Here is a 56426-nt window from a genome sequence, read left to right on the forward strand (position 1 = left end):
TTCGTCGGCAGTTTTTCCGGCAACAAGGAGGCCGTCGATTGGGCGGTACTCTGGCTGCCCGAGGGCGGGGAGAGTCTCGGCGAGTCCTACGTCAACCTGATCCCCACGGCCCAGGGTGGCACCCACGTTAACGGCTTCCGCCAGGGGCTGCTTGAGGCGATGCGGGAGTTTTGTGAGTTCCGCAACCTGATGCCCCGGGGGGTGAAGCTCAGTCCGGAGGATATCTGGGACAAGGCGGCCTACGTGCTCTCCACCAAGATGCAGGATCCGCAGTTTGCCGGACAGACCAAGGAGCGCCTCTCCTCCCGTCAGGCGTCCGCGTTTGTCAGCGGTGTGGTGCGGGATGCCTTCAGCCTCTGGCTCAATGAGCATACGGATCTGGCGGAGCTGCTGGCGGAGCTTTGCATCAACAACGCCCAGAGCCGCCTGCGTAAGGCCAAGAAGGTGGCGCGCAAGAAGGTGACTTCCGGTCCGGCCCTGCCGGGTAAGTTGACCGACTGTGCCGGGTCCGAGGCGGGTAAGGGGGAGCTCTTCCTGGTGGAGGGGGACTCCGCCGGCGGCAGTGCCAAGCAGGCCCGGGACAAGGAGTTCCAGGCGATCATGCCGCTGCGGGGTAAGATCCTCAACACCTGGGAGGTGGACGCTTCCCAGGTGCTGGCTTCCCAGGAGGTGCACGACATCTCGGTGGCCATCGGCTGCGATCCGGACTCGGAGGATCTCTCCGGCCTGCGTTACGGCAAGATCTGCATTCTGGCGGATGCGGACTCCGACGGTCTGCACATCGCCACTTTGCTGTGCGCCCTCTTCATGCAGCACTTCAAGACCCTGGTAGAGCGGGGGCACGTCTACGTGGCAATGCCCCCCCTGTTCCGTATCGACGTGGGCAAGGAGGTATTCTACGCCCTGGATGAATCGGAGAAGGAGGGGATTCTGGATCGCATCGCTGCCGAGAAGAAACGGGGCAAGGTCCAGGTCACCCGATTCAAGGGGCTGGGTGAGATGAACCCGGCCCAGTTGCGGGAGACCACCATGGATCCCAATACTCGCCGCCTGGTGCAACTGACGGTGGACGACGCCGAGGCCACCATGGCGCTGATGGACATGTTGCTGGCGAAGAAGCGGGCGTCGGATCGCAAAGCCTGGCTGGAACGCAACGGCGACATGGCCGACCTGGACTGATCCCTGCCCGGTCCCCTAACACCATGAGCCCAGGAGATAAGGCCATGTACATGAAGATGCTAAGGAATAGTCAGAACCCCAGAAAGGGCGTTGTGGGCCAGAGGCTGAGTTCCCGCCTGGCGGGCCTCGCCCTGTGTGCGGCTCTGATGCCATTCGCAACCGCGCAGGCGGATGAGCTGGCGGCGGTGCGTTCGGCCAAGGTGCCGGAGGGTTTTTCCCTGTCGCTCTATGTCGATGGGGTGGATAACGCCCGCCAGATGGCCTGGGGCGATCTTGGGACCCTCTTTGTCGGCTCCCGCCGGGCGGGTAACGTCTACGCGATCCGCCATGATGGGGGGCAGCCCGGCGAGGTGCAGGTGCTGGCTAAGCAGTTGATACAGCCCTCCGGGTTGGCGTTTAGAGATGGCACCCTCTATGTCGCCGCGGTGAGCCGGATCCTGGCGTTTGACAATGTCGAAGCCGCCCTGGCGGATGGCCGCACGGTAACGCCTCGGGTAGTGACCGAGGACCTGCCGGAGGATCTTCACCACGGGTGGAAATACCTGGCTTTCGCGCCTGATGGCCGTCTGGTGGTCCCCGTGGGGGCCCCCTGTAATATCTGTGATCCCGAGGCGCCCTACGCCAGCATCCTGGCGCTGGATCTCGATGCCGAACCGGTGCGTCGGGAGGTGCTGGCCCGCGGCGTTCGTAACTCCGTTGGCTTTGATTTCGATCCCATGACCGGCGAGCTGGTGTTTTCAGACAACGGCCGTGACCACATGGGGGACGATCTCCCGCCGGATGAGATCAACCGCCTGGCACAGCCCGGCAGCCACTTTGGCTACCCCTACTGGCACGGTGGCGTGGTGGCGGATCCTGAATACCCACTGCCCAAGTCACTGGAGGGCAAGCTGGTGGATCCCATTGCCCGCCTGCCGGCACATGTGGCGCCACTGGGCGTGCATTTTTACCGCGGCAGCCAGTTCCCCTCCCCCTGGCGGGGTGCGTTGCTGATTGCCGAGCATGGCAGCTGGAACCGCTCCAGCAAGGTGGGCTACCGCATCACCGCCCTCACTGATCCCCGGGGAGAGCGGGGGGAGGAGAATGGGGGCTACCGGGTGCTGGTCGATGGCTGGCTGGATGGGGAGACGCCCCTGGCCCGGCCGGTGGCCCTGCTGCCGCACCCCGATGGCAGTGTTTTGATTTCCGATGATTACCACGGCCGGATCTTCCGGTTGAGCTACGACCGAAGTTTTGTGTCGATCCCAACTCCGGCGCTGCCGGCAAGTGAGAACCATGACTGATCTGAGCGAAATGAGCTTGGAGGGCATCGAACAGATGCCCCTGCGCCAGTTCACCGAACAGGCCTACCTGAACTACTCCATGTACGTGATCATGGATCGGGCGCTGCCCTTTATCGGCGACGGGCTGAAGCCGGTGCAGCGTCGCATCATCTACGCCATGAGCGAGCTGGGCCTGTCGGCGACCGCTAAGTACAAGAAGTCCGCCCGTACCGTGGGTGATGTGCTGGGTAAATACCACCCCCACGGCGACAGCGCCTGCTACGAGGCGATGGTGCTGATGGCGCAGCCCTTTACCTATCGTTATCCCCTGGTGGATGGCCAGGGTAACTGGGGGGCACCGGACGATCCCAAGAGCTTCGCGGCAATGCGATATACCGAATCCCGCCTGGCCCGCTTCTCCGAGGTGCTGCTGTCTGAGCTGGGACAGGGCACCGTGGAGTGGGGGGTCAACTTCGATGGCACCCTAAAGGAGCCCAAGACCCTGCCGGCGCGGCTGCCCCATATTTTGCTCAATGGCATCACCGGCATCGCCGTGGGGATGGCCACCGATATCCCGCCCCACAATGCCCGGGAGGTGGCCAACGCCTGTGCCCACCTGCTGGAGAACCCCAAGGCGGAACTGGCAGACCTGATGCAGTTTGTGCAGGGGCCGGATTACCCGACGGCGGCGGAGATCATCACCCCCCGCAGTGATATCGAGAAGCTCTACCTCACCGGCAAGGGCTCCATCAAGATGCGCGCGGTGTACGAGAAGCAGGATGGCGAGATCGTCATCACCGCGCTGCCGCACCAGGTGTCAGGGGCCAAGCTGATCGAGCAGATCGCCGGCCAGATGCAGGCCAAGAAGCTGCCGATGGTGGCGGATCTTCGGGACGAGTCTGATCATGAAAACCCGGTACGACTGGTGATCGTGCCACGCTCCAACCGTATCGACCTGGACCAGGTGATGGCCCACCTCTTCGCCACCACGGACCTGGAGAAGAACTACCGGGTGAACCTCAACATGCTGGGGTTGGATGGCCGCCCGGCCGTGAAGGGGCTCACTACCCTGCTGGGCGAGTGGCTGCAGTTCAGGACAGAGACGGTACGGCGCCGATTGCAGCACCGCCTCGATAAAGTCCTGGCTCGACTGCACATCCTCGAGGGGCTGCTGATTGCCTTCCTCAATATCGACGAGGTGATCGAGATCATCCGCAGCGAGGATGAGCCCAAGGGCGCGCTGATGAGCCGGTTCGGCTTGTCGGAGAAGCAGGCGGAAGCGATCCTCGAGATCAAGCTGCGTCAGCTGGCCAAGCTGGAGGAGATGAAGATCCGCGCCGAGCAGGATGAGCTGGCCAAGGAGCGGGACAAGTTACAGCTGATCCTGGGGTCCGAGCGTCGCCTGAAAACCCTGATCCGCAAGGAGCTGCTGGCGGATGCCGAACAGTACGGTGATGATCGCCGTAGCCCGCTGGTGGAGCGCGAGGAGGCCCGTGCCCTGTCGGAGCAGGACCTCACGCCGGCGGAGGCGGTGACCGTAGTGATCTCCGACAAGGGTTGGGGGCGCTGCGCCAAGGGCCACGAGGTGGATCCCACCGGCCTCTCCTACCGCGCCGGCGACACCTACCTGGATCATGCCAAAGGGAAGAGTAACCAGCCGGTGGTGTTCCTGGAGAGCTCCGGCCGGGCTTATACCACGGAGCCTCACACCCTGCCGTCGGCCCGCAGCCAGGGCGAGCCGCTCTCGGGGCGTTTCAGCCTGGTAGCCGGTGCGCGACTGGAGCACGCGGTGATGGGGGCCAGCGAGGATCTCTACCTGATGGCCACCGACGCCGGTTATGGGTTTATCTGCAAGTTTGAGGATATGGTCAGCCGTAACAAGAGCGGTAAGGCGCTGTTGACCGTGCCTACTGGGGCAGAGATCCTGCCGCCGAGGCGCATTAAGGATCAGGGCAGTGAGCGGCTGCTGGCGATCACCACCGAGGGGCGGATGTTGCTGTTCCCGCTGGCCCAGTTGCCGATACTGGCCAAGGGTAAGGGGAACAAGATCATCGGGATACCCGGTGAAAGGGCCAAGTCCCGGGAGGAGTACCTCAAGCATCTTCAGGTGCTGGAAGCGGGGCGGGCGGTGACCCTTTGGGCGGGCAAGCGAAAGCTCACCCTCAAAGCGTCGGATCTGGATCACTATCTCGGTGAGCGGGGCCGTCGCGGCAACAAGCTGCCACGGGGGTTGCAGCGGGTGGACCGCATCGAGCTCGAGCCACTGGAATCGCAGCCGCAGTAAGTCCGGCGTCCCGTATTTGAGATCGGACTTTCTCGGCGCACAGTCGTTAACCAAAACCGTTGCGGGCGGCAGACAGCAGGGTATACTGGCCGCCCGCTTGAATTCGTAGAGTCGCTGTTGTGCTGAAGTGTTTCCGTGCCCTGATCCTGGGATTGCTGTTGGTGTGCGCCTTTGTTTTGGCCCTGCTGATGTGCCTGCTGCGTCCCTTCCATCGCAATAATGTCCACCACGTGGCCAGCTGGTTTGGCAAAGTCAGCCCGCTGCTCGGGTTGACCGTGGTCTCTCGGGGACAGGAAAATCTGCTGGCGGACCAGCCAGTGGTGTACGTGGGTAACCATCAGAACAGCTTCGACCTCTTTACCCAGAGCACCCTGGTGCCACCGGGCACCGTGAGCCTGGGCAAGAAGGATCTGGTCTGGATCCCGCTGTTCGGCCAGATCTACTGGCTGACCGGCAATATCCTGATCGATCGTAACAACCGCTCCCGGGCGATCTCGACCATTCAGGCCGCGGCCCAGAAGATCCGCGACAAAGCGCTGTCGGTATGGATCTTCCCTGAGGGCACCCGCTCGCGCGGACGGGGTTTATTGCCCTTCAAGACCGGCGCATTTCACACCGCCATCTCCGCCGGGGTGCCCATAGTGCCTGTCCTGGCCTCCTGCCAGGGGGATATCAGCCTGGGTCGCCGTGACAACGGCGTGGTGATCGTCGAGGCGATGCCCCCGATCCCCACCGAGGGACTGGCGCGTGACGATGTGCGAGAGCTGGCCCAACGGGTCTACGATAAGATGAATACCCGCCTGGCCGAGCTCAATGCCGAAGCGCAACAGCTGGCCCAGGCCAAATAAGGAGCCGAACCGGCCATGAACAAAGAACAACTGATTGCCGAGCAGCAGATGGAAACCCGGGAGATCGTGCAGGCCCTGCTGGACGATGGGTCCGATCCTCAGGCGACCTACAACATCGAACACCACTTCGCTTGCGCGGACTTCGATGCCCTGGAGAAGGTCGCGGTGGATGCCTTCAAGGCCGGTTTCGCGGTGGATGACGCCGAGGAGCTGGAGCTGGACGATGGCAGCACCGCCTACTGCTTCTCCGCCATGGCGGAGCACGGGCTGGAGATTGAACGCCTGGACAAGGATTGCGCCACTCTGATTGAACTGGCTAGCAAGCACCACGTGCTGTACGACGGTTGGGGCACTCACTTCGTCGAGCCCACCAAGCAGTAACGTCTCGTTTGAAAAAAGAAAAAGCCAGCGCAATGCGCTGGCTTTTTTTGTTTTGGATCCGACTTATGCCGCCGGATAGCGTCCGCCGAGGATCGCTTCCCGGGAAGCGCCGGTCACTGCAGGCAGGTTGCCGGGCAGCCCCTGAAGGTGGCGCCAGGCCAGCCAGGCAAAGGCGACCGACTCCACTAACTGAGGATCCAGGCCCAGGGTGGCGGTGGTGTCGATCCGGTAGCTGGGCAGCCGTTGCGCCAGTTGGCGTGCCAGCTCCCCGTTGAAGGCCCCGCCGCCGCACAGGTACAGCTCGCCACTGGGCGCGAGGCTCTGGGCACAGTCGGCGATGCTGAGCACCGTGGTGGCCAACAGGGTGGCCATTACGTCCTCATGGGGCAGGGGATCCAGGCTGTTGAGGTGGCTGTAGAGCCAGTTGAGATTGAACAGCTCCCGACCGGTGCTTTTGGGGGCTGGCTGGGCAAAGTAGGCGTGGCCCAGCAGCCGTGTCAGCAGTGCATCATCGACACTGCCCGAGGCGGCAATGGCGCCGTCTCTGTCATAGGGTTGGCCAAAGTGTTCCCGAGCCCAGGCGTCCATCAGGGTATTCCCCGGGCCGGTGTCGTAGCCCAGGATAGGCCCGTTGGGATCCAGGAATGTCAGGTTGGCGATGCCACCGACGTTGACGATAAGCCGTGGCGTCTCGGAGGCAAAGAGGTGGTGGTGAAACGCCGGCACCAATGGAGCGCCCTGGCCGCCCAGGGCGATATCCTTACGGCGAAAATCGGCGATCACGTCGATCCCGGTTTCGATCGCCAGGGTGTTGGGGCAGCCCAGCTGCAGGGTAAAGGCGTGGCGTCCGTCGGGGTGGTGGCGCACTGTCTGGCCGTGGCTGCCGATGGCGGCGATGGCCTCGGCCTCAAGACCGCTGGTCTTCAGGAGTGCCTTAACCGCCTCGGCAAAGCGGTATCCGAGCGCACGGTCGGCCCGCCCCATGAGGTCAATTTCGTCCGAACCGGGGCTGCAAAGGGTGTGCAGTTGACTCAGGAGCGGTTCCGGCAGCTCGATGCTGTGGTGGTTGATGACCGTCGGCCGTCCCTGCGCATCAAATCGGGCCAGTACCGCGTCGATGCCATCCATCGAGGTTCCCGACATCAGGCCGATACAGTAGGTCATGGGGCACTCCAATGCGTGTCCGGTGGAAGATGCCGATAGCATGGCAGTGGCAGCGGGGGAAGTCTATGCCCCCGCCCCTTACTGCATCGCCAGCTGGATGGCCTGTCGGTGGGCCAACTGCTTGAGCAGTGTGTCACTGAGTTGGGTAAAGGCCGGGCGCTCAGCGGCTGCCAGGGGCTTGGATTCCGGCAGCTTGACGGTACGGGGGTTACGGTGGACGCCGTTGACCAGGAATTCGTAGTGCAGGTGCGCCCCGGTGACCCGCCCGGTGGCTCCGAGGCGGCCGATGGTCTGGCCCTGCTTCACACGCTGTCCCTTTTTTACCAGGCGCTTGGAGAGGTGCAGGTACTTGGTGACATAGGTACTGGAGTGCTGGATCACCACGTAGTGGCCGTTGAGATTGGTGTAGCCTGACTGCAGGACCACGCCATCACCGGCCGCCATGATCGGGGTACCTACGGGGGCGACGTAGTCGGTGCCGTTATGGGCCCGGACCCGCCCTGTCACCGGATGGAGTCGGCGCGGATTGAAGTTGGAACTGACGTAGTTGAACTGAACCGGTGCACGCAAGAAAGCCTTCTTCATCGGCTGGCCATCGGGGGCGTAGTAGTGGCCATCGTCGTGGCGTATGGCCCGAAACACGGTGCCCTGGTTCACGAACTCCGCCACCAGGATGTCGCCATCGCCGGCAAAGTGGCCATTGACGTAGTCATCCTCCCAGAGTACGGCGAAGCGATCACCGGCGCGGATATCCAGGGCGAAATCCACGTCCCAGCCAAACAGGCCCGCTAGGCGCATGATCTGATTGGGGGTCATCCCCGCCGCGGTCGCGGCGTTCCAGAAGTTGCTGGTGATCTCGGCACTGGCAAAATGTTGGCGCTTCTCCACCGCCACCTGCTCGAGGCGCTCCGTCAGCCCTCCCTCTTGCTCCTGGACCCAGAGGGTCTCCGTGGCGTCCACCTGGTAACGCAGCGCCGCCCACTGGCCATCCCGGTAACCCAGCTCGATCACCTGCCCCGGTAGGATCTTCACCAGCCGCTGGCCCGCCTGCTCCAGCTGGGTGATGCGATGCAGCAGCGCCGGTGACAGCTCGGCACGGTCAAAGAGCCGGGCGAGGCTGTCGCCGGAGGCCACTTCGAACGCGCGCCATTCGAGAGCCTTGGCATCCTCTGTCGGCGTTGCAGGCGGCAGCTTCAGCGGCAGTGGCAGGCGGGTGGCAAGGGGCAGGGGGGTACTGTGCTGAGCCGCCAATTGGGTGCTGGAGGGCAGCAGCAGAAGCAGGCACACCAGGGCCCCGAGGGCGGCGATACCGGCTCGATGAGGTCGCGGCAACCGCGCCAGAAGCGCGCGGACGCGTCGGGAAACCGGGGTGTTGCCGTTGGAGGAGGGGATGATGGGCCCGTTCACGTACCTATACCTTTATTCTGTGCCGCCGGATCCCGCGCCCCGCGCGGTGTCGACACGCTTTCCTTTGTTGGGGCTAACCATTAACATTATCGCTTTTGCGGAAAGATTCAAACCGTGCGGAGATCCTTGCATGACTGATTTGGAAAAGGCGCTGGCGGAGATCCGCCGTGGCACTGATGAGATCCTGGTTGAGGAGGAGCTGATTGCCAAGCTTAAGCTGGGCCGCCCTCTGCGGGTGAAGTTGGGCGCCGATCCGACCGCGCCGGACATCCACCTGGGCCACACCGTGATCCTCAACAAGCTGCGCCAGTTCCAGGAGCTGGGCCATGAGGTGATCTTCCTGATTGGTGACTTTACCGGCATGGTGGGGGACCCCTCAGGTAAAAACAGCACCCGCCCACCGCTGACCAAAGAGCAGGTGTTGGCCAACGCTGAGACCTATAAAGAGCAGGTGTTCAAGATCCTGGACCCGGCCCGTACCCGCATCGAGTTTAACTCCTCCTGGCTGGGGGAGATGGGGGCCGAGGGGATGTTGCGATTGGCCTCCCAGCAGACCGTGGCCCGGATGCTGGAGCGTGATGATTTCAAAAAGCGCTATGCCAGCGGTCAGTCCATCGCCATCCACGAGTTCATGTACCCGCTGCTGCAGGGACATGATTCCGTGGCCCTGGAGGCGGACGTGGAGCTGGGTGGGACCGACCAGAAGTTCAACCTGCTGATGGGGCGCGAGCTGCAGAAGGCCGCGGGTCAGGAGCGTCAGGTGGTCATCACCATGCCGTTGCTGGTGGGGCTGGATGGGGTCAAGAAGATGTCCAAGTCCGCCAACAACTACATTGGTGTCAGCGACGCGCCGTCCGAGATGTTCGGTAAGATCATGTCGGTGTCCGATGACCTGATGTGGGACTACTACGAACTGCTCTCCTTCCGCCCGCTGGAGGAGATCGAGGGGCTCAAGGCGCAGCTCGCTGCCGGTGGTAACCCACGGGATGTGAAGATCGCCCTGGCCAAGGAGATCATCGCCCGCTTCCACGACGAGGCCGCTGCCGAAGCTGCCCATCAGGATTTCATCAACCGCTTCTCCAAGAACGCCATCCCGGACGAGATGCCGGAGTTCGAGTTCGAGGCGGGCGTGGCGATCGCCAACCTGCTCAAGGATGCGGGCCTGGTTAACACCACCTCCGACGCGATGCGGATGATCAAGCAGGGTGGGGCCAAGATCGACGGCGATAAGATCGACGACACCAAGCTGGTTCCCGCTGCCGGTACCGCGGTCTATCAGGTTGGTAAGCGCAAGTTCGCCCGCATCACCCTGAAGTAAGCGTTCCGATCGCAGGAAAAAGGCCACCCTGATGGGTGGCCTTTTTTGTTGCGCTGCTCGCCAGCCTCAGTGGTACTGGAGCTTGAGCTGATCTTTCATGGCACCGTAATCGAACATGTCGATATGTTCCGAGATCCGCTGGTTTTCCATATCCACCTTCAGGGTGGTGACCCCCGGCAGGACAAAGGTGATCGTTTCCCCCGGGTAACCGAAGAGGTCGCCCCGGGCCTGGTAGTAGTAGCTGCCAATCATCACCACCAGGCTGCCGTTGGCAAAGGTGTGGCTTGGGACAAACTCGTATTCCCGGGTATAGGAGTGAACCCGGCGCAGGAAGGTGAGGATATCCCGCCGACCGACCAGGCTTTTACCGGCGGTCTTATCCTCGAACAGGGTTTCGCGGTCGTAGAAGCGGGACAGCTGGTTGAAATTCAGGCTGGTCAAGGCTTCGATGTAGCGCTCAGCCAGTGCCATCTCCGGGATCTGTGCCGGGCCGTAGTCCGCCGGGTCATCCGCACCGTTGGCCCGGACGGGGCCGCTCAGAACCAGTAATCCAAACAGCAGTAGGGTGATGGTCCTCATCGCTCCTCCTTGACAGCGTTTAAGGCTTGGGGTGATCCAGCGCGAAAGCGGGCAGGGATAGGCCGGTGAATATCCCGATCAGGCGCAGCAGCAGGGTGCCGCTCATCGCCAGCAGCGCTGCGGGTACCAGGGCCAGCTCCAGTGCCAGGGCGCAGGTGTAGATGGCACCACCGACGATGCAGGCGGTGGCGTAGATCTCGGTCCGCAGCACCAGGGGCACCTCCCGGCAGAGGAGATCACGGATCATGCCGCCCATCACGCCGGTCATGGTGCCCATCATCACCGCGATCACCGGGTCGACACCGAAACGCAGCGCCTTCTGCACCCCGATCACGGTAAAGACCGCCAGCCCGAAGGCGTCCGCTACCTGAAACCACTTGCCGGAGAGGCGTCGGGGGCAGCGAACCAGCAGCATCACCAGTGCCGCGGTGATGGCGATCAACCAGATGTAGGTGGGGTCGGTGATCCAGAACACCGGCGTGGCACCGAGGATGGCGTCACGCACGGTACCGCCGCCGACGGCGGTGACGCCGGCCAGCACCAGCACCCCGAAGGGATCCATGCGTAACCGGCCTGCAGCCAGGGCGCCTGAGATGGCGAAAACGACGGTTCCGAACAGGTCGGCGGCGTAGATAAAGTGGTTCATTTTTCAAGATTGTCGAGAAAGATGTCCAAGGCACGCTGAGAGATCCGGATCTCCAGCACCGACAAAAGCAGTGAGTAGATAAGCAGACCGAGGCTGATGCCGAAGGTCCAGAACGCCGCATCCGGCAGTTCCAGGTAGATCAGCAGCATGCTCAGAACGCAAAAGATGAAGCTGAGCACCCCCACCTCCTGCATGCGGCGGATGATGCCGATGCGTAGGCGCAGGTTCTTCAGCTGCAGGAGGGCTTGGTCCTGCTGCTCCTGGGAGTCGGACTCACTGCGCTGGATCTGGGGAGCCAGTGAGCGCACCAGGGAGGCCAACGACAGGAAGCGGTTGGTGTAGGCCAACAGCAGCAGGGAGATGGCCGGAAACAGCAGCGCCGGGGTGGTCAGTTCCATCGCAATACTCATCACTCGTTCGGTGAGCCGATTGCCGGCTCACTCAGGATTAGGCCGACAGGGTTTCCAGCATCGCCAGTACCACCTTGGCGGAGTGCTCACCGGCTTTGACGATAAAGCTGTCAAAGTCCACGGCGCTATCGTCGTTGGCATTATCGGAGATGGCCCGGATCACCACGAAGGGCGTACCAAACTGGTGGCAGACCTGGGCGATGGCGGCGGCCTCCATCTCACAGGCGGCCATGGTGGGGAAGTGCGCCAGCATTACCGCAGTGCGCTTGGGATCGGCGATGAAGCTGTCGCCGGTGCAGATCAGCCCCTCGATCGCCTTGACCTCGCCCACCCGGTCCACACTGGTTTTGGCCGCGGCCACCAGCTTCGGGTCCGGTTGGAAGGCGGCAGGCTGGCCCGGCAGTTGCCCCATCTCGTAGCCGAAAGCAGTGACGTCGGCATCGTGGTGACGCACCTCGGAGGAGATCACGACATCCCCGATGGCGAGGCTCTTGGCGAAACCGCCGGCGGAGCCGGTGTTGATGACCGCCTCTGGCCCGAAACGCTCCATCAGGATGGCGGTGGCGGTTGCTGCCGCCACCTTACCGATACCGGAGCGGGTCAGGATCACCTCGGTCGAACCTATGGTGCCCTGGTAAAACTCGATTCCGGCGATGGTATCGATAGACAGGTTATTGATCTGGTTGCGCAGCAGGGAGACTTCCTGCTCCATGGCGCCAATAATGCCGATTTTCATTAGGGGTTCCGGTGTCGTTTTCTTGCCCAAACAGTGGCGGCTAGGATACCAGTTTTTGCATTTCTGCGCCGCTATGGGTGTACCCCGGTTCCCTCGCTGTAGACGCAGGAGCAGACCGCCTGGCTGGGCGCAAACTGGACCACCAGCGCATGTTGCTCAGGGTGGTGGGCCAGGAACCGCAGTCGGATGGGGTGGCTGCCGCGGCTTTCCAGGTTTTGTTCGATCTCCTGCGCCAGCTGGATGCACTGGAGCGGCATCATTGTTGATATTTAGGTCACACTGGCAGGCAACAACATCAGTGTGTTGGTTCCGGGGGAGTGAACAGCCTGGTTCATCGTTCATGGGTAACCGGAGAGGGTAGGGCTTTTTTACGGTGGACGTTGATCGGTATCCAGGCTCTGTCGATGCCCGAGATGCCCGATATAGACAGGGAGTGGTCAAACTGGACTAAGCTGCCTAAGGGTCGATGAGGGCCCCGAATCAACCAAGGAGACAGATTATGACAATCGTGCGCAGACGATGGCTGATGCCCATGATGGCGGTGTTGCTCTCGGTGCTCACCGCTCCGGTGGCTCTGGCCCACTGCCAGGTGCCCTGCGGGATCTTCGACGATGGGGCCCGGGTAAAGGCGCTGATGGAGGATGCGACCACCATTGAGAAGGCGATCACCGAGATGAATGCGCTGGCCAGTAAGCGGGACGTTCAGTCTCAGAACCAGTTCAATCGTTGGGTGATGAACAAAGAATCCCACGCCAGCCATATCATCACCGTGATGGCAGAATATTTCCTGGCCCAGCGGGTGAAACCCGGTGAGGACTATGACAAGAAGCTGCGGGAGCATCACGCGGTGATCCTGGCGGCGATGAAAGCCAAGCAAAGTTCGGACATGGCGGCGGTGAAAGCGCTCAACGACGCCATCGGCAAACTGACCGCCTATTACCATATGCACGAGTGAATCCCCGGTCTTTTTCGGCGTCGGAACGGTCATCGGATCCGTCATTAACAAACAAACGCCCCGCAGTGCGGGGCGTTTTTTCGATCGCGGTAAAGCTTGTGGGTTAACTTCAGTTCAGCGGACAGCCCATCTCGTTTTGATAGGCGAAGCCGTTTTTCAGGGACTCGACGTTGCCATTGACGCCCTGAACGGCACTGATCACCTCGTGGGCGCTGTACTTGTAGCTGACGTCACCGCTGGACGCGTTGAGCAGTGCGGCCACGGCGTGACGGCCCAGCGCTTTATACTGGCCGCCTCCTTGCTGCAGTACCTCCAGCAGGGTCATGTCGCCAAAGAGATCCGAACCGAAGGCTGTAGAAAATAAATCATCGGGTCCATACATAACCCAGCTGTCGAAGTGGTGGGGTTGCTTCCAGTAACCTGGGGTGCAGCCCTGCCCTCCCCGCTCAATGGTGGCGGCCTTGACCAGGTAGTCGTTATTGTCCTCCTCCGCGTTACTCGCATTGAAGGGGCGCAGCACCAGGTAGGGGGCGTCGGCCCCCCCGAGCGCGGCCACATCCAGGGTGACTTCAACGCTGCCGCCTTCGTACTGGAAGTCGAGGAGCAGGGTCAGACCGCCGTCATTGGGATTGTCATTGGTGTCCCACCAGAGCTGGCCCGCTTCGGGCACGCTACTGCCATCGTTGTCATCCAGGGAGGAGAGTTCGACCGATACCCAGCGGGTGTCAGCGGGGCGCCCAAGATAGATGAACTCTTCTGTGGCCTGGTTGGACAGCTCGTTTATATCGCCGCCGCCATCGGGGCCGGGGCAGTCGCCGCCGTTATCGGCCACTTCGACCGGGCTGCACACCCCGAAGCCACGATCCCCCTCCTGGTTGCGCCGGTAGAGGTTGGCGGGCTCGAAGTTGCCGGAAACAGGGTCTTGGTACATGCCGATGGCGGTGATGCCGCTGTTGGCATCGGTGAAGGTGGTGGAGCCGAGGTTGCCCGGAGTGCCCTCATTGAAGTTGGCGGTGGCGGCGAGGGTCAGTGGGGTGACTAGGGCGGCGGTGATCGCTAAGGCGGTCGGTAGAGGCTTGCATGAGTACTTCATAACTTCACTCTCTTTTGGGCTTTCTACGTGACGAGGATCGTCAACAACAGATCGAGAAAAACACGAAAAAAGTGTAGTTAAGCCGTTAGGAAGACGTTGAGTTTTCCCTCCCCGTTTCACTCCTTGCCCCCATGGTTTCGGGCTTGACAGAATCGGAGCCGTCACCGAGGTTTGAGCTATCCCACGGAGCAGGAGGAGCGGTCAATGAGAGCGAAGAGTCAGGCAATGATGGCAATGGATCCTGAGACAGAACAGAAAGAGGCGGCACAAGGGCTCCAGCCGGGTCGAGCCGTTCGTGAAAGCAGGCCACGTGGATCGTCCTCGGGCCGGGTTTGGCGGCTGGGTTTGATTGCGACGCTGTTTTTCGGCCTGACCGCGGTGCCGGCCCAGGCGAACAAGCCGGAGTGGGCAGGGAAGGGCAAACCACCCACCCAGGAGCAGAAGGAGGCCCATAAGGAAGCGATGCGAAGCAAGCGGGGCAATGAGGTGGAAAAGCTTGAACCTGAGCCACGACCAACGCTGCGAGAGCGGCTGGATGAGCGCACTAAAGAGGCGGAGCGGGAAGCGGACAGGCGAGCCCGTGACACCCATGATAGTCGGGAGATGACGGGCAGGGAAACCCGCAGCCGGGAGCGGCTGGAGCAGCGCACAGAAGAGACGGAGCGGGAAGCGGATAGGCGGGCCCGTGACACCCATGATAGCCGTGAGATGATGGGCCGGGAGACCCACAGCCGGGAAGTTCGAGGGGCGGAAGTGGGCAAGGGGACCCGTTAGGACTGTTTAGAACCAAGCACGGAACCGGTCCCAATCGGCCCCCATTCGGGGGCCGAACTCATCTCCGGTGAGCACCTAAATGGCTGTTCCTCAATACGCTCCACTTTCGTGAATGCTCAGGCTCCGTGAGTTTTACTCCGGCTCTTAGGAACTAGGGCCCAGAACCGAGTTCCCAAGAGCTTGGTGCTCCACTGCATCAGGTTACCTTCGCGAACGGCAGGGTGTAGCACAATTCGGAACAGGTATTTAGGGTGCCTGGTTGTCGAGCATATCCAGGATCCCGGCGGCGGCCCGTCGGCCCTCGTCGATGGCGGTGACCACCAGATCGGAGCCGCGCACCATATCTCCGCCGGCAAACACCTTGGGGTGGCTGGTTTGAAAGGCGAAGCGGCCGTGCTGGGGCGCGCGGATCAAGCCCCACTCGTCGGTCAGGATCCCAAATTCACCGAGCCAGGCCGGAGGGCTGGGCTGGAAGCCGAAGGCGATCAGCACCGCGTCCGCGGCCAGCACGTGCTCGGAACCTTCGATAGGCTGGGGCCGGCGGCGGCCGTTCTCATCCGGTTCGCCGAGTGCGGTTTCCACGCACTTGAGTCCCACCACCTGCCCCTCAGGGCCGGTCTCGATCGCCAGGGGCATGCGGTTGAATAGGAACTCCACCCCCTCCTCCCGGGCGTTTTGCACCTCGCGGCGCGAACCGGGCATGTTGGCCTCGTCCCGGCGGTAGGCACACTGTACGGACGCCGCGCCCTGGCGCACCGAGGTGCGGACACAGTCCATGGCGGTATCCCCGCCCCCCAGAACCACGACCCGCTTACCCTTGAGATCGATGTAGGGGGTGTCACAGTCGTACCCTTCGAGCTTGGCGGTGTTGGCGATCAGGAAGGGCAGGGCCTGGTGCACGCCCTGGGCGGACTCGCCGGGCAGGTTGCCCTGCATCGACTTGTAGGTCCCCATGCCGAGGAAGACGGCATCGTGTTCCGCCAGTAGTTGGTCGAAGGGCAGATCTTTGCCGATCTCCACCCCCAGTTTGAAGGTGATCCCCATCTTCTCAAACAGGACTCGACGCTTGCGCACCACGGATTTTTCCAACTTGAAGGCGGGGATCCCGAAGGTGAGCAGGCCACCGATCTCCGGATGGCGATCATACACCGTCACCCTGGCACCGTTGCGGCGCAGGATGTCTGCACAGCCCAGTCCCGCCGGGCCGGCACCCACGATGGCCACGTGCTCAGGACGCTCGGTGACCTGGGAAAGATCCGGGCTCCAGCCCATCTCAATGGCGGCATCGGTGATGTATTTCTCCACTGAGCCGATGGTTACGGCGCCGAAGTCGTCGTTGAGCGTACAGGCACCTTCGCAGAGGCGATCCTGAGGGCAGACCCGGCCACACATCTCCGGCAGGGTGTTGGTCTGGTGGGCCAACTCCGCCGCTTCGATGATGCGCCCCTGTTTGGCCAGCCGCAGCCAGTCGGGAATGTAGTTGTGCAGCGGGCACTTCCACTCGCAGTAGGGGTTGCCGCAGTCGATACAGCGATCGGACTGGGCCGCGGCCTCCTCCTGGGCGTAGGGCTGGTAGATCTCCACGAAGGCGTCCTTGCGCCGGGGCAGGGCCTCCTTGTTGGGATCCTGGCGTGCTACGTCGAGAAATTGAAAGTCGTTATTCATGATGTTGTCCTTACCCCGCCTGCACTTTCAGTTCATTGCTCTGCTGGATGGAGAGCAGCTCGCCCAACTGGGTGGACTTGGGTTTGACCAGCTTGAAGCGCGGCAGCCAGTGAGTCAGATCCTCAAGGATGTCGGCGGCCCGCTCGGACCCGGTGGCGTCGTAGTGGGCCTGCAGCAGCTGCTTGAGGTGATGCTGGATCATCGGCTCCGAGACCGGCAGGGTCTCCACCAGCTCGCCGTTGATGCGCCGCTCGAAGTCGTTGTGCTGATCGAATACGTAGGCGAAGCCGCCGGTCATACCGGCGCCGAAGTTGACCCCGGTCTCCCCGAGGATCACCACCACGCCCCCGGTCATGTATTCACAGCCGTTGTCGCCACAGCCCTCGATAACCGCCACCGCACCGGAGTTGCGCACGGCGAAGCGTTCACCGGCCTGGCCTGAGGCATAGAGCTTGCCGCCAGTGGCGCCGTAGAGGCAGGTGTTACCGATGATCACCGACTCATGACTGTCGTAGGCCACGCCCGAAGGGGTCTTAATCACCAGCTCACCGCCGGTCATCCCCTTGCCAACGTAATCGTTGGCGTCCCCGGAGAGCACCAGCTTGACGCCGCCGACATTGAAGACGCCGAAGCTTTGTCCGGCGGTGCCGCTGAACTGAAACTCCAGGGTCTGTTCCGCCATCCCCTGGTTGCCCCAGCGTTGGGCTATCTCGCCGCACAGGGTGGCACCGACGGAGCGGTCGGTGTTGAAGATGGGCAACTGCCAGCAACCGTTGCTGCGGCTATCCACGCACTCCTTGGCCAGTGCCAGCATCTCCTGGTTCAGCGCCCCCTTGTCCAGGGGGCGGTTGAGCTCGGTGTTGTAGCGCTCGGTATGCTCCGAGGGCACCGCCTCCGCCAACACCGGAGAGAGGTCCAGCTTGCCCTGTCGGGCGGTCTGCCCCGGCAGCTGTGCCAGCCACTGGCTGCGGCCGATAAGATCGTCGAACTGGCTGACCCCCAGCCGGGCCATCAGTTCGCGCACATCCTCGGCGATGAAGCGGAAGAAGGCCATCACCTTCTCCGGTGTGCCGTGGTAGTGCTGCTCCCGCAGTCGCTTGTCCTGGGTGGCGACCCCGGTGGCACAGTTGTTGAGGTGGCAGATCCTCAGGTATTTGCAGCCCAGGGCGATCATCGGCGCGGTGCCGAAGCCGAAGCTCTCCGCCCCCAGCAGGGCGGCTTTGACCACGTCCAGGCCGGTCTTGAGGCCGCCGTCCACCTGCAGTCGCACCTTGTGGCGCAGGTTGTTGGCCACTAGTGCCTGCTGCACCTCCGCCAGGCCCAACTCCCAGGGGGAGCCGGCGTAGTGGATGGAGGTGAGTGGCGAGGCGCCGGTACCGCCGTCGTAACCGGAGACGGTGATCATGTCCGCGTTGGCCTTGGCTACGCCACAGGCGATGGTGCCGATCCCCGGCTCCGAGACCAGCTTGACGCTGATCCTGGCCTTGGGGTTGACCTGCTTGAGATCGAAGATCAGCTGGGCCAGATCCTCGATGGAGTAGATGTCGTGGTGCGGGGGCGGGGAGATCAGCGTGATACCCGGGCGGCTGAAGCGCAGGGTGGCAATTTCCGCAGAGACCTTGTGGCCGGGGAGCTGGCCCCCCTCGCCGGGCTTGGCCCCCTGGGCCACCTTGATCTGGATGACGTCGGCACTCATCAGGTAGGCCGCGGTGACGCCGAAGCGGCCGGAGGCCACCTGCTTGATGCGGGAGTTGCCAAGGGTGGTGAAGCGGCGCGGATCCTCGCCCCCTTCGCCGGAGTTGGAGTGGCCCCCCAGTTGGTTCATCGCCACCGCCAGCGCCTCGTGGGCTTCCGGCCCCAGGGCACCGATGGACATGGCGGCGGTGTCGAAGCGCCAGAACAGCTTATCGCTCCCCTCGGTGTCGGCTACCTCGATGGCCTCCTGCCCCGGGGTCAGGCCGATCAGGTCCCGCAGGGTGGCGGTGGGGCGCTGATCCACCAGGATGCGGTAGCGCTGGTAGGCCTCGGCGTCGTTGTGATTGACCGCCTGCTGCAGCGCCTGAACCACATCCGGGTTGAAGCAGTGGTACTCGCCGTCATGGACAAACTTGAGCAGGCCGCCGTGGGCCAGGGGCTGATGGCGGCGGAAGGCAGCCTGGTGCAGCCGGGCCTGGTCCGCCTCGATGTCGGTAAAGTCCGCGCCCTGGATGCGGGAGGCGACGCCGTTAAAGCACAGCGCCACCACCTCGTCCGCCAGGCCCACCGCCTCGAACAGTCGGGCACAGCGGTAGCTGGCGATGGTGGCGATCCCCATCTTGGAGAGGATCTTCATCAGTCCTTTGTCGATGCCGTCGCGGTACTTGAGGGTCAGCTCCTTGATTCGGTGAGCTTCGCCGCGCTTGGGCGCCAGGGTATGGATGCACTCGTAGGCCAGGTAGGGGTAGATGGCGGTGGCACCGAAGCCGAGCAAAACGGCAAAGTGGTGGGGGTCCCGGGCAGTGCCGGTTTCCACCACGATGTTGGTGTCACAGCGCAGTTGGTGTTTCACCAGGGTGTGCTGCACCGCACCGACTGCCATGGCGGCGGGGATCAGCAGCTTCTCCTGGCTCAGGGGCCGGTCGGACAGCACCACCATGGTAGCGCCGTTCTGGGCTTCCACCCGGGCCTGGCGGCAGATCCGCTCGATGGCGGCCTGCAGCCCCTCGCTGGGCTCGTAGCTGAGATCGATCCGGGCCCAGCTGTAGTGTTCATCGTCCAGCGCCAGCAACTGGTGGAAATCGGAGTAGAGCAGCACCGGGGAGTCGAACATCACCCGGTGGGCCAGTCCGGTGGTCTCGTTGAAGGGGTTCTTCTCCTTCCCGATGCAGGTGGCCAGGCTCATCACATGTTTTTCCCGCAGCGGATCGATGGGCGGGTTGGTGACCTGGGCAAACTGCTGGCGGAAGAAGTCGTAGAGGCTGCGCACCTTGGTGGAGAGCACCGCCATCGGCGTGTCGTCGCCCATGGAGCCCACCGCTTCAGCCCCGCCGTTGGCCAGGGGCCAGATGATCTCACGCAACTCCTCGCGGGAGATGTTGAACATCTTCTGGTAACGCAGCAGCTCATCGGCGTCCATCTCCGCCTGGCCGGCGGCCTCCAGCGGCAGTTCGGCGCCGGGCTTGAGCCGGGTAGTGCTGACCTTCATCCATTCGCCGTAGGGATGACGGTTTTTCAGGTCTTCATCGATCTCGAAGGAGGTGAGCAGCTTGCCGGTGTAGGTGTCCAGCACCAGCAGTTCACCGGGGCCCACCCGGCCCTTCTCCACCACTTCGTCCGGCTGGTAATCCCAGATCCCCACTTCCGAGGCCAGGGTCAGGATGCGGTCCTTGGTGATGACGTAGCGGGAGGGGCGCAGGCCGTTGCGATCCACGGCACAGGCGGCATGGCGACCATTGGTCAGCACCACCCCGGCGGGGCCATCCCAGGGCTCCATGTGCATGGAGTTGAAGTCGTAGAACGCCTTGAGGTCATTATCCATGTCCGGGTTGGATTGCCAGGCCGGCGGGATCAGCAGGCGCATCGCCCGTTTGATGTCCATGCCGCCGGCGAGCAGCAGCTCCAGCATATTGTCCAGGCTGGAGGAGTCGGAACCGGACTGGTTAACGAAGGGCGCCGCTTCCTGTAGATCCGGAATGAGCGGGGTGCGGAACTTGTACTGGCGCGCCTCGGCCCATTGGCGGTTGCCGGCGATGGTGTTGATCTCGCCATTGTGGGCTAGGTAGCGAAACGGCTGGGCCAGCTGCCACCGTGGCTGGGTATTGGTAGAAAAACGCTGATGAAACAGGCAGATGGAGCTTTCCATCCGCAGATCGGCGAGGTCGGGATAGAAGGCGGGAAGGTCCCGCGGCAGCATCAGGCCCTTGTAGACGATGATTCGACCGGAGAGGGAGGAGATGTAGAAGTCGGGATCGTCCGCCAGTCGCTTCTCCGTGCGCCGGCGTGCCATGTAGAGGCGGCGCTCCAGATCCTTGCTGCGCCAGCCCACCGGGGCGTTCACGAACACCTGCCAGAAGGTGGGGGCATCGGCGGCGGCGATGGGGCCGAGGATCCCCATGTTGACCGGCACTTCGCGCCAGCCCAGCACCGTGAGGGTCTCCTCGTTGAGCTGCTTCTGCATCTCCGCCTTGACCGCCGCCTGGCGGACAGGATCGTGCCCCATCATTACCATGCCGACAGCGTACTTGTTGGCCAGGCGCCAGCCGTTCTCCTCGGCGATGTGCTGGAAGAAGCCGTCCGGTTTGGTCATCAGCAGGCCACAACCGTCGCCGGTTTTGCCGTCTGCGCCGATGGCGCCCCGGTGTTGAAGGCGATCCAGGGCGCTGATCGCAGTGCGAACCACCCGGTGACTGCTCTCGCCTTCCATGTGGGCGATCAGTCCAAACCCGCAGTTTTCCTTTTCAAAACCCGGTTGATACAGGCTCATAGTCATCCTCCAGCCGCTGCACCGGCCTTAACTTCACGGTGCAGATACATAATTATGCAGCAGAACATTGTAAATTAATGGTCCGGCGAAATCCGGTCAACGGCGTACTTCCGGGCTGAATGGGCATGAATTCATACGATTAGAAGATGTAAGACGAAGTGTGCATTTCATCTTGATTCGGAGATGGGAAAGAAAAACTGCTAAATTACGGCCCCTTGCCGCATAAATAGCAGGTCTCTTCATGCTGGTTCAGAGCAAATCGCCACCCCCGTCGCGTTACCGGGTCAAACCTGGCCTTCCTGTTCATGGTTCCAAAAGGCCATTTTTATTGGCTGATAAGGCCGGCTTATCGGCCGACGTGATCCGGATCGGCGCAGGGCCCGGCCTGGATCTGGTAAAGTTGCGCGTTTTTTCATCACCGGGTCAGGCCCGGGCAACCGGGAGTCATGCCATGGGGCTGAATCAGCACGTCCATACCCTGGGCGAATATATGAAGGCGCGGTACGGCGAGAAGATCCATAAGCTGACCATCGATGCCGCCTTCACCTGTCCCAACCGGGATGGCAGCCTGGGAAGGGGCGGTTGCACCTTCTGCAATGTGACCTCCTTCAGTGCCGAGCACGGCACCGATGCCAGCGTGGCGCAGCAGTTGGCCGAAGGGAAGCTGCGTCGCGATAAAGGCCGGAGCAAGCCGGGTAAGCCCAAGCGCTACATGGCCTATTTCCAGGCCTACACCTCTACCTACGACGAGTACGCGGTGCTCAAGCGCAAGTACGAGGAGGCGCTGCAGGTATCGGACATCGTCGGGATCTGCGTGGGCACCCGCCCGGACTGTGTTCCGGACGAGGTGCTGGCGCTGCTGGCCGGGTATCAGCGCCAGGGGATGGAGGTGTGGCTGGAGCTGGGGCTGCAGAGCGCCCGCAGTGACACCCTGAAAAAGATTAACCGGGGCCATGAGTTCGAGGCCTACGCGGATACCGTTCGCCGTGCCCGCCTCTACGGCATCAAGATCTGCACTCACCTGATCCTGGGGCTACCCGGTGAGACGCCGGAACAGGTGCATCAGACCCTGGACCAGGTGTTGGCGGTCGGAGTCGACGGTCTAAAGTTGCATCCGCTGCATGTGGTGCAAAACAGCACCATGGCCAGGCAGTACGAAGCCGGGCGCCTGCCCCTGTGGACGATGGAGCGCTACGTGAAAACCTGTGGTGAACTTATCCGCCGGACTCCCCGGGAGGTGGTGTATCACCGGGTCAGTGCCTACGCCAAGCCCCCGGAGCTGATCGCCCCGGATTGGTGTGGTGACAAGTGGCTGGCGCTCAATGCCATTATCGAAGACCTGCGGGTCAATGGCGGGCAGGGTTCCGCCCTGTAGTCGTACTTAGCGCGGTGCGGTTCGCGCTTGCGCGCGGGTTTGTGTCGGGCAGCCATCGGTGGCTGCCCCTTTTGCCTCTTTGCGGGGGCCGCATCTTCCGTCGTAGGTTAGTGGCAAGCTTGCGCGGCCCAAGGTGAGTAGGGCGGCTGGCGTTTTGGGTTTCTCGTGGGTGTTAATTTCGGTGGGCGGCTGGTACCGCGGGCGTTTTGTGTTGCTTTAAGTGGATTTGCCGGGCCGCTCCCGGCAACTCCGCTACGCGCAGAGGAGAAATGTCTGCGGCGCAGCCGCCCCCTCTCATTTAACGCCCGAACGGGTAAGAAGGGAGGGAGAGCCACTGAGGGGATCGCCCTCTCAGTAAAACTTGGGGTCGTCCTTCGAGGGGCGGGTCTTGAAGCGTCGATGCAGCCACATGTACTGCTCCGGGCGTTTGCGGACCAGTTGCTCGGTAACCTTGTTACAGCGTTGAGTATCCGCGATCTCATCCCCGGTGGGAAAACCCTCCAGCGCGGGCAGCATCTCGATGGTATAGCCGGAATGGTCGGCGTTGCGCTCGACGAAGAAGGGAACGACTTTGGCGCGTCCCAACTTGGCCAGGGTGGTGGCACCGGCCGGGGTGGAGGCGGGGATACCGAAAAAGTCCACGAAGACACTGCCACGGCGTCCGCCATCCTGGTCCTGTGTGTACCAAAGCATCTCGCCCTGACGCAGGGCCTTGACCATCTGTCGAACTTCACGCTTGGGGATCAGCCCCTTGTTACTGCGCAACCGGCCGCGTACCTGCAGGTACTCCATCAATTTATTGTTGTGGGGCCGGTAGACGCCAACGCCGCCATGGAACTGGCCCAGCACCCGGGCACCGGGTTCCAGCATCAGGCAGTGGGCCGCAAGCAGCAGCACGCCTTGCCCCTCGGAGACTGGATTAGCCACGTTCTCCTGGCCCCGGATGGTCATATGACGCTGGATCCGGGCGTCGCTCCACCACCAGGCGTTGGCGGTATCAAACAGGGCCATGCCGGTCTCTTCGAAATTTTTTACCAGCAGGGTTTCCCGCTCCGCTGAGCTCATCTCGGGGAAGCAGGCTTCCAGGTTGCAGCGGGCGACGGCGGCCCGCTTGGGGGAGAGCTTCATCAGGGTGCGGCCGAGAAAGGCGCCGAGGGCAAACTGGGTGCTCAGCGGCAGCAGGATCAGGAGTCTCATGACGCCGACGCCAAACCAAGTCGGCCAGTATTTGGGGTGAAGCAGTTGGCGATCAAACTGGGCGGATTCTTGCATGGATGAGCTCTTGACGGTTGTGGCTGGCGGTAGAATGAAGATCAGCACCATACTCTGCTCAGGCCCGAGTGGCAATTCCGGTGGCGGATGTTTGCCGCTGGGTGTCACCCCTTTGATGTTGGCTGATAAACTCAGCCCAACAGTCGGTGACGAGGGTGACAGGTTGGTCAAAGTCGGCCCTGAGGGGGTAGCTATGCTTAGTGGGGTGAGGGGGCAGTCAATGAACGCGCGCCATCAGCGTCGTTATCGCCGGCTGTTCCAAGGCGCGTTACCCTTGTTGATGGTGCTGACGCTGTTGATGAGTGTGCCCGCTGTGGCGGCACCGCCCCATCAGCTCTGCCGGACCGATCAGCTGGAGCGCTGCACCCGCGAACTCCCTCTGTCGTGGCGCGAGGCGCTAAGTACCCTTGCATCCTCGACCGCGCTTCCGGGCAAGGAGCGGGGGTCGCCCACCCTTCCCAACCTGCTGCGGCGGCTGCTTGATGGGCAGGGAGGGATGACCCTGCTGCTGGCGGAGGAAGCGTTGATCCTGCTGAACCCGGAGGTGCTCAAACGCACCCACCTGGTGTTGCTGGATGCCCACCTCTATGAGCAACCCTCCCTTCGCAGTTTCCGCTCCACCTACTATCACGAGGTGGGCCATGTGGCGACTCGCCACTCCCCCTGGCTCGAGCAGCTACAGCGTTCGGACTGGCCCGGACACTGGCCGGAGGAGGTGCTGGCGGATCTCTACCTCTATTGGCGCCTGCTGCGGGAGGGGGCCGAGGAGGAGGAACTGTGGGCCCAGTTGCACCTTCGCAATATCGGGCTGATACAGGCGAGGCCGGATTGGGCCCACTGGAGCACCCCGGTTCTGATGCCGTTGCTGTGCCGGTTCGAGGAGGTGAGGGTCTGGTCTGACTGGCCGTTTCCGGCCTTTCTCAACGCGGCGCTTGCGGACACCGACTGGCCCCTGTCCGCCTACCGGGGGCTGGGGGATCGTCAGTTTGCCCTGACTGCTCCCGCCATCCATCAGTCCTACCTGTTCGCTGATCACCGGGAGCGCTGGGCCGCCCTGCTGGCACCGACGTTGGCGTGGCTGGGCGTCGACGTGCCGGCTTACCTGAGTCGTCACCAACTGCCGCTGGTCCCGGATAGCTGTGCCATGGAGCTTTCCCAATAATTGGCCAAATGGGCGAACCGCTCGGATGCAGTAGTCTTCAACTTATTGATATTTAAGCTGAGGTGATTTGGCTTGAATGTTGCGTTCACTTGATTCTGGCGGTTTAACACGAACGCCTCACCCTTGACAGTGAGCAGGGGGCCGACGATGTTGAGCTGAATTTGGAACAGAGGAGCGGGATTATGACGTCTTGGGCGTTGGTGGCTGTGGTGGCCATCGTGATGGTGTGCCTGGTGGAGATGGTGAAACATCGTCATCGAGGCTTGGGCAGAAAAGAGAAGGTGGAGCTGGAGAGTCGACTCGCTCAGCTGGAAAGTGACAACCAAATCCTGCAGGAGCGGGTCGCGGTACTGGAGAGGATCGTGACCGACAGGGGCTTCGATCTGGATCAACAGATCCGCGACCTGGGCTAGACGCTTTCCGCATCACACCAGCGTGGTCACCAGGATCCCACCGCCGAGCAGCAGGAACAGGGCGCCGCATACCCCGTCAATGTAGGGGGCGGCCCGGGCAATGCGCCGCTGCAGACGCTGGCCGGTCAGCAGCCAGGCCAGGGCGGAGAACCAGCCCAGGGAAAGTGTCCACAGGAGCAGGACAGCCGCCCCTTTACTCCATACCGGGGTGGCAGGGGGTACCAGTGAGGTCAGCAGGCTGAGAAAAAATACCAGCGCCTTGGGGTTGAGCAGGTTGGTGGTAAATCCCTTGAGCAGCGCCTGCCGGGCAGAGGGCAGCAGTGGCGCAGGGTTCCCCTGTGGCGCAGTCAGGTTCTGCGCTGAGGTTGGTGTCTTGGCGCGTTGGCCCCAAAACCCCTTGAGTGCACCTATTCCCAAATAGAGCAGGTAGCTGCCCCCGGCCAGTCGCAGCAGCGTCGACAACAGGGGCTGTTGCTGGATCAGCAGGCTGACTCCGGTCAGGGCCAGGGTGGCGTGCAGCAGGATCGCCAGCGATATCCCCATCGCAATTGCCAGGCCGATGCGGCGGCCATGGCGGCTGGCATTCTGTACCACCAGGGCAAAGTCCGGGCCGGGACTGGCCAAGGCGACCAGGTGCACGGTGCCCAGGGTGATTAAAAAGGTCAATTCATTCATTCGTAGGACAGTACCCTTGTTCGTCCATGAGCTAGGATTCATCGAGTCATCGATGGGGCGGGCCAGGAGAAAGGGTAACATGGCGCGAGCAAGAGCGGACAGCCAAGGGGCTGGGATGACCTTCGACGTTAAGTTTCTCTGTCGAGGCCTGTTCGCGGTGTTCGGCATTTTACTGCTGGCCTCCCTTCTGGCCCAGACGCAACTGGTCGACGAAAACCATCGCTACATCATTCGCCTGGCAAACCTGTTCTATTTCGGTGGCGAGAACAACTTTCCCACCGCCTTCTCCTCTTTCCTGCTGCTGTTTTCCGCTGGCCTCTTTCTCCTGTTCGGCAGGCTGGAGTACCGGGAGCAGGGGTACTGGAATCTTCTGGGCTTCATCTTCGCCTGCCTGGCGATGGATGAAGCGTTCGAGTTTCATGAGAGTCTGACCTCGCCGATGCAGAAGCTGCTGGGCCCCGGCGATCTCGGTATTTTCCATTATGCCTGGGTGATCCCCGGCGCCCTGGCCGTTCTCCTGTTGGCCTCAGTGCTGTTTCGCTTCTGGTGGCGACAGGAGCGGTTGCGATGGTCGCTGCTGCTGGCGGCCGTGGTTTTCCTTTCCGGCGCCTTGGGCGTCGAAGCGCTGGGGGGGCGTTACATGGAGCAGCATGGCGCGATGGATCACAGTTACCGCTTGATGACACAGGTGGAGGAGTCCCTGGAGATGTTGGGAGTGTTGTTATTGATCCGCACCCTGCTGAGCCACCTGGCGAAATATCATGGCACCCTGACGCTTCAGTTGATCTGCTCAGGGAAATCGGAAGGTGCGGAGTTATTTCGGTGAGGGGTCTCAGCGAAGTGCTCGGCTTTTGAGGCCGGGTAGAGGGTAACCTGGATATACAGGCAGCAAAAAGGCGCTCATGGGAGCGCCTTTTTTCTGGGTAAACCGGTTTAGAACGGTTTCATGGCGAAACCGGTTACCTCGGTCAGGCCCATCTCTTTGCCCAGCTTGGTCATGGGGTGTACCACCACCAGGCCTCGGACCGACTTTTTCAGTTTGCCCATATCGGCCTGCTCAGCCTTGGTCAGGGCACGCCGGAACTTCATCTGCTTGAGATCCTGTCCCTGCTTGCCCAGTTGGCGGGTCTGGGTGCCACGAATGCTGTGGATCCGCTTCTCCAGCCCGGCAATCTCCTCGTTGAACTTGTCGATGATGGGCTGATCGGCGCGCTCGTGGGCGGCCTGGAGCTTGCGCTTGGCTGCTTCCAGGCGGTTACTCAGTTTGTGCAGTTCCTGCTTGAGATTGTCCGCCATCAGTCGTCACCGAAGTCGCTGAAGTCAAACTCATCGTCCACAGCCTCGGGGTTCGGCTCCCGCTTAGCGGCACGCTCGGCGGCTTTACGCTCCGCTTTCTCTGCCTGGCGAAGGGCGGCAGCCTCACGCTCTATGCGGCTTTCCGCTTTACGCTTGTTGCGCTCGCTCTGGCTGGCCAGAAAGGTTTTCAGCTCCGCTTCTGCCCAGGCAATCGCCTCGGCCTCGGTGGCAAATTTGCCCTGCTTCTTGGAAACGGCGGTCCGGCGGGCGGTAACGCGACGGATGATCGCGGCAGACCAAACGCCGCCCTTTTCTGTAACGCGATAATCGTATTTCTTGCTCTGGGCCATGGGGTTACATTCCTATGGAGTGATCGGGTCGGCGACGGTTAAGAACAGGGCCACCGCCGATAAGAGGGCGCACAGTATACGCCTGTGGCGCCAGGATGCTCGTTTTTTCTGCCTTTTCCGGCTCTGGCGGTGTCGGCCCGTATCCGCGCCCCCACCGTGCGCGTGTGATTTTCACTGCGCCCGATGCTGTTGAGCTGCAACCGACACTGAGACACCCGGGTTTCTATCCGGGTGTCTCATCGCTTCGCATTCCCCCGAGCCTTGGTGGCACACCCCAGAGGCGGTGCGAAGCACTCTTTGTCACTCCGGTCGGCGCTCGGGTTTAGCGCCCCGTTTCGCGAGTGCCGACCGCCGCTACTGGACCTGGTCGTAGAAGCTGTGCAACCACTCCTCCAGGCGGGTGTAGCCGGACTCCATCACCTCGTTGTAGTTGGCGGGGATATCCAACTCCCGCCGGTTCTCCTCAAGTTCTGGCCAGCCACCGACATTGTTGCTGCAATCGATGTGGATCCGAACCTTGTCGCCGCTTTCCGGCACCTTGTCCCAGCCCTGCCTCAGCTTCACCGTCAGGTTGTTATCGCTGCAGCTGTAGCTTTCGATGACACGCTCCTGGCCGGCGCCACTGCCTGCGTACACTTCGATGATGCGGTCCACATAGGCACTGGACTTGCTGCCGTCACAGTCCGGGATCTTCCCGGTCAAAGAGTCACTGCCAGCATTGCTGACGCTGTAATCCGGATAGAGGATGGTGTCCGGGCCGACGCAGTCGGGGATTTTACCGCCGCCGCTGCGCACTTCGGAGACTACCCTGGCATCGACGCTGTCCCTGTCCTTGGGACGGGCGCCGGCGTTTTGCAGCACATGCTCGAGGGTTTGTGTGGCGGGCAACACCTCCAGGCCATCCAGCCACAGCGGCGGTTCACTGGCCTTGAAGCTGTCCTTGTAGCTGCTGCTGACCTTGGCGCAGGGCCAGACATCGCCACCGCTCCAGTCTTCACAGAGATTGTCGTCGACGTAGATCTTGCTGCCGTCGCGCTTCTCATCGACCGACACCCAGGCATTGTTGCTTTGCGACCCGTTGGGCCCCTCGAGGCGGAGATTACCCATCACCGTGGTGGTCCGCACCTTACCATCGTGGGCGGCGTTGTTATCCAGCGGGGAGAGGCGCATCGCCACCTGGCGGCCGTTGTAGGTGATGTTGTTGGCGGTGATGATGCTCGGCGAGGTTTCCAACGGGTTACGATCGTCGTTGTGGGCGATCAGGTTACCCTGCACCAACATGTTCTCGGCGGAGATCATCAGTCCCTTGGAGTGCCCGCCCTTGGGGTGCATATTATGCCAGAGCCCTTCGCTGACGATGCTGTTGAGCACGCTGACGTTTTTGGCGGTGTCCTTGACCGTGAAGGTTTCATCCAGTCCCCAACTCACGGAGACGTGATCAAACACCACGTTGACCGGCCGTCGGCTGGGGTCGTCCCCCTTACCAATGACGTAGATCCCGTCCCGATCTCCGGGGGTTCGTCCCTGAACAGCATCGCCGGTACGGACCCGGATATGCTGGATCAGCGCATCATGCGCCTCCCAGCGGACGGAAGCACCACGCAGGGTGATCCCCGGTGAGGGCGCAGTTTGTCCGGCGATGGTGATGTAGGGGTTGCGAACATCCAGCAAGCCGGGATCCGTCAGGTCGATGGTGCCACTGACCTCGAAGACGCAGACCCTGGGGCCGCTGGCATCGGTACAGGCCTTAAGGGAGCCCTCGCCACTGGCATTGAGGTTGGTGACCTTGTAAACCCGGGCGTTGGGGGTCGACTCGTGGCGGCCGCTGCCCGCCGGAGTCGCCATGCCAAAGCCGACACCGCAGGGGATCACCGGCAGGGGATCCATCTTGTCACACTCATCCGGCTCTGAAGGAGGGGTACCCGGCTCCAGCGGGATCTCCGGCTCACCGGGCTCCTGTGGGTTACCGGTCGGCTCGTCCGGGTCGGTAATGGGGGTGCCGGGGACCGGTTCCAGTGGCTCCGGATCCGTGGGGGGCGTGCCCGGTTCCAGCGGGATCTCCGGCTCACCGGGCTCCTGCGGGTTACCGGTCGGCTCGTCCGGGTCGGTAATGGGGGTGCCGGGGACCGGCTCTAGGGGTTCCTCTCCGGGTTTACCCGGTTTGTCCTTGTCCGGTTTATCGACCTGTCCCGGCGGCTTGTCCGGTTTCGCCTCGGTGCCAAACTCCGTCTCTTCCGCCTCCGGCTCACTCCAGGCCGGGGCGCCCAGCAGGACTGCCAAGCCAAGGATTACGGGAACATAGCCTTTCATGATGTTACCTCCGACAACCACATCAGAATCCGGCCATCTCGCCGGTTAAACTGGACACTAGGGAGTAAGTGTAGAGGTTGCCGGCGTTGCTGCAGGGGCTTTTCCGGCCCGGTTTGAGAGCGCAGGCAAAATAAAATGGCGGCCCGAGGGCCGCCGTTTGCAAGGCTCTCACTGCCCGCGCCTTCAGGCCGCTGCGGCTTCCTTGAGGGAGGCGGTGAGGTCGACAATCGCCTTCTTGCCATCACCAAACAGCATCAGGGTATTGTCTTTGGCAAACAGTGGGTTTGGCAGACCGGCGAAGCCGGGGCTGAGGGAGCGTTTGACCACCACCACGGTGCGCGCCTTGTCCACGTTGAGGATCGGCATACCGTAGATGGGAGAGCCTTTGTCCTCCCGCGCCATCGGGTTGGTGACGTCGTTGGCGCCGATCACGATGGCCATGTCCGCCTGCTCGAACTGTGGGTTGATCTCATCCATCTCCACCAGTTGCTCGTAGGGTACTTCCGCCTCCGCCAGCAACACGTTCATATGGCCCGGCATGCGGCCTGCCACCGGATGGATGGCGTACTTGACTTCGCACCCCCGCGCTTCCAGCACCGAGGCCAGCTCGCGCACCGCATGCTGAGCCTGGGCCATGGCGAGGCCATAACCGGGGACGATAATCACCCGCTCGGCGGTTTCCAGCATCATCCCCACCTCGTCCGGGGAGGAGGATTTCACCTTACCGGCGTAGATCTCATCGGCGTCGACCGCTTCGCCGCCCTCTGCCATCACACCGAACAGCACGTTGGGCAGGGAGCGGTTCATCGCCTTACACATGATTCGGGTGAGGATGAGGCCGGAGGCGCCCACTAGGGAACCGGAGATGATCAGTACGGTATTGCCGGAGATAAAGCCCGCAGTGGCGGCGGCGATACCGGAGTAGGAGTTAAGCAGGGCGATCACCACCGGCATATCGGCTCCGCCGATGGGCAGAACCAGCACCAGGCCGAGCAGGACAGCGACGGCCACCAGGGCGTAGATCCAGCTGTGGTTAGCGGGCTCCACCACGTAGAGCCCAACCAGCGCGAGCGCCCCCAGCAGCAGGGCACCGTTGACCAGGGTATTGCCGGGCACGGCGATGGGGTTGCCGGAGATCAGCTCCTGCAGTTTTGCGAAGGCCACGAAGGAGCCGGAGAGCGTGACGGCGCCAATCAGGATGGTGATGCCGATGGAGATCTCCGCCACCAGGCCACTACTGGCCACCGGGTCCCAGACATTGGCCAGGGCAACGAAGAGCGAGGCGCCGCCGCCGAAACCGTTCAGGATCGCCACCATCTGTGGCATGGCGGTCATCTGGACAGTTCGGGCCATGATGGCACCGATGGCCCCCCCGATCACCAGACCGGCGATGACCCACTCGTAGGAGAGGATCGCCTGGTCCAGCAGGGTGATCACTACGGCGATCAGCATACCTATGGAGGAGAGGCGGTTGCCCAGTACGGCGGTACGGGGTTTGGTCAGGTTCTTGATCCCCAGGATAAAGAGCACTGCCGCCACCAGGTAGGCCAGGTAAATCACGGTTGAATTCATAAGTGCTTACTTCCTTTTAAACATGGCCAGCATACGGTTGGTGACCATGTAGCCACCGACCACGTTGATGCTTGCCAGGACCACGGCGACGAACCCCAGAACGTTGACCAGCGCCCCAGCACCGGAACCGGCAGCCAGCAGGGCGCCCACCAGGGTGATGCCGGAGATGGCATTGGAGGCGGACATCAGCGGGGTGTGCAGAGTGGGGGGCACCTTGGTGATCAGTTCGACCCCCAAGAAGAGTGCGACCACGAAGATGGTGACTAGCAATAACAGTTCCATTAGCTGACTTCCTTCTCATCGGTTGACGCGGCATCGACTTCCGCCTCGGGCTCGGCAGTCTCATCCCGGGCCAGCGGGGGCAGTTCCAGCAGTTCACGCAGGCGAGCGTTGACCACCTCTCCCTGGTAGCTGACCGTGGTGTCGCGGATGATCTCGTCCTCGAAGTCCCAGTTCAGGCTGCCCTCCTGGTGCATCAGGGTCAGCAGGTTGGTGAGGTTGGTCCCGAACATCTGGCTGGCGTGGTTGGGCACGGTGGCGGCGAAGTTTTTCGGCCCCACGATGGTCACCCCATGGTGTACCACCACTTCATCCACCTTGGTGAGCTCACAGTTGCCGCCGGTTTCGGCGGCCAGGTCGATGATCACGGCGCCGGGCTTCATCTGCATCAGCTGGGCTTCGGTGATCAGCACCGGTGCCTTGCGGCCGGGGATGGCGGCGGTGGTGATCACCACATCCTGCTGAGCCAGCACATCGGCCATCGCCTGCTGCTGCTTGGCGATGAACTCGGCGGACTGCTCCTTGGCATAGCCGCCCTTGGACTCGGTATCCTCCGCTTCGATATTCAGCTCCACCGGGCGGGCGCCGACGGAGAGGATCTGCTCCCGGGCTGCGGGGCGGATGTCATAGGCTTCGACCACGGCACCAAGGCGCTTGGCGGTGGCACAGGCCTGCAGGCCTGCGACACCGACCCCCATGATGAACACCCGGGCTGGCTTGAGGGTGCCCGCCGCGGTCATCATCATCGGAAACAGCTGGTGGGAGTGGGTGGCGCCCAGCAGGGCCGCCTTGTAACCGGCAATGGTGGCGTTGCTGGAGAGCACGTCCATCGACTGGGCCCGGGTGATCCGTGGCACCAGTTCCAGGGCGATACCGTTGATCTTGGCATCGGCCAGCTTCTGCGCCACTTGGGGGTTGGCCAGGGGATCCATCATCGCCACCAGCGTCTGGCCCGGGTGCAGCTCCGGCAGCAGGGCATCAAGCTCATCGCCGCGACCGTGATGGGTCAGGACCATGTCGGCGTCTTTCAGGACACTGGCCCGGTCGGTGACAGTGGCACCCGCCTCAGCATACAGGGGGTCGTCGAAACCCGCTGCGCTGCCGGCATCGTGCTCCACGGCGATGGACAGGCCTGCCTTGGTCAACTTGCTGACGTTCGCCGGGATCAGCGCAACCCGGGTTTCGCCGGGGTATCGCTCCTTAATCACTGCGATCTTCACTGGTGGTTTCTCCTTGTTCATGCCGTTGGGCCATGAGGGCCCATACGAGTAACTCTATGTTCCATCTTTCCTGTTACGGGGGGAAGCCCAGAGAAGAAGACGGCTGTCGATTAGACCAATCGGTAATTCAATGTACTGTTTTGCCAAACAAAAAATCAGCCCACTTGGTACATTCTATATTCTCATTTGTTATAAAAATGCATTAACTAATCTTTTTTAACCATATTCATGGGGCCTAACCTGTGCCTACCTCATCAGCAAGATTCAGGTAGGAAGAGCGTGTTAAAGGCATTGGAAGCGGGAGCGGCGTTACTGGCTCCGGAGCAGATCCAGACCCTGCGAACCCTGACTGCCGGGTTGTCGCCGGTCCAGGCTGCCTGGATCAGTGGTTACTTGGCCGCGGTGGCGGAGCAGGGGGAGGGGACACTGGGCCAGCCCGGTGTGGCCGTCCCCCCGTCGAGTTCGGCGGCACTGACCATTCTCTATGCCAGTCAGACCGGTAACACCCGTGGTCTGGCCAAGGCACTGGCGGCCAAAGCGGAGTCGGAAGGGTTGCGGGTGCAGCTTTGCACCATGGGGCAGTACAAGCCGAAACAGCTCAAGGGCGAGCGTCAGTTGCTGTTGCTGACCAGCACCCACGGTGAGGGTGACCCGCCGGACGATGCCCTGGCGTTCCACAAGTTCCTCTTCTCCTCCCGTGCCCCCCGGCTCGAGGGACTGCGCTACAGCGTCCTGGCGCTGGGGGACAGCAGTTACGACCGGTTCTGCCAGACCGGCCGTGAGTTTGACAACCGCTTGCAGGAGCTGGGCGCGACCCGGTTGGCGGAGCGGGTCGAGTGTGATGTCGATTTCGAGCAGGCCGCCGCCGGATGGCAGAGTGCGGTACTGGCCAGGGTGGAAAAGACGCCGGACGGCGTCACTCAGGGAGGGGGCCAGGTGGTGCCCTTTGCCGCCTCGGTGCCCAGTTACAGCCGAACCCACCCTTATCATGCCACTTTGCTGGTGAGCCAGAAGATCACCGGTCGGGACTCCACCAAGGATGTGCGCCATGTGGAGCTGGACCTGGGGGACTCCGGTCTCCGCTACCAGCCGGGGGATGCCCTCGGCGTCTGGATGGAGAATGACCCGGCCCTGGTGAGCGCATTGCTGGCGGCCACCGGCCTGGATGGCGACATCGCGGTGGAGGGCATCCCCCTGGCGACCCGGCTGGAAAAGGAGCAGGAGTTGACCCTGCTGCATCCGGCCCTGGTGCAGGGCTGGGCGGCGCTGGCCCAAAGCGAAGCGCTGCGGCAGATTGGTGCCGATGGCCCCACCCTGCGCGATTTCATGCGCAGCCACCAACTGCTCGATCTGGCCGAGGCCTACCCGGTGACCCTGTCGGGTCCCGAGGGCGCCCGGACGCTGCTTGGGTTGCTGCGTAAGCTGACGCCCCGACTCTACTCCATCGCCTCCAGCCAGTCCGAGGTGGAGCAGGAGGTCCACCTGACCGTTGCCCTGGTGCATCACAATGGCCGTGCCGAAGGCGGGGAGCGTCTCGGGACCGTCTCCGGCGCCTTTGCCCGCCGTCTCGGTGAGGGGGCCGAGGTCAGGGTGTACGTGGAGCCCAATGAGCACTTCCGGCTGCCGGCGGACGACCAGACGCCGATCATCATGATAGGTCCTGGCACCGGTATCGCCCCCTTCCGGGCGTTTCTTCAGGAGCGTGATGCCCGCGGTGCGCAGGGGGAGAACTGGCTGTTTTTCGGCAACCCCCACTTCACCGATGACTTTCTCTACCAGAGCGAGTGGCAGGATTATGTCCGCCGTGGCGTGCTGACCCGGATCGACCTGGCGTTCAGCCGTGACCAGCCGGAGAAGATCTACGTCCAGGACCGGATCCGGGAGCGGGGGGCCGAGATCTTTGCCTGGCTGGAGCGGGGCGCTCACCTCTATCTCTGCGGTGAGATGCGCCGCATGGCTAGGGACGTGGAGCAGGCCCTGCATGAGCTCATCGTTGAGCATGGCGGTCGAAGCGAGACCGAGGCCGACAGCTACCTGGAGGCCCTGCGGGAGGCCCAGCGATTCCAAAAGGATGTGTACTGATGAACAAACCCTCTGCGACCACGCCTAAGACACAAGGGTCGGTGCCGGAGCCCGAGGTCAACCGTTTGCCGGAGGAGCTCAAGCCGCTGGTGGTGACCGGGCCGCTGGCAGATAATGAGCGCCTGAAACGGGAGAGCGATCACCTGCGGGGCACCATCCGGGCGGATCTTGCGGATCCGCTCACCGGCGGTTTCGGGGCGGATAACTTCCAGTTGATCCGATTCCACGGCATGTACCAGCAGGATGACCGGGACATTCGCGCCGAGCGGGCGGAGCAGAAGCTGGAGCCGCTGCACACGGTGATGCTGCGGGCACGGATGCCCGGTGGGGTGATCACCCCGGCCCAGTGGCTGGCGATCGATGCCTTCGCCCGGGACTACACCCGCTACGGCAGTATCCGTCTGACCACCCGTCAAACCTTCCAGTTTCACGGGGTGCTTAAGCGCCACATCACCCTGATGCATCGCACCCTCCACGAGATCGGCATCGATTCCATCGCCACCGCCGGTGACGTCAACCGCAACGTGCTCTGTACCTCCAATCCGGAGCAGTCAGGGCTGCATGCCGAGGCGCACCGGTGGGCCCAACGGATCTCCGAGCACCTGCTGCCCCGCACCCGTGCCTACGCGGAGATCTGGCTCGATGGCGAGAAGGTGGAGAGCACCGAGTCGGAGCAGGAGCCGATCCTGGGAGACAGCTACCTGCCGCGCAAATTCAAGACCACCGTGGTGGTGCCGCCCCACAACGACGTGGACCTGCACGCCAATGACATGAACTTCGTGGCCATCGCCGAGCGCGGAACCCTGGTGGGCTTCAACCTGCTGGTGGGGGGAGGGTTGGCGATGACCTTCGGGGATCGCAGCACCTACCCGCGCACCGCCGACAACCTGGGGTTTGTCCCCCTGGATAAGGTGCTCGACGTGGCCACCGCGGTCCTGACCACCCAGCGGGACCTGGGCAACCGGGTGAACCGCAAAAACGCCAAGACCAAGTACACCCTGGACCGGGTTGGTACCGAAGTGTTCAAGGCCGAGGTGGAGCGACGGGCCCGGCTCACCCTGGCGCCACCCCGTCCCTTCCGCCTGACCGGCCGGGGTGACCAGTTTGGCTGGACCGAGGGGATCGATGGCAAACACAACCTCACCCTCTTTATCGAGAATGGTCGACTGCTGGATGCACCGGGCAATCCGCTGAAAACCGGTGTCGCCGAGCTGGCCCGGATCCACAGGGGCGAGTTTCGCATGACCGCCAACCAGAACCTGATCATCGCCGGTGTGGCTCCCGAGGAGAGAGCCCGAATAGAGTCCCTGGCTCGACAGTATGGCCTGCTCGGTGACCGGGCCAGCAACCAGCGAAAAGCCTCCATGGCCTGCGTCTCGCTGCCGACCTGTCCCCTGGCGATGGCGGAGGCGGAGCGCTTCCTGCCGGGGTTCGTCGATCGCCTCGAGGCGGTATTGGCCCGCCATGGCCTGGAGCAGGAGGCGATCATCTTCCGGGTCACCGGCTGCCCGAATGGCTGCGGCCGGGCGATGCTGGCGGAGGTGGGGCTGGTGGGCAAGGGGCCGGGGCGCTACAACCTCTACCTCGGTGGTAACCGGGAGGGGACACGGATCCCCCGAGCCTACCGGGACAACCTGGATGAGGACGCCATCCTGACGGAGCTGGATGGCTTGATTGGCCGCTGGGCGGGGGAGCGGCAGGAGGACGAGGGGTTTGGCGATTTCGTGGTGCGGGTTGGCGTGGTGGCACCGGTGCGGGTGCCAAAGGAGGATTTCCATGACCAGTAGCCTGTCGCAGGGCAGCGCCGCCCTGGCCGCCCTACTCGAAAAGTCACCCCAGCGGCAGGAGAAGGCGCTGGCCCGGCTGAACCGGGAGCTGGAGGGGGTGAGTGCCGAGGAGCGGATCGCCTGGGGGCTGGCGCAGCTGCCGGGGAATCATGGACTCTCATCAAGTTTCGGGATCCAGGCGGCAGTGATGCTGAGCCTGGTGACCGAGCAGGCGCCCGGGATCCCGGTGATCCTGACCGACACCGGGTACCTCTTTGCGGAAACCTATCGCTTTATCGATACGCTGACTGAACGCCTGGATCTGAACCTGAAGATCTACCGCAGCGACCTGTCGTCAGCCTGGCAGCAGGCCCGCTATGGCAAGGAGTGGGAGCAGGGCCAGGAGGCGCTGGATCGTTATAACCGGCGCAATAAGGTGTTGCCGATGCAACGGGCCCTGAAGGAGCTGGAGATCGGTAGCTGGTTTGCCGGCCTGCGCCGGGAGCAGGCCAAAAGCCGGGCGGCGCTGCCTCTTTTGGCAATCCGCTCAGGCCGCTACAAGTTGTTGCCGATCCTCGACTGGAGTAACAAGCAGGTGCACGACTACCTGCAGGCCAAGGGGCTGCCCTACCACCCGCTATGGGAACAGGGGTATGTCTCCGTGGGCGACAGCCACAGTTCCCGGCCGCTGGAGCTGGGGATGAGCGAAGAGGAAACCCGGTTTGCGGGCCTTAAGCGGGAGTGTGGGCTGCACTACGAGATCTGAAAGTTCAGATTCTTGCCATGAATAAAAAAGCGGAAGCCCAGAGGCTTCCGCTTTTCCCGTTTCAGGCGATGTGCTTAGCCGTCGCCGAGAGCCAGCAGGGTGGCGTTGCCCCCGATGGCGGTGATGTTGTTGCTGATGGTCTTTTCGGTGACGAAACGGGTCAGGTAGTGCGGCCCGCCCGCCTTCGGACCGGTGCCGGAGAGCCCCTGGCCACCGAAAGGCTGGACTCCGACCACGGCCCCGATCTGGTTGCGGTTGATGTAGGCGTTGCCCGCCTTCACCGACCGGGCGATCCGCAGGGCCTGACTTTCGTTGCGGCTGTGAACCCCCAGCGTCAGTCCGAAGCCGGTGCTGTTGATCTCCTCGATCACCGCGTCCAGCTGATCTGCCTGGTAACGGATCACGTGGAGGATGGGGCCAAAGTGCTCCTGCTCCAGCTGGCCGATATGGTCGATCTGCACCGCGGTGGGGGCAACGAAGTGGCCATGCTGGCAGCGCTCATCCAGTGGAGCCTGGGCCAGCAACTGCCCTTCCGCACTGATCCGCTCGATGTGGGCCAGCAGCTTGCTCTGGGCGGTGGCATCGATCACCGGCCCAACATCGGTGTGGTGGTAGGCGGGATCACCCACCCTAAGCTCCGCCATCGCCCCTTTAAGCAGGGTGATCACGCGCTCCGACACGTCCGCCTGGACGTAGAGCACCCGCAGGGCCGAGCAGCGCTGTCCGGCGCTTTGGAAAGCGGAGTGCACCACGTCGGTGATCACCTGCTCCGGCAGTGAGGTGGAGTCGACCACCATGGCATTCTGTCCGCCGGTCTCCGCCACCAGGGGAGCGATGGCGCCCTCTCGGGCCGCGAGGCTGCGGTTGATCGCCTTGGCGGTGGCGGTGGATCCGGTAAAGCAGACCCCGGTAACCCGTTCATCACTGGTCAGTTTGGGGCCCAGTTCACGGCCGGGGCCGGGCAGCAGCTGCAGGACATCTGCCGGTATGCCGGCCTGGTGCGCCAGTTGGGTGGCCCGCAGTGCCACCAGGTTGGTTTGCTCTGCCGGCTTGGCCAGCACGGTGTTGCCGGTCACCAGAGCTGCGACCACCTGACCCAGGAAGATCGCCAGGGGGAAGTTCCAGGGACTGATGCAGAGGAAGGTCCCTCGACCCTCGAGGAACAGCTCGTTCAGCTCACCGGTAGGACCGGGCAGTACGGTGCCCTTGGCCATCATATGGCGAGCCTGAACCGCGTAGTAGCGGCAGAAATCCACCGCTTCACGAACCTCGTCGATGCCGTCTTGCAGACCTTTGCCCGCTTCCCGGGTGCACAGGGCGATGAGCTCCGCCATGTTCGCTTCCAGGCTGTCTGCCAGTTTCTCCAGAGCGGCGGCCCGCTCTGCCACCGGGGTGGCATTCCAGGCTGGGAACGCCTCCTTGGCCCGCTGCAGCGCCTCTTCCAGTTCCGCATCGCTGGTGAAGTAGACCTCGCCCACCGGCTCCCGGGTGTCGAAGGGGTTCTTCACCGAGTGTGCCTCTCCACTGCGACGCAGCTCACCGCCGATCAGCGGTCCGGCCTGCCACTGCTGAGTCTGGAAGCGGGCCAGGTCAGCGAAGAAGGGGCGGGAGAAGTGCGCGATGTTCATGTTCAATCCTTTGGAGTTGGCGCGTTCATGGCCGAAGATCCGCTCCGGCAGGGCAATCTTGTCGTTGGCCAGGTTGTGGAAGCCGGCCAGGGTGGTCAAGGGGTGGGTGATCAGGCTGTCGATCGGGGTGTTGGGGTCCACCAACTTATGCACGAAGGAGGTGTTGGCACCGTTTTCCAGCAGTCGCCGTACCAGGTAGGGGAGCAGATCCTTGTGGGCACCTACGGGGGCGTAGATCCGCACCTTGGGTTTGGCTTCGCCCTTAAGCAGGGTGTCGTAAAGCTCCTGGCCCATGCCGTGCAGGCGTTGGAATTCGAAGTCACGATCGCCCGCCATCGCCTCGACCGCCGCAACGGTTTGGGCGTTGTGGGTGGCGAACTGGGGATAGATGTTACCCCGGGTCTGGGCGCTCAGCAGGTAGCGGGCGCACGCCAGGTAGGAGACGTCGGTGGCGGCTTTGCGGGTGAAGACCGGGTAGCCCTCGCTGCCCCCCTGCTGGCACCATTTGATCTCGCTGTCCCAGTAGGCGCCTTTCACCAGCCGCAGCGGGATCAGGTCCCCCTGCTCGGCGGCCAGGGCGTTGATCCAGACCAGTACCGGCAGCGCCCGCTTGGAGTAGGCCTGCACCACCAGCCCCAGGTTGCCCCAGCCACGAGTCTTAGGATCCTGGTAAAGGGCTTCGAACAGCTCCAGGGAGAGTTCCAGGCGGTCCGCTTCCTCGGCATCGATGCTGATCCCCACCTCGACGGCCCGGGCCTGTTCAATTAGGGTCAGTACCGTCGCTTTGAGCTCGGTCAGCACCCGCTCCCGGTGCGCGACTTCGTAGCGGGGGTGCAGTGCTGACAGCTTGATTGAGATGGTTGGGCGGGGGGCCTGACGGGTATCGAATGGCTGTGTTCCCAGGGCCGAGATGGCCTGGCGGTAATCTTCCAGGTACTTGTTGGCATCAGCGGCGGTGAGTGCGGCTTCGCCCAGCATGTCGTAGGAGTGGGTGTAGCCCAGGGCGCGGTTGGCTTCGCTCTGCTTCAGGGCTTCGCGAATATCCCGTCCCAGGACAAACTGCTTGCCCATGATCTTCATCGCCGTGTACATCGCTTGGCGGATCATCGGCTCGCCCATCTTGTTGATCAGGCGATTGAGCAGGGAGGCGGGGTTGCCATCCAAGGTTTTGTCCAGCGTGATCACTTTGCCGGTCAGCATTAACCCCCAGGTGGAGGCGTTAACCAGCAGGGAGTCACTGGCCTTAAGGTGCTTGGCCCAGTTGGCGCCGGAAAGTTTGTCTTCGATGAGGGCATCGGCGGTGGCGCTGTCGGGAATACGCAGCAGGGCCTCGGCCAGACACATCAATATGATCCCCTCCTGGGTCTCCAGGCTGTACTGCTGAAGGAAGGCATCAATGCCGATGCTCAGGCCCCGCTTTTCAAACTGCCGAACCTCGGCCACCAGGTCATGCGCCCGCTGGGTGACGGCGTCGATGTGGTTGGCGGGCACCAGAGCCATCAACTCTTCCAGGTAGCGACTCTCATCGACGCAGTAGTTGGCGCTTATCGCATCAAACAGGGCGTCGCGATTTGACGCCGGGGTATCCAGAACTTGGCTGGCTTTAAACATGGAGCGGTCCTCTTTAACCTGGGTCCGGCGCTTCCTATTTTTTGTATACAATATACCGGACGGCGCGCACAGTATATCGGCAAAGTGTGAGCTGTAATAGGCTCAGGGATGGGCCGGAAGAGGAAAAGAGGGAACCCTCAGTTTTCGGGATTATGCCAATAAAAAAACGGGCCAATCGGCCCGTTTTTTGGTGAACTCAGTTAGCGGGGTCAGACCCACTGGTCGTTTCTGCGGCGACGCTTAGGCCGAGGCAGGTAGGCGATGATGAAGCCTACCAGCAGGCCAGCACCGGCGAGGATGCCGCCCTGGGTCAGCCAGATGAAGCGCTCGTTGTTCTTCAGCTTGGTGACCTCTTGCTGAAGACGTTCGTTGTCGGCGCTGAGCTGATCCACCTGCTGGGTCGCATTCTGGATGGTGCTGCGCTGCTCCTGGCTGTTACCCAGCAGGGCATCACGCTCCTCGGTGATGGTCGCCAGTTGCTGACGGGTGTCCGCCAGGGCCTTCTCCAACTGCGGCACCCGGGTGCGGAAGCTCGGGCCTGACTTGAGGTATTCCACCTTGATCCAGCCAGTACGCCCCTGCTCATCACGGACCTTGGCGTAGTCGTTCTGGCGCTCTTTCAGGTCGACCAGTGCTTCACCGGCACGAACACTGCCGAGGATACGATACTGGGTGCTGGGCCCTGCCTGCAGATAGATAAAGATGTCTTCCGAGACAATGCTATTAGCCTGGGCCGCCATGCTCGGCAAGCTGAAGGCCGCCAGGCACAGCAACCAGGCAGAGATGCGTTTTGACATAATGTTGATACCACTTCTTGAGAAGGCGCCCATGCTAGGAGATCAGACCGCCGTAGACAAGGCTGAGACCGGGAAAATTGGACCTCTCAGGCAGGAAAAGGAAGGTTTTTGCTCATGGTGGCGTGAAAATGAACGGTGTTTGCCAGAGACAAAAACGGGGCCCGAAGGCCCCGTTTTCCGTCTTAAAGCCTGCTTGCCCATTTAGCTCATCATATTGCGCAGCAGAGTAAAGAACAGGATTGAGAGAGCCGCACCGGCAGGCAGGGTCACCACCCAGCTCACTACAATATTGCGAACCACGCCCAGGTTCAGGGCGGCGATACCACGGGCCATGCCCACGCCCAACACCGCGCCGACCAGGGTTTGGGTGGTAGAGATGGGAAGCCCGGTGCCTGAGGCGATTACTACGGTGGAAGCGGCCGCCAGCTCGGCAGCGAAGCCGCGGCTGGGGGTCAGATGGGTGATCTTGGTGCCGATGGTGCTGATCACCCGCTTACCCAGTACGGCCAGGCCGAACACGATACCGATGGCGCCCAGGGGCAGGATCCACCAGACCAAGGGGGCCTTCTCGGGGATCTCACCGCCGGCCTGGACGATGGTCACCACCGCAGCCAGCGGACCGATGGCGTTGGCCACATCGTTGGAGCCGTGGGCGAACGCCATGCAGCAGGCGGTGGCGATCATCAGGATCCCAAACACCTTCTCGACGTTACCGAACTGGGTCATGCGGTCCGCCTTGGGGTCAAACTTCAACCGGCCGATGGCGATCTTGCCCACCAGGCCGATTGCCGCCGCGATGGCCAGCGCGAGGGCGTAGGATTCTATGAGGGTAAAGTTGAGACCCAGGTGCTTGAGACCCTTGGTGACGGTGACCAGCGCCATGACGAAAGCGGCGAAGGCCATGTAGAAAGGGACGTAGCGTTTGGCGTTTTCCAGCGGCTTATCGGTGTCGAAGATCAGCTTCTGGGCCGTCTGGAAGATGAGATAAGCGATGAATCCGGAGATGGCCGGGGTGATGATCCAGGAGCCGACGATGCCGGCAACCTTGCCCCACTCGACCGCTTCTGAGCCCACGCCGACAGCCGCAAAGCCGATAATGGCACCGATGATGGAGTGGGTGGTGGAGACCGGCCAGCCCAGCCAGGAGGCAACAATCAGCCAGATCCCGGCAGCCAGGAGGGCAGAAACCATGCCATACACCATCAGCTCGGGCTGGTCGATAAAGAAGCTGGAGTCGATGATGCCGCTGCGGATGGTGTTGGTCACTTCGCCGCCGGCCAGATAGGCCCCGGCAAACTCGAATACAACGGCGATGATGATGGCCTGCTTGATGGTCAGCGCGCCGGAGCCCACGGAGGTGCCCATGGCGTTGGCCACGTCGTTGGCACCGATACCGAATGCCATCAGGAAGCCAAAGAGCGCCGCGGCCATGATCAGCCAAGGGCCGTTTGTTACCAGTACTTCTACCATGGTAAAACCTTGTTAAATAACATGTTATCTAAGGGGTTATGGATCAGCTGCGAGCCAGCATCAGTTCCAGCCGGGCGCCGACGCGCTCCGCCAGATCGGCCAAGTCGCCAACCCATTCAAGAATTTTGTAGAGGAAAATCACGTCCACCGGGTTGAGCTCCCGCTCCAGATCAAGCAGCTGCCGGCGCAGTTTCACCTGCATGGTATCGGTGTCATTCTCAATGCGATCGAGCTCCTTGATCATCTCTTCCACCAAGGTCACCTCGCGTCCGCGGAAGCCGGTTTCCAGCAGGTCGTCCAGCTCGTGGATCGCTTTGTGGGCTTGCTTCACTGCGTCGATGCAGCGGCTCAGGTAGGCGCTGAAGGTGTCATGCATCGGTTCAGGGAACCGCATTTCGCGACCGATTACTCGGCCGGCGATATCCTTCGCCTTATTGGCGATCTTGTCTTGCTGGGTGACCATCTCAAGCAGATCGGTGCGCTGTACAGGCATGAAGATGCCGCCGGGCAGGCGCATGCGGATCTTGTGCTTGAGCGTGTCGGCTTCCCGCTCGGACTGGCTGATGCTTTTCTGAAGTTCGGTGGCTTTTTCCCAATCTTCTGCCTTCACGGCTTCGAAGAAGGGCAGCAGCAGCTCTGCAGTGCTCTGGATCTTATCGATGTGCTGCTCAATTGGTTTGATCGGTGACTTGGCGAAGACGCCTAAAAAGTTGACCGGCATGACCTTATATCCTGTAGGAGCCTATTCATTCGGCGAGCGGATCATACCCACTTGAGGAAGATCCGCAACACGCAATCGGATGCAGTTAAAAGCATAGTGCACGCAAGCCCGGCTAACTTGGCCTGGGCTCGACAGGTGCGTAATCTATGGCAGTTATATGACAGCGATATGACACTGCAACAAGTCAGTGACAACGCTATGAAATTTATATGAAAGATGGAGCGGTTGTGGAGATAGAGGTGAAGTTGCTGCTCAATCCGTCATCCGGACTGACGTCGCTGTCGGCGATAGCGGACCTGGTTTCGCTGGATGTGATTGAGCGCAAAGAGTTGGGAAATCGTTATTTCGATACTCCGGACCTGGCCCTGCGTCGGCAGGATATGGGACTGCGGATCCGACGCAGTGGGGCGCAAAGGGAGCAAACTTTGAAAACCCAGGGTCAGGTGACCGGAGGGCTCCATGCCCGGCCCGAGTACAATGCCAAAGCGTCCGGCGAAGTGCCGGACCTGGCCCTTTTCCCCGACCATCTCTGGAGTCTCTCCCAGCGCCAGGGGCTGCAGGAGGGGTTGCGGGTGCAGTTCGAAACCGACTTCGTGCGTGAATCCGCCTGCCTGGATTGGGACGGGGCCCGTATTGAGTTGGCGCTGGATCGGGGTGAAGTGATGGCCGGGGAGGGGCGGGAAGCGATCGCCGAGTTGGAGTTGGAGCTGGTAACCGGAGAGCCGACATCGCTGCTCTCGTTGGCCGAGGTCCTGATGGGGCGCTTTTCATTGCGCCTGGGGCTGGACTCCAAAGCCGCCCGAGGCTACCGGCTGGCGGGGCTAAGTCCGATGCCGACGCCCCTGCAGGATTGGCCGGACAGCAGCGCGGGAAGACTTCAGGCCTGGCAGCGTAACGAGGAGCGGGTGTTGGCGGGGGAAGTGGCCGCCTTGGCGCCGCTACAGCGGGTGTTGGATGAGATCGCCGGCTTGTCACCCTTGCCCGGCGATTCAACGGCGTCGGTCCTGACACGGCAAGGATTGGAGGCGATGATGGCCCAGCCCCGGTATGGTCTTGGCCAGTTGGCGCTGCTGCGTCAACTGCTATCGGAATCCTGACGGGGCGCTTGGCGCAGCTCCCGGCGCAGTGCCTGGATCTCCTGGATCAGCAGTTTGTGCTCTCGTTCCAACTGATTGAGGCGGGGCAGGTTCTCATCTTGAGTGTCCTGGGTGTCCTGACTGACAAACAGCGAGGCGAGGAAGCCGGCCACGACGCCGAAGAAACTGACGCCACAGAGGATCACTATGGCACCTATTAAGCGCCCCTCGGAGGTGACTGGGTAGTAGTCGCCGTACCCTACGGTGGACATGGTTACCAGGGCCCACCACATGGCAGCCTCGGCAGAGTCGATGTTGGCGCCCGGGGCCTTGTCCTCCACGATCAGAATCAGCACTGCGGAGAGGGTGATGATGGTGACCATCGCCAGCATCAGCCCGGTCAGAGTGGTTTGTTGCCGCTGTTTAAGCAGCGGAATCAGTACCGAGCGGCTCATCCGGATCAGACGAAACACCCTAAGAACCTGGAAGATACGGGCATAACGAAGAGTTTCGATGGCGGGGATGGAGGCCACGAGGTCGATCCAGTGGGTGCGCACATAGTGCCATCTGTCGTCACTGCGGATCAGGTCATAGAAAAAGTTTGTAAGGAAAATCAGACAGATGATCATGTCGACCATGAGCAGGAGCTGGGTCAACTTGGCGTCGGGGTCGCTGAAAGCGATGGTCAGCACCACGATCACCGCGATCAGTGAAAGCAGCATCAGTCCCAGCTCTTTGGGGGTGAGGGTTTCCTTTTTCATAGGCTCAGATCTGTCACCAGTTCGCAAATGAGGTAAGCCACGGCAAACGCCAGGGCACCGTCGAGGGCAGCGATGCCGCCGTTATTTTGCATCTCCACCTCCCGGTCAACCCGGACATGGGCCAGTACCAGGGTGCGCAACAGGATGCTGAGCAGGGTCAGTAAGAGTAACCCCAGTAGCGCCCAGAAAAACCAGGCGGCCATGGTGATGAGTGGTCGGCTAGGGTCGTAGGGTTGCAGCCACCCGGCGGTCTGGATCACCAGGCCACAGGCCAGCAGGTAACCACAGTGCCGAAGCGCCACCGGTCGATGGTCCTGACCCAGCGCCTGCTGCAGGCTGCCTCCCTGGTTATGGCGCCGGTATCGATACTCCAGGATTCGGGTGAGGGTGACCAGCAGGCCGATGGCGATGAAGAAGTTGAAGGCCATTAAAGGAACCGCCGCCAGGCTCAGGGTGCCAAGCCACTGTAACATCCCTTTAAGGACCAGACTGATGGCGATCCCGACCGCGCCATCCACCATCGCCATTGACAGGTTGCCGTCGAGGATCTGCTCCCGCTTGTTAATCTGGTGCAGGCCCCAGCGGTCATACCAGCGCCGACTGACACGGATCAGTATCAGGGCGGCCAGCCCCAACCCGGTGGTCCAGACCAGATCTGCGGTCAACGAGGCCTGGGAGGGAAGGTGGAAGATCCCCGAGAGGGCCACCGCTAGGGCCAGGATCCCCCCGGCCAGGCTGATCCCGAAGGCCACATTGTCCCGCTCCGAGAGCTCTCGGGTGCTGTCCACGCCGGCGAACCAGCCGTAGCTGACCCGAGCCAATACGAACAGGGCTATCCCCACCAGCAGTTTCATCCCCAGTGGCAGCAGCAGGGGGTACTGCCAGAGCGTTTCTAGCCAGGTGGGCATCGGCATCTCTCCCTCTCTTATGCGCCCGGAAGCAGGCCCCAAGGGTTATCCGGGTATGATAAAGTGAGCCCACTTTATCTCGGTATTGATGGCTAAACAGGACGTTACATTATGACTAGCGCGCCCTCTGACAACAAGCTTAGCGCTCCTTTGCAACAACTGGCTGAACGCCAGTGGCAACGGCTTGATCCTGAGCGGCTCCAGGCCCTGGATGAGACGGCCCGGGGACAGCTATGGCGTCTGCTGGCGATCTCGGAGTTTGCCGGCCAGGTCCTGGTCCGTCAGCCGGAGTGGTTAACGGCCCTGTTTGTGGAGGGAGAGCTGGGGCGTGCTCAGCGGGCCGAGGCTTACCGCGGCGAGCTGCAGGCGCTGCTCGCTCCGTGCAAAGATGACGCCGAGGCGATGACGCTCCTGCGGGCCTATCGCAACCGGGAGTTGTGTCGCATTGCCGCCAGAGACCTGCTGAACCTGGCCAAGCTTGATGAAGCCCTCACACACCTGTCAGCCCTGGCGGAAGCCACCATATTGGCCACCCGGGATTGGCTGGTTGAGCAGAAGGCCCCGTTATGGGGGCGGGCCACGGATGAAACCGGCCGGGAGCTGGAGCTCTGGGTGCTCGGGATGGGTAAGCTGGGCGGAGGGGAGCTGAACTTCTCCTCCGACATCGACCTCATCTTCTGCTACGAAAGCCACGGTTACACGGCAGGGGGCCGTAAGGAACTGGATAACCAACAATATTTTATTCGGCTTGGTCAGCGGCTGATCAACCTGCTGTCGCAGGTCACTGTGGACGGTTTCTGTTACCGGGTCGACATGCGTTTGCGTCCCTTCGGCGAGGCGGGCCCTTTGGTGGTTTCCCTGGCGGCGATGGAGGATTACTACCAGGAGCAGGGGCGTGAGTGGGAGCGCTATGCCATGGTTAAGGCGCGGCTGCTGGGTAAGGATCCTGCCCAGAGGGCTAAGATGGAAACCCTGCTGCGCCCCTTCGTATACCGCCGTTACCTGGACTACTCCGCCATCGACGCCCTGCGTCGAATGAAGACCCTCATCGAGTCCCAACTGCGTCGCCAGGCGACGACCGATAACATTAAACTGGGTGCTGGCGGGATCCGCGAGGTGGAGTTTGTGGTCCAGAGTCATCAGCTGATTCGGGGTGGCAGGGAGCCGGGTCTGCGGGGGCAGGCGTTGATTCCGGCACTTCGGGAGCTGGATCGACTCGGTCTGTTGGGCCATGGCGACTGCCACCACCTGGAGCAGGGCTACCGGCTGCTGCGTGCGGTGGAAAACCGTTTGCAGGCCCTGGGTGATCGACAGACTCAGCGCCTGCCGGATGATGAGAACGACCGGCTCCGTTTGGCGTTGTCCATGGGATTCGACAGTGTCGAAGCCCTGTGGCAAGCGATCCATCAGGCGATGAGTCAGATCCACCAGGTGTTTCGTCTTACCATCGGCGACAGCGACAGCGAACAGGCCGACCTGGGGTCACTGCCCCTAGTGTGGCAGGACGACAGTGGCGAGCTCGATGGTGAAGCCCTGCTCCGGGAGCAGGGGCTGGACCCGGCACTCTGGCCACTTATCCAGATGGCCCAGGAGGACTTTGCCCGGCGCCGTATCGGCCCTAGAGGCAGGGATGCGTTGGACCGGCTGATCCCCCTGCTGTTGCATGAGCTGCTCCGCCAGGGTGAGGTGACCCTGATCTGGCAGCGCCTGATGACGGTGCTGACCCCGATTCTCAGCCGCACCACCTACCTGGAACTGCTGCTGGAGAAGGCCGGTGCCCGCCGACAGCTGGCCACCCTCTGTGCCGCCAGTCCCTGGATCGCTCAGCAGTTGTCGCGCTACCCCATTTTGCTGGATGAGTTGATCGATCCGGTCGCGCTTTATCAGCCGCTGCCCCCCCAGGGGTATGCGGCGGAGCTGCGGGAGTTCATGTTACGGGTGCCGGAGGAGGATCTTGAGCAGCAGATGGAGGCGTTGCGCCAGTTTAAGCAGGCTCAGCAGTTGCGCATCGCCGCCGCCGATGTCACCCGGGTGTTGCCGGTGATGAAGGTGAGCGACCACCTCTCCTGGTTGGCGGAGGCGATCATTGAAAAAGTGGTTGATCTTGCCTGGCAACAGGTCAGTCAGCGCCACGGCGTTCCCTCCGGCCTGGCGGAGGGGGATCGGGGCTTCGCGGTCATCGGTTATGGCAAGCTGGGTGGGTTGGAGCTGGGATACGGCTCGGACCTGGACCTGGTGTTCCTGCACCAGGGGCTGGGGGGGCACACGGATGGGGCCAAGGCGATCGACAATGGGCACTTCTACATCAAGCTGGCCCAGCGCATCCTGCACCTGTTTGCGACCCGAACCGCCTCCGGCGTGCTCTACGAAGTGGATATGCGTCTTCGTCCCTCCGGCGCCAGCGGTTTGCTGGTCAGTCCCATAGAGGGGTTTGCCCAGTACCAGAGAGAGGACGCCTGGACCTGGGAGCATCAGGCCCTGGTGCGGGCCCGCTTCATCTACGGTGATGATGCCATGGCCGGTGCTTTCGCGCGCCTGCGTCGTGAGGTGCTGTGTCAACGTCGGGATCCGGAAACCCTGCGTCGAGAGGTGAGCGAGATGCGAGCCAAGATGCGAGGTCACCTGGACAAAAGCGATGGTGGTGAGTTCGATCTCAAGCAGGGGGAGGGGGGGATCACCGACATCGAGTTTATGACCCAGTACCTGGTGTTGGCCGGGGCGGCGGATGCTCCGAGTTTGGCCACCTGGTCCGACAATGTTCGGATCCTGGAGTCGGCCCTGATGGCGGAAAAGCTGACCCCGCGCGAGGCGGATCTGCTGACTGCCACCTACATTGAACTCAGGGACAGCAGCCACCACAGGGTCCTGGCAGATCTGCCCACGCTTCTGCCTCTGGCGTTAAAGCCTGCACGCTGCCAAGAGGTGGCTCAGCTGTGGCAGCAGATGATTGAGACACCGCCCGGAGAGTGATCCCGCTAGTCTACTCCCATAAGAAACGGGAAGCCCTCGGGCTTCCCGTTTTCGATCGCTGTGGAGGTTAACGGGGCTGGTAACCGCCGTCGATGCCCTTGGTCGCCACCGCAACCGCGTCGTGAGCGTGGAGGCTCTCCAGGTGATTGACCCGGAGCCAGAAATCCTGCACCTGGGGGTGCTCATCGAGCGCAAATTTGAGACGCCGGGCGGCATCCTCGACGAACATCAGGTTCTGGCCGTTGAGCCGGGCAAACTCCTGCTCATCTTCACGTTTCACCGCCGCCTGCACCGGGGTCTGCAGGGCATCTTCCACCGCATCCACCAGCGCCTGTACCGGCAGGACTTCATTCTGCTCGTCCAGTTTCACCTTGATCTGGGCCAGGGAGCGTTGACTGTGAGGGGTGGCAACGATGCCCTGAGTGGTGCCCAGCCAGCGACGGATGGTCTCTGCATCGACCTGCTCTTCACCGTGGAACTGGTGCTCGAATGCCTCCTGGATCAGCTGGCGGGCGAGGGCTGCGGAGCAGGGGCAGGTTGAGGAGTAGGCCACTTCCAGGCCAAGCTCCAGGTCCAACTCCCCCTTATTGAGCCGGCCGGTCAGGGTGATGGGGTAGTTACGCCAACCCTGGTTCCCGGACATCAGCGCCGGGCGGCGCATGTGGTAGTCGAACTGGAACTTGACGAACGCCTGGTCGGACAGATCGTCATGGCTTTCGATAAACTGGGCCAGCAGTCCCTTAAGGCTTTGCAGGCTCAGGGTTTCGCTCAGGGAGAGCTTGTCCAGCGCCAGGTAGAGGCGGGACATGTGGATCCCCTTGGCGTGGGCCTTGGGCAGGTTGACGAAGGCTTCCACCCGGGCGCTGACGGAACGGGGCTCGGTGGCGTCGGTCTTGACGGTCACCGGCAGCTCGATCTCACTCATACCAACCCAGTCCAGGGTGCCACTTATCTGGGCTTTGGCGCTACTGGCCACGTCAGGCATAAGGGTTGGTAAAGAGGGGTTTTCTGTCATCGGTTTCGACCCTGCTACATCAAAATTGGCGCGAATTATATCACGGCGAGATTTTCGTCTCATGAGGAAAAAGCAATTGTGCCGATGGGATTTCCGATATGGACGCTGGTACATCCGCCCGGGAAGTTCGCTGCGTGGGTCATCCAGGGGGGGTAAGTCGCTATTGTGGTCTTGGTGGGCGCTGGCGAAAAAGGATTAAAGAGGTGGCTGACTTAAACTGCCTTTTGCTTTTTATTCAGTGCTTTTTCTCTTTTTGAAGTGCGTTTTTTAGAGACTTTTCAGGTGGGATGAAAACCTCGTATAGTAGGCCAAAGTCGATAAGAAGATGGGGAAGGTAAGGATGGGCTTTGAACAGCTGGATACGGACACACTGGATCAGTACTGCGCGGCGATCGGTGCGGGCACTTTAATGAAGTCCGTGGTGTTGTTTGAGCAGATGGCACCGGAATACGTGGCGGCAGTCTTAAAAGGGGTGGCCACCGGCGATAAGGAGACCATCACCCGTGAGGCGCACAAGCTCAAGGGGGCGGCGGGGTCTGTAGGCTTGAAGCGGATCCAGCTTCTGTCGGAGCGGTTGCAGCGTGGCGAAGCGCCGGAGTGGTCGGTTGAGCACGGCACCTGGCTCGGGGAGATCCAGACCCACCTTGATCCGGATGTGGCTGCGCTCAAGGCTTACCTGACTGCCAAAGGCTAACCGCTTGCCGAAACAAAAAAAGACCGCGAGGCGGTCTTTTTTTTGTTTCGGCCATGCTTACTGTTCGTTATCCAGTGAGCCGCAGAAACGGTAGCCTTCGCCGTGGATGGTGGCGATGATCTCCGGCGTTTCCGGATGGCTTTCGAAGTGCTTGCGGATACGACGAATGGTGACGTCAACGGTACGGTCGTGGGGCTTGAGTTCACGCCCGGTCATCTTCATCAGCAGATCCGCCCGAGAGAGGATCTTGCCCGGGTTCTCGACGAAGTGCAGCAGGGCACGGAACTCGGAACGGGGCAGCTTGAAGGGCTCGCCGGTAGGGCTGATCAGGGAGCGACTGTTGATCTCCAGCGTCCAGTTGTTGAAGCGGTAGAACTCGACCTGCGGCTTCTCATCGCTCGGCTTGGCGGAGCTGACGATACGGTTGAGCAGGTTACGGGCACGGATGGTCAGCTCACGGGGGTTGAACGGTTTGGTGATGTAATCATCGGCGCCGATCTCCAGGCCGAGGATCTTATCCACTTCGTTATCGCGACCGGTCAGGAAGATCAGGGCGATGTCATCGTTTTCCCGCAGCTCGCGGGCGAGCAGGAGACCGTTCTTGCCGGGCAGGTTGATGTCCATAATGACCAAGCTGATCTTGCTGTTTTTCAGCGCATTATGCATCTCTTCGCCATCGACGGCGACGGTGACTGTGTACCCTTCGGCTTCGAAGATACTCTTAAGCGTGTTACTGGTTACGGCTTCGTCTTCGACAATGAGGATGTGCGGATTTTGCATTTGGGCTACCTAAATAAGCGCTGTTCAACACTAAAGTTTTGGCGCACGCATCATTGGATGCGCCGTTAAGCATAGGCAAAGTCCCTTTCGTTGCCACATTCAGCCTCAGTGCCTGATCGCCACGTTAGGCTGTGTCACTCCCTGCCCAAGCGGGTCTTGCACAGCAAGACGGGCCAATGAGCGGGAACAAAATACCTAAAATGGTTCAACAGTTGTCCAAATAGTGTTAACGGCTTTGCAAAACTGCTAGGCCGGTCACAATTGTCGAGGCCAGCTCACAATCAAACTGAAGTGATGACATTTGCTCAAAGCTTGGCAAGGTGCAGAGGTCCCTGTGCACCAAATAGGGGCAACATTCTACTGAGATGAAAGGGATAAGTCATACATTCCGTCAAGCGTTACACAATCTTGTGATCGGCTTGATGAAACGGCGTCAATGTCCCCCGCGGCAATGCTCCCCCGACGGCCCGGTAGGAAGCGTCGGCCATGCAGTGTTTCTCGATGAAAATCGCCGAACGGGTTGCCTTAGAAAGGCGCCTTGGCGAAAAACTGCATCCGCTCGCCGCTGTACGGGTGGGTCAGGGCCAGCATCTCGGCGTGGAGCAGCAGGCGATCCGCGCCATCACGCGCCTCCCCCTCGGCATAGAAGTTGTCACCGATGATCGGTTGTCCCAGCGCCTGCATGTGAACCCGCAGTTGGTGGGAGCGCCCCGTAATGGGCGTCAGGGCCACCAGCGTTGATTGAGGGGTTCGCTCGATCACCTTGTAGCGGGTCTGGGAGGGCTTGCCATGCTCATGGCAGACCTTCTGCTTGGGTCGATTGGGCCAGTCGCAGATCAGGGGCAGGTCCACCTCACCCTCTTCCAGCGGCAGATCTCCCCAGACCCGAGCCAGGTAGCGCTTGTCGGTTTCCCGCTCCCGGAACTGGCGTTTTAACTCCCGCTCCGCATTTTTTCGCAAGGCAAATACCAGGACACCGGAGGTGGCCATATCCAGCCGGTGGACATCATAGACCGTCTCAAACCGGGTGCGCAGTCGGCTCAGGGCGCTGTCATGATGGGCCGGATCCCGTCCCGGCACCGACAGAAGCTCCGCCGGCTTGTCGATCACCACGATATCCTTGTCCTGGTGCAGGATGGTCAGGAAGGGGTCGGTCGGTGGGGCGTAGATAAAGTCGGTCATGGTCTGGGCTCGTTTGGGCGGTCAGGCGCCGCTGGGCGGCGGGCGCACACGATAGGCCAAGGTCCCATGGGATGCAAGTGGGGCGCCGGCAGGGGCTCAGAGCAGGTTGCCGCCGTTGGCGTAGATCAGGGAGAAGGTCCAGATCACGAAGGCCAGGGGCAGGTGAACCAGGGCATAGAAAAAGGCGTCCAGCCGGGACATGGTGTCGTCGTCGATGAGCAGATAAAGGTGCAGGATCAGGACCAGTGGCAGGGTGGCAAACAGGGGCCAGATGAAGATCGCGGCACCGGGGAGGATGGCGCGGGCGACGATCGCCAACAAAACCATCGCGACCGTGACCGCCGGGGCGGCCCCTATGCGGTAATGATTGGGGTACCAGTGCAACATCCTTTCGCTCCTTTAGGGCTCCTTGAGCCGCGGACAGGGATCCTGACGCCGGTGCCCTCCGCTTATCGCGGTTTTCGGGCCACCAGCTGTGCGGTGAAACGGTCGGGATCCGGCCACCTTCCCTCACGGTAGAGGATCCTATCCCAGCTGGCAAAGGGTTGTATGAGTTCGCCGGGTTGTAACAGGAAATCGGGGTTGCGGGGACGTCCGATCTCCGCCTGAGCCGCGAGGAAGGTTTCATAGAGGATGAGGCCTCCGGGCATGATCGCCTCGGCCAGTTTCGGCAGCAGGGGGCGGTGCAGGTAGTTGACCACGATAATGGCGCTAAACCGCCTTCCTCCCAGGGGGCTCCCCGCCACCTCGGGGGCTTCCAGGTCCCTGCGCCACAAGGTCGCCGCCAGGCGCTGCGCATCCAGCTGGGCCTGCACTGCGGCCAGTGCTTCGGTATTGATGTCGCAAAACCAGACTGGCAGGCCCCGTTTCGCCAGCGTCATTCCGTGGCGGCCATGGCCGCAGGCAAGATCCAGTACCGGACCACTGGGCAGTTGTTCGAAGGCATCCAGGTGGGCCTGCAGCAGGGCGTTTGGTGTTGTGCGTGTGTGGGCCATGGGCGTGAGTTTAGCCCTTGATCTCTTTGCCCCGCAGGACCCGGCGGTGCCACACCGAGTAGTGCCGGAACTGTGACGGCCCGTGGGCCAGGTAGACCGACCACACCGCGATCAGGCCGAACAGGACGGCCCCGTATTGTGGGAAGGGGTAGCAAAGGGCCAGCAGGCCGATCTTGACTACGCTGCCGAGTCCCTTGAGCTGAACCAGCCACATCGGTGAGCGCCAGATCTCCCAAATCATCAGCAGCAGGCCGCTGACCATGGCCAGAACCCACCAGGGTTGCCAATGAGTTTGAGCCGTGGCGTGGAAGAAGCCGGCGGAGGCACCGACGATGCCGAGAACATGGAGGGCACGAAGGGTCGTTTTACCCAGACGGAGCAGGAAAAATTCACGATCGCTGATGGCGGTGGTCATGGGGAGCTCGGATGAGATTGGGATTGGCCTAGTGTGACTACTGCTCTGGCCCGGTGCAAGTGAGCCAGGCGAAGGCGGGCTCGGTAAGCGGGCAGGGCGCCCAAAGTGTGAACTTGGTTCTGACAGTCTTCACCTCCCTTGGTAGTATCAGCGCTTTTTTGCGGGCAAAGTGCGCATTTTTTGTTCACTCCATTGGCCCGTCGTGATTAACGAAAGGGGAAGTTTGTATGCTCAGTAACTGGGAACTCTTCACCGATTTCGGCATCGCCGGTGGCCTTCTGCTTACCGGTAAATGGCTTCGTGCCAATGTTGTGATCTTCCAGCGCCTCTATCTGCCGGCGGCGCTCATCGCCGGGATCCTGGCGCTTGTGCTGGGGCCCTCCGGCGTCGACCTGCTGCCCTGGAGCGCCTCCTTTGCCGCCAACGCCTCGGTGCTGACCGTCGCGCTCTTCGGTGTGCTGGGGCTGGCCACCGACTTTCCCTCGCGGCATGTGCTGATGCGCCGTGCCGGCACCCTTTGGGCCTTTAACCAGATCGCCACGGTCAGCCAGTGGGCGTTTGCCGCGATGGCGGGCCTGGGGTTGATGTTCTGGGTCTGGCCGGATCTGCCGCCGGGCTTTGGTCTGGTGCTCTCTGCCGGCTTCATGGGAGGCCATGGCACCGGAGTGGTGGTGGGCGAGAGCCTGCAGGCGCAGGGCTGGGCAGATGCCCTGACGCTGGCACTAACCACTGCTACGGTGGGGATCTTCGCCTCCATCCTTGGTGGGATGGCGCTGTTGCACCTGGGACTGAAAAAGGGCTGGCTGAAGGATTTCAGCCGCTTCGAAACCATGAGTACCGTTCAGCGCCGTGGTCTGGTTCCCCGGGAGCAGCAGGACAGCGTCGGGCGCAACAGTGTTTCGACCATCTCGGTGGACACGCTGGCGATGCATGGGGCCCTGATGGTGCTGGTCACTGTGCTGGGGCACCACAGTGCAGTGTTCCTGTCGAAGTTCCACGGCATGTTGCAGGTGCCGGCCTTCGTGACCGCCTTTGCCATTGGCCTGGCGGTGAGGGCGTTGCTCAAGCGCACCAAGGGCAGCGATTACTTTGATGACCGCCTGTTCCAGCATGGTACCGGCGCCGCCACCGACTTCCTGATCGTCTTCGGGATCGGCGCCATCAAGGTGACGATTCTGCTCAACTACGCGCTGCCGCTGGTGGCGATCATCCTCTTGGGGTTGGCGTTTAACCTGTTCCTGGTGCTGGTAGTGGCCCCGCGGATCTTCGGGGACAACTGGTTTGAGAAAGCGGTGTTTTCCTGGGGCTGGCTGACTGGCACCGTCGGCATGGGGATCGCCCTGTTGCGGATCATCGATCCCAAGATGCGGGCCCGGGTGCTGGATGACTACGCCATCGCCTACGTGCCCGGTTCCATCACGGATATGTTGATCATCTCCCTGGTCCCGGTGTTGATGATGCAGGGCATGGCCGATCTGGCCATTGGGGCGATGTGGGCCTATGTGGCGGTGATCGCCGGGATCTGGTACGTGGTCTGGGGACGCCACGGTCTCTCTCACAAGGCCATCGTCTAAGCTGATGGGACGATAAACGCGGCATCGGGCTACCCCGGTGCCGCGTTTTTTGTGCTGGAGACGACGAGGTAGATCCCGTAACTTGGTTGAAGGATTTTTGACCAGGGAGTGGAGCATGATTCGGGTAG

General features: G+C 62.1%; 50 protein-coding genes (2 of these 50 cut by a window edge). 20 read left to right on the forward strand and 30 right to left on the reverse strand.

The window, feature by feature from the left end; all coding sequences use genetic code 11:
* The 5 genes from parE to rraB form a co-directional block, all read left to right on the forward strand.
* Nucleotides 1-1179, forward strand: partial view of a DNA topoisomerase IV subunit B gene (gene parE / locus ABD997_RS10510; RefSeq protein WP_345316970.1) — the 3' portion only. It extends 711 nt beyond the left edge of the window; 1179 of the gene's 1890 nt are visible here — the last part of the coding sequence; its start codon lies beyond the left edge, outside the window; it ends in the stop codon at nt 1177-1179.
* 146 nt (nt 1180-1325) lie between these two features.
* Complete coding sequence (locus ABD997_RS10515) at nt 1326-2462, forward strand: PQQ-dependent sugar dehydrogenase (protein ID WP_345316971.1); 1137 nt, start codon at nt 1326-1328, stop codon at nt 2460-2462.
* Nucleotides 2455-4725, forward strand: a complete 2271-nt coding sequence (gene parC, locus ABD997_RS10520) for a DNA topoisomerase IV subunit A (RefSeq protein WP_345316972.1) — start codon at nt 2455-2457, stop codon at nt 4723-4725. The genes ABD997_RS10515 and parC overlap by 8 nt, the downstream gene beginning before the upstream one ends.
* Before the next feature lie 119 nt (nt 4726-4844).
* Nucleotides 4845-5573: a 1-acylglycerol-3-phosphate O-acyltransferase gene (locus tag ABD997_RS10525; RefSeq protein ID WP_345316973.1), complete on the forward strand. Its 729-nt coding sequence runs from the start codon at nt 4845-4847 to the stop codon at nt 5571-5573.
* A gap of 15 nt (nt 5574-5588) precedes the next feature.
* Nucleotides 5589-5954, forward strand: coding sequence for a ribonuclease E inhibitor RraB (rraB, locus tag ABD997_RS10530; protein ID WP_345316974.1), 366 nt, complete (start codon nt 5589-5591; stop codon nt 5952-5954).
* A 63-nt stretch (nt 5955-6017) separates the two neighbouring features.
* Here the strand turns inward: rraB and ABD997_RS10535 are convergent, their stop codons facing one another.
* Both ABD997_RS10535 and ABD997_RS10540 read right to left on the reverse strand, forming a co-directional pair.
* Nucleotides 6018-7118: an anhydro-N-acetylmuramic acid kinase gene (locus ABD997_RS10535; RefSeq protein WP_345316975.1), complete on the reverse strand. Its 1101-nt coding sequence runs from the start codon at nt 7116-7118 to the stop codon at nt 6018-6020.
* A 78-nt stretch (nt 7119-7196) separates the two neighbouring features.
* Nucleotides 7197-8525, reverse strand: a complete 1329-nt coding sequence (locus ABD997_RS10540; protein ID WP_345316976.1) for a peptidoglycan DD-metalloendopeptidase family protein — start codon at nt 8523-8525, stop codon at nt 7197-7199.
* A gap of 130 nt (nt 8526-8655) precedes the next feature.
* Between ABD997_RS10540 and tyrS the strand changes: the two genes are divergently transcribed.
* Nucleotides 8656-9843 (forward strand): tyrosine--tRNA ligase, encoded by a 1188-nt coding sequence (gene tyrS, locus ABD997_RS10545; RefSeq protein WP_345316977.1) that lies wholly within the window; start codon nt 8656-8658, stop codon nt 9841-9843.
* A gap of 66 nt (nt 9844-9909) precedes the next feature.
* Here tyrS and ABD997_RS10550 read toward each other — a convergent pair whose 3' ends face one another.
* From ABD997_RS10550 to ABD997_RS10570, 5 genes are all read right to left on the reverse strand, one after another.
* Nucleotides 9910-10422, reverse strand: coding sequence for a nuclear transport factor 2 family protein (locus ABD997_RS10550; protein ID WP_345316978.1), 513 nt, complete (start codon nt 10420-10422; stop codon nt 9910-9912).
* A gap of 19 nt (nt 10423-10441) precedes the next feature.
* Complete coding sequence (locus tag ABD997_RS10555) at nt 10442-11068, reverse strand: trimeric intracellular cation channel family protein (RefSeq protein WP_345316979.1); 627 nt, start codon at nt 11066-11068, stop codon at nt 10442-10444.
* Nucleotides 11065-11472 (reverse strand): DUF2721 domain-containing protein, encoded by a 408-nt coding sequence (locus ABD997_RS10560; RefSeq protein WP_345317093.1) that lies wholly within the window; start codon nt 11470-11472, stop codon nt 11065-11067. Before ABD997_RS10560 ends, ABD997_RS10555 begins: the two co-directional genes overlap by 4 nt.
* 43 nt (nt 11473-11515) lie before the next feature.
* Nucleotides 11516-12214 (reverse strand): 5'-methylthioadenosine/S-adenosylhomocysteine nucleosidase, encoded by a 699-nt coding sequence (gene mtnN, locus ABD997_RS10565; protein ID WP_345316980.1) that lies wholly within the window; start codon nt 12212-12214, stop codon nt 11516-11518.
* A 71-nt stretch (nt 12215-12285) separates the two neighbouring features.
* The gene (locus tag ABD997_RS10570) at nt 12286-12474 is read right to left on the reverse strand and encodes a hypothetical protein (RefSeq protein ID WP_345316981.1); all 189 of its coding nucleotides are present in this window, start codon (nt 12472-12474) and stop codon (nt 12286-12288) included.
* Between the two features lie 239 nt (nt 12475-12713).
* On the opposite strand from ABD997_RS10570, the gene ABD997_RS10575 reads away from it, so the two are divergent.
* A complete protein-coding gene (locus tag ABD997_RS10575; protein ID WP_345316982.1) occupies nt 12714-13169 on the forward strand; it encodes a superoxide dismutase [Ni] in 456 nt (151 codons plus the stop codon).
* Nucleotides 13170-13278: 109 nt separating this feature from the next.
* Here ABD997_RS10575 and ABD997_RS10580 read toward each other — a convergent pair whose 3' ends face one another.
* Nucleotides 13279-14262, reverse strand: a complete 984-nt coding sequence (locus tag ABD997_RS10580) for a hypothetical protein (RefSeq protein ID WP_345316983.1) — start codon at nt 14260-14262, stop codon at nt 13279-13281.
* A 204-nt stretch (nt 14263-14466) separates the two neighbouring features.
* Here ABD997_RS10580 and ABD997_RS10585 point away from each other — a divergent pair, with 204 nt between their 5' ends.
* On the forward strand, nt 14467-15036 hold the full coding sequence (locus ABD997_RS10585) for a hypothetical protein (protein ID WP_345316984.1): 570 nt from the start codon (nt 14467-14469) through the stop codon (nt 15034-15036).
* Nucleotides 15037-15282: 246 nt separating this feature from the next.
* On the opposite strand, the gene ABD997_RS10590 is transcribed toward ABD997_RS10585, so the two are convergent.
* Nucleotides 15283-16701 carry an FAD-dependent oxidoreductase gene (locus ABD997_RS10590; RefSeq protein WP_345316985.1) on the reverse strand — a complete coding sequence of 473 codons (1419 nt, stop codon included), beginning with the start codon at nt 16699-16701 and terminating at the stop codon, nt 15283-15285.
* 10 nt (nt 16702-16711) lie between these two features.
* Nucleotides 16712-21163 (reverse strand): glutamate synthase large subunit, encoded by a 4452-nt coding sequence (gene gltB / locus ABD997_RS10595; RefSeq protein WP_345316986.1) that lies wholly within the window; start codon nt 21161-21163, stop codon nt 16712-16714.
* Between the two features lie 451 nt (nt 21164-21614).
* Between gltB and mnmL the strand changes: the two genes are divergently transcribed.
* Complete coding sequence (gene mnmL, locus ABD997_RS10600) at nt 21615-22538, forward strand: tRNA modification radical SAM protein MnmL/YtqA (RefSeq protein ID WP_345317094.1); 924 nt, start codon at nt 21615-21617, stop codon at nt 22536-22538.
* A gap of 351 nt (nt 22539-22889) precedes the next feature.
* On the opposite strand, the gene lpxL is transcribed toward mnmL, so the two are convergent.
* Nucleotides 22890-23810, reverse strand: a complete 921-nt coding sequence (gene lpxL / locus ABD997_RS10605) for an LpxL/LpxP family Kdo(2)-lipid IV(A) lauroyl/palmitoleoyl acyltransferase (protein WP_345316987.1) — start codon at nt 23808-23810, stop codon at nt 22890-22892.
* A 220-nt stretch (nt 23811-24030) separates the two neighbouring features.
* Between lpxL and ABD997_RS10610 the strand changes: the two genes are divergently transcribed.
* Both ABD997_RS10610 and ABD997_RS10615 read left to right on the forward strand, forming a co-directional pair.
* Nucleotides 24031-24972, forward strand: a complete 942-nt coding sequence (locus ABD997_RS10610; protein WP_345316988.1) for a hypothetical protein — start codon at nt 24031-24033, stop codon at nt 24970-24972.
* A 182-nt stretch (nt 24973-25154) separates the two neighbouring features.
* A complete protein-coding gene (locus tag ABD997_RS10615; RefSeq protein WP_345316989.1) occupies nt 25155-25385 on the forward strand; it encodes a hypothetical protein in 231 nt (76 codons plus the stop codon).
* Between the two features lie 12 nt (nt 25386-25397).
* Here the strand turns inward: ABD997_RS10615 and ABD997_RS10620 are convergent, their stop codons facing one another.
* Nucleotides 25398-26060, reverse strand: coding sequence for a LysE family translocator (locus tag ABD997_RS10620; RefSeq protein WP_345316990.1), 663 nt, complete (start codon nt 26058-26060; stop codon nt 25398-25400).
* A gap of 79 nt (nt 26061-26139) precedes the next feature.
* Here ABD997_RS10620 and ABD997_RS10625 point away from each other — a divergent pair, with 79 nt between their 5' ends.
* Nucleotides 26140-26886: a hypothetical protein gene (locus ABD997_RS10625; protein ID WP_345316991.1), complete on the forward strand. Its 747-nt coding sequence runs from the start codon at nt 26140-26142 to the stop codon at nt 26884-26886.
* A gap of 107 nt (nt 26887-26993) precedes the next feature.
* On the opposite strand, the gene ABD997_RS10630 is transcribed toward ABD997_RS10625, so the two are convergent.
* The 6 genes from ABD997_RS10630 to ABD997_RS10655 all read right to left on the reverse strand — a co-directional run bounded on the left by ABD997_RS10630 (nt 26994) and on the right by ABD997_RS10655 (nt 33087).
* Nucleotides 26994-27356, reverse strand: a complete 363-nt coding sequence (locus ABD997_RS10630; RefSeq protein ID WP_345316992.1) for a YibL family ribosome-associated protein — start codon at nt 27354-27356, stop codon at nt 26994-26996.
* Complete coding sequence (locus ABD997_RS10635) at nt 27356-27706, reverse strand: DUF3622 domain-containing protein (protein WP_345316993.1); 351 nt, start codon at nt 27704-27706, stop codon at nt 27356-27358. Before ABD997_RS10635 ends, ABD997_RS10630 begins: the two co-directional genes overlap by 1 nt.
* A 354-nt stretch (nt 27707-28060) precedes the next feature.
* Nucleotides 28061-30016 carry a pectate lyase gene (locus ABD997_RS10640; RefSeq protein ID WP_345316994.1) on the reverse strand — a complete coding sequence of 652 codons (1956 nt, stop codon included), beginning with the start codon at nt 30014-30016 and terminating at the stop codon, nt 28061-28063.
* A 183-nt stretch (nt 30017-30199) separates the two neighbouring features.
* On the reverse strand, nt 30200-31588 hold the full coding sequence (locus ABD997_RS10645) for an NAD(P)(+) transhydrogenase (Re/Si-specific) subunit beta (protein ID WP_345316995.1): 1389 nt from the start codon (nt 31586-31588) through the stop codon (nt 30200-30202).
* Between the two features lie 6 nt (nt 31589-31594).
* Nucleotides 31595-31870, reverse strand: coding sequence for an NAD(P) transhydrogenase subunit alpha part 2 (locus ABD997_RS10650; RefSeq protein WP_345316996.1), 276 nt, complete (start codon nt 31868-31870; stop codon nt 31595-31597).
* Nucleotides 31870-33087, reverse strand: a complete 1218-nt coding sequence (locus tag ABD997_RS10655; RefSeq protein WP_345316997.1) for a Re/Si-specific NAD(P)(+) transhydrogenase subunit alpha — start codon at nt 33085-33087, stop codon at nt 31870-31872. Before ABD997_RS10655 ends, ABD997_RS10650 begins: the two co-directional genes overlap by 1 nt.
* 228 nt (nt 33088-33315) lie before the next feature.
* On the opposite strand from ABD997_RS10655, the gene ABD997_RS10660 reads away from it, so the two are divergent.
* From ABD997_RS10660 to ABD997_RS10670, 3 genes are all read left to right on the forward strand, one after another.
* On the forward strand, nt 33316-35169 hold the full coding sequence (locus ABD997_RS10660) for an assimilatory sulfite reductase (NADPH) flavoprotein subunit (RefSeq protein WP_345316998.1): 1854 nt from the start codon (nt 33316-33318) through the stop codon (nt 35167-35169).
* Between the two features lie 65 nt (nt 35170-35234).
* On the forward strand, nt 35235-36956 hold the full coding sequence (gene cysI / locus ABD997_RS10665; RefSeq protein ID WP_425557068.1) for an assimilatory sulfite reductase (NADPH) hemoprotein subunit: 1722 nt from the start codon (nt 35235-35237) through the stop codon (nt 36954-36956).
* A complete protein-coding gene (locus ABD997_RS10670) occupies nt 36946-37701 on the forward strand; it encodes a phosphoadenylyl-sulfate reductase (RefSeq protein WP_345317000.1) in 756 nt (251 codons plus the stop codon). Before cysI ends, ABD997_RS10670 begins: the two co-directional genes overlap by 11 nt.
* Before the next feature lie 74 nt (nt 37702-37775).
* Here ABD997_RS10670 and putA read toward each other — a convergent pair whose 3' ends face one another.
* The 4 genes from putA to ABD997_RS10690 all read right to left on the reverse strand — a co-directional run bounded on the left by putA (nt 37776) and on the right by ABD997_RS10690 (nt 43928).
* Nucleotides 37776-40940 (reverse strand): bifunctional proline dehydrogenase/L-glutamate gamma-semialdehyde dehydrogenase PutA, encoded by a 3165-nt coding sequence (gene putA / locus ABD997_RS10675; protein WP_345317001.1) that lies wholly within the window; start codon nt 40938-40940, stop codon nt 37776-37778.
* A 209-nt stretch (nt 40941-41149) separates the two neighbouring features.
* Nucleotides 41150-41737 (reverse strand): TIGR04211 family SH3 domain-containing protein, encoded by a 588-nt coding sequence (locus ABD997_RS10680; RefSeq protein ID WP_345317002.1) that lies wholly within the window; start codon nt 41735-41737, stop codon nt 41150-41152.
* Nucleotides 41738-41938: 201 nt separating this feature from the next.
* Entirely contained in the window at nt 41939-43207 is a 1269-nt protein-coding gene (locus ABD997_RS10685; RefSeq protein ID WP_345317003.1) for an inorganic phosphate transporter, read from the reverse strand.
* A gap of 43 nt (nt 43208-43250) precedes the next feature.
* Nucleotides 43251-43928 carry a TIGR00153 family protein gene (locus ABD997_RS10690; RefSeq protein ID WP_345317004.1) on the reverse strand — a complete coding sequence of 226 codons (678 nt, stop codon included), beginning with the start codon at nt 43926-43928 and terminating at the stop codon, nt 43251-43253.
* Between the two features lie 209 nt (nt 43929-44137).
* Between ABD997_RS10690 and ABD997_RS10695 the strand changes: the two genes are divergently transcribed.
* On the forward strand, nt 44138-45025 hold the full coding sequence (locus tag ABD997_RS10695) for a CYTH domain-containing protein (protein ID WP_345317005.1): 888 nt from the start codon (nt 44138-44140) through the stop codon (nt 45023-45025).
* Here ABD997_RS10695 and ABD997_RS10700 read toward each other — a convergent pair.
* Together ABD997_RS10700 and ABD997_RS10705 are read right to left on the reverse strand one after the other, a co-directional pair.
* Nucleotides 45004-45765, reverse strand: a complete 762-nt coding sequence (locus ABD997_RS10700; RefSeq protein ID WP_345317006.1) for an ion transporter — start codon at nt 45763-45765, stop codon at nt 45004-45006. The two genes, ABD997_RS10695 and ABD997_RS10700, sit on opposite strands and share 22 nt — an antisense overlap.
* On the reverse strand, nt 45762-46673 hold the full coding sequence (locus ABD997_RS10705) for a DUF350 domain-containing protein (protein ID WP_345317007.1): 912 nt from the start codon (nt 46671-46673) through the stop codon (nt 45762-45764). The genes ABD997_RS10700 and ABD997_RS10705 overlap by 4 nt, the downstream gene beginning before the upstream one ends.
* Nucleotides 46674-46784: 111 nt before the next feature.
* Here ABD997_RS10705 and glnE point away from each other — a divergent pair, with 111 nt between their 5' ends.
* Nucleotides 46785-49643 carry a bifunctional [glutamate--ammonia ligase]-adenylyl-L-tyrosine phosphorylase/[glutamate--ammonia-ligase] adenylyltransferase gene (gene glnE / locus ABD997_RS10710; RefSeq protein WP_345317008.1) on the forward strand — a complete coding sequence of 953 codons (2859 nt, stop codon included), beginning with the start codon at nt 46785-46787 and terminating at the stop codon, nt 49641-49643.
* 67 nt (nt 49644-49710) lie between these two features.
* Here the strand turns inward: glnE and folE2 are convergent, their stop codons facing one another.
* On the reverse strand, nt 49711-50658 hold the full coding sequence (gene folE2 / locus ABD997_RS10715) for a GTP cyclohydrolase FolE2 (protein ID WP_345317009.1): 948 nt from the start codon (nt 50656-50658) through the stop codon (nt 49711-49713).
* Between the two features lie 340 nt (nt 50659-50998).
* Here folE2 and ABD997_RS10720 point away from each other — a divergent pair, with 340 nt between their 5' ends.
* A complete protein-coding gene (locus tag ABD997_RS10720) occupies nt 50999-51352 on the forward strand; it encodes an Hpt domain-containing protein (RefSeq protein WP_345317010.1) in 354 nt (117 codons plus the stop codon).
* Nucleotides 51353-51409: 57 nt separating this feature from the next.
* Here the strand turns inward: ABD997_RS10720 and arcA are convergent, their stop codons facing one another.
* From arcA to ABD997_RS10745, 5 genes are all read right to left on the reverse strand, one after another.
* Entirely contained in the window at nt 51410-52132 is a 723-nt protein-coding gene (arcA, locus tag ABD997_RS10725) for a two-component system response regulator ArcA (RefSeq protein ID WP_345317011.1), read from the reverse strand.
* Nucleotides 52133-52657: 525 nt separating this feature from the next.
* On the reverse strand, nt 52658-53314 hold the full coding sequence (gene rluA / locus ABD997_RS10730; RefSeq protein WP_345317012.1) for a bifunctional tRNA pseudouridine(32) synthase/23S rRNA pseudouridine(746) synthase RluA: 657 nt from the start codon (nt 53312-53314) through the stop codon (nt 52658-52660).
* Between the two features lie 96 nt (nt 53315-53410).
* On the reverse strand, nt 53411-53701 hold the full coding sequence (locus ABD997_RS10735; RefSeq protein ID WP_345317013.1) for a hypothetical protein: 291 nt from the start codon (nt 53699-53701) through the stop codon (nt 53411-53413).
* A gap of 62 nt (nt 53702-53763) precedes the next feature.
* The gene (locus ABD997_RS10740) at nt 53764-54309 is read right to left on the reverse strand and encodes a class I SAM-dependent methyltransferase (RefSeq protein WP_345317014.1); all 546 of its coding nucleotides are present in this window, start codon (nt 54307-54309) and stop codon (nt 53764-53766) included.
* A gap of 10 nt (nt 54310-54319) precedes the next feature.
* Nucleotides 54320-54724: a hypothetical protein gene (locus tag ABD997_RS10745; protein WP_345317015.1), complete on the reverse strand. Its 405-nt coding sequence runs from the start codon at nt 54722-54724 to the stop codon at nt 54320-54322.
* Nucleotides 54725-54951: 227 nt separating this feature from the next.
* Here ABD997_RS10745 and ABD997_RS10750 point away from each other — a divergent pair, with 227 nt between their 5' ends.
* Together ABD997_RS10750 and ABD997_RS10755 are read left to right on the forward strand one after the other, a co-directional pair.
* Complete coding sequence (locus ABD997_RS10750) at nt 54952-56298, forward strand: sodium/glutamate symporter (protein WP_345317016.1); 1347 nt, start codon at nt 54952-54954, stop codon at nt 56296-56298.
* A 115-nt stretch (nt 56299-56413) separates the two neighbouring features.
* Nucleotides 56414-56426, forward strand: partial view of a ParA family protein gene (locus ABD997_RS10755; RefSeq protein WP_345317017.1) — the start only. 776 nt of this gene lie beyond the right edge of the window; 13 of the gene's 789 nt are visible here — the first part of the coding sequence; the start codon lies at nt 56414-56416; the stop codon falls past the right edge of the window.

The organism is Ferrimonas gelatinilytica (assembly GCF_039544205.1).
GTDB lineage: Bacteria > Pseudomonadota > Gammaproteobacteria > Enterobacterales > Shewanellaceae > Ferrimonas > Ferrimonas gelatinilytica.

Excerpts from the sequence above, each read along its gene's own strand:
- ABD997_RS10515 (WP_345316971.1), top strand. The coding sequence starts at position 1,326 with ATGCCATTCGCAACCGCGCAGGCGGATGAGCTGGCGGCGGTGCGTTCG.
- parC (WP_345316972.1), top strand. The coding sequence starts at position 2,455 with ATGACTGATCTGAGCGAAATGAGCTTGGAGGGCATCGAACAGATGCCC.
- rraB (WP_345316974.1), top strand. The coding sequence starts at position 5,589 with ATGAACAAAGAACAACTGATTGCCGAGCAGCAGATGGAAACCCGGGAG.
- ABD997_RS10535 (WP_345316975.1), bottom strand. The coding sequence starts at position 7,118 with ATGACCTACTGTATCGGCCTGATGTCGGGAACCTCGATGGATGGCATC.
- tyrS (WP_345316977.1), top strand. The coding sequence starts at position 8,656 with ATGACTGATTTGGAAAAGGCGCTGGCGGAGATCCGCCGTGGCACTGAT.
- ABD997_RS10550 (WP_345316978.1), bottom strand. The coding sequence starts at position 10,422 with ATGAGGACCATCACCCTACTGCTGTTTGGATTACTGGTTCTGAGCGGC.
- ABD997_RS10555 (WP_345316979.1), bottom strand. The coding sequence starts at position 11,068 with ATGAACCACTTTATCTACGCCGCCGACCTGTTCGGAACCGTCGTTTTC.
- mtnN (WP_345316980.1), bottom strand. The coding sequence starts at position 12,214 with ATGAAAATCGGCATTATTGGCGCCATGGAGCAGGAAGTCTCCCTGCTG.
- ABD997_RS10570 (WP_345316981.1), bottom strand. The coding sequence starts at position 12,474 with ATGATGCCGCTCCAGTGCATCCAGCTGGCGCAGGAGATCGAACAAAAC.
- ABD997_RS10575 (WP_345316982.1), top strand. The coding sequence starts at position 12,714 with ATGACAATCGTGCGCAGACGATGGCTGATGCCCATGATGGCGGTGTTG.
- ABD997_RS10580 (WP_345316983.1), bottom strand. The coding sequence starts at position 14,262 with ATGAAGTACTCATGCAAGCCTCTACCGACCGCCTTAGCGATCACCGCC.
- ABD997_RS10585 (WP_345316984.1), top strand. The coding sequence starts at position 14,467 with ATGAGAGCGAAGAGTCAGGCAATGATGGCAATGGATCCTGAGACAGAA.
- ABD997_RS10590 (WP_345316985.1), bottom strand. The coding sequence starts at position 16,701 with ATGAATAACGACTTTCAATTTCTCGACGTAGCACGCCAGGATCCCAAC.
- gltB (WP_345316986.1), bottom strand. The coding sequence starts at position 21,163 with ATGAGCCTGTATCAACCGGGTTTTGAAAAGGAAAACTGCGGGTTTGGA.
- mnmL (WP_345317094.1), top strand. The coding sequence starts at position 21,615 with ATGGGGCTGAATCAGCACGTCCATACCCTGGGCGAATATATGAAGGCG.
- lpxL (WP_345316987.1), bottom strand. The coding sequence starts at position 23,810 with ATGCAAGAATCCGCCCAGTTTGATCGCCAACTGCTTCACCCCAAATAC.
- ABD997_RS10610 (WP_345316988.1), top strand. The coding sequence starts at position 24,031 with ATGAACGCGCGCCATCAGCGTCGTTATCGCCGGCTGTTCCAAGGCGCG.
- ABD997_RS10615 (WP_345316989.1), top strand. The coding sequence starts at position 25,155 with ATGACGTCTTGGGCGTTGGTGGCTGTGGTGGCCATCGTGATGGTGTGC.
- ABD997_RS10620 (WP_345316990.1), bottom strand. The coding sequence starts at position 26,060 with ATGAATGAATTGACCTTTTTAATCACCCTGGGCACCGTGCACCTGGTC.
- ABD997_RS10625 (WP_345316991.1), top strand. The coding sequence starts at position 26,140 with ATGGCGCGAGCAAGAGCGGACAGCCAAGGGGCTGGGATGACCTTCGAC.
- ABD997_RS10630 (WP_345316992.1), bottom strand. The coding sequence starts at position 27,356 with ATGGCGGACAATCTCAAGCAGGAACTGCACAAACTGAGTAACCGCCTG.
- ABD997_RS10635 (WP_345316993.1), bottom strand. The coding sequence starts at position 27,706 with ATGGCCCAGAGCAAGAAATACGATTATCGCGTTACAGAAAAGGGCGGC.
- ABD997_RS10640 (WP_345316994.1), bottom strand. The coding sequence starts at position 30,016 with ATGAAAGGCTATGTTCCCGTAATCCTTGGCTTGGCAGTCCTGCTGGGC.
- ABD997_RS10645 (WP_345316995.1), bottom strand. The coding sequence starts at position 31,588 with ATGAATTCAACCGTGATTTACCTGGCCTACCTGGTGGCGGCAGTGCTC.
- ABD997_RS10650 (WP_345316996.1), bottom strand. The coding sequence starts at position 31,870 with ATGGAACTGTTATTGCTAGTCACCATCTTCGTGGTCGCACTCTTCTTG.
- ABD997_RS10660 (WP_345316998.1), top strand. The coding sequence starts at position 33,316 with ATGGGGCCTAACCTGTGCCTACCTCATCAGCAAGATTCAGGTAGGAAG.
- ABD997_RS10670 (WP_345317000.1), top strand. The coding sequence starts at position 36,946 with ATGACCAGTAGCCTGTCGCAGGGCAGCGCCGCCCTGGCCGCCCTACTC.
- putA (WP_345317001.1), bottom strand. The coding sequence starts at position 40,940 with ATGTTTAAAGCCAGCCAAGTTCTGGATACCCCGGCGTCAAATCGCGAC.
- ABD997_RS10680 (WP_345317002.1), bottom strand. The coding sequence starts at position 41,737 with ATGTCAAAACGCATCTCTGCCTGGTTGCTGTGCCTGGCGGCCTTCAGC.
- ABD997_RS10685 (WP_345317003.1), bottom strand. The coding sequence starts at position 43,207 with ATGGTAGAAGTACTGGTAACAAACGGCCCTTGGCTGATCATGGCCGCG.
- ABD997_RS10690 (WP_345317004.1), bottom strand. The coding sequence starts at position 43,928 with ATGCCGGTCAACTTTTTAGGCGTCTTCGCCAAGTCACCGATCAAACCA.
- ABD997_RS10695 (WP_345317005.1), top strand. The coding sequence starts at position 44,138 with ATGAAAGATGGAGCGGTTGTGGAGATAGAGGTGAAGTTGCTGCTCAAT.
- ABD997_RS10700 (WP_345317006.1), bottom strand. The coding sequence starts at position 45,765 with ATGAAAAAGGAAACCCTCACCCCCAAAGAGCTGGGACTGATGCTGCTT.
- ABD997_RS10705 (WP_345317007.1), bottom strand. The coding sequence starts at position 46,673 with ATGCCCACCTGGCTAGAAACGCTCTGGCAGTACCCCCTGCTGCTGCCA.
- glnE (WP_345317008.1), top strand. The coding sequence starts at position 46,785 with ATGACTAGCGCGCCCTCTGACAACAAGCTTAGCGCTCCTTTGCAACAA.
- folE2 (WP_345317009.1), bottom strand. The coding sequence starts at position 50,658 with ATGACAGAAAACCCCTCTTTACCAACCCTTATGCCTGACGTGGCCAGT.
- ABD997_RS10720 (WP_345317010.1), top strand. The coding sequence starts at position 50,999 with ATGGGCTTTGAACAGCTGGATACGGACACACTGGATCAGTACTGCGCG.
- arcA (WP_345317011.1), bottom strand. The coding sequence starts at position 52,132 with ATGCAAAATCCGCACATCCTCATTGTCGAAGACGAAGCCGTAACCAGT.
- rluA (WP_345317012.1), bottom strand. The coding sequence starts at position 53,314 with ATGACCGACTTTATCTACGCCCCACCGACCGACCCCTTCCTGACCATC.
- ABD997_RS10735 (WP_345317013.1), bottom strand. The coding sequence starts at position 53,701 with ATGTTGCACTGGTACCCCAATCATTACCGCATAGGGGCCGCCCCGGCG.
- ABD997_RS10740 (WP_345317014.1), bottom strand. The coding sequence starts at position 54,309 with ATGGCCCACACACGCACAACACCAAACGCCCTGCTGCAGGCCCACCTG.
- ABD997_RS10745 (WP_345317015.1), bottom strand. The coding sequence starts at position 54,724 with ATGACCACCGCCATCAGCGATCGTGAATTTTTCCTGCTCCGTCTGGGT.
- ABD997_RS10750 (WP_345317016.1), top strand. The coding sequence starts at position 54,952 with ATGCTCAGTAACTGGGAACTCTTCACCGATTTCGGCATCGCCGGTGGC.